At 65.0% G+C, this 57,050-nt stretch carries 53 protein-coding genes, 1 tRNA gene and 1 pseudogene (2 of these 55 running past the window's edge); 16 read left to right on the forward strand and 39 right to left on the reverse strand.

What is annotated here, in order from left to right:
* The 4 genes in view from MUG94_RS11970 to clpS are tightly spaced (at most 59 nt apart) and all read right to left on the reverse strand, a layout consistent with a single transcriptional unit that may run on beyond the window.
* Window positions 1-46, reverse strand: the beginning of a protein-coding gene (locus MUG94_RS11970) for an MBL fold metallo-hydrolase (RefSeq protein WP_227906267.1). 806 nt of this gene lie to the left of the window's left edge; the window shows 46 of its 852 coding nt (coding positions 1-46); the start codon lies at window positions 44-46; its stop codon lies beyond the left edge, outside the window.
* Window positions 47-1,027, reverse strand: coding sequence for a glutamate racemase (gene murI, locus MUG94_RS11975; protein ID WP_227891951.1), 981 nt, complete (start codon window positions 1,025-1,027; stop codon window positions 47-49).
* 59 nt (window positions 1,028-1,086) lie between these two features.
* Window positions 1,087-1,644, reverse strand: a complete 558-nt coding sequence (locus MUG94_RS11980; protein WP_227891952.1) for a DUF2017 domain-containing protein — start codon at window positions 1,642-1,644, stop codon at window positions 1,087-1,089.
* A 44-nt stretch (window positions 1,645-1,688) separates the two neighbouring features.
* Window positions 1,689-2,021 carry an ATP-dependent Clp protease adapter ClpS gene (gene clpS, locus MUG94_RS11985; protein WP_227891953.1) on the reverse strand — a complete coding sequence of 111 codons (333 nt, stop codon included), beginning with the start codon at window positions 2,019-2,021 and terminating at the stop codon, window positions 1,689-1,691.
* A gap of 86 nt (window positions 2,022-2,107) precedes the next feature.
* Here clpS and MUG94_RS11990 point away from each other — a divergent pair, with 86 nt between their 5' ends.
* The gene (locus tag MUG94_RS11990; protein ID WP_227891987.1) at window positions 2,108-3,439 is read left to right on the forward strand and encodes a nicotinate phosphoribosyltransferase; all 1,332 of its coding nucleotides are present in this window, start codon (window positions 2,108-2,110) and stop codon (window positions 3,437-3,439) included.
* Window positions 3,436-4,059 carry an isochorismatase family protein gene (locus MUG94_RS11995; RefSeq protein ID WP_227906268.1) on the forward strand — a complete coding sequence of 208 codons (624 nt, stop codon included), beginning with the start codon at window positions 3,436-3,438 and terminating at the stop codon, window positions 4,057-4,059. The genes MUG94_RS11990 and MUG94_RS11995 overlap by 4 nt, the downstream gene beginning before the upstream one ends.
* 724 nt (window positions 4,060-4,783) lie before the next feature.
* Here MUG94_RS11995 and MUG94_RS12000 read toward each other — a convergent pair.
* The 8 genes from MUG94_RS12000 to MUG94_RS12035 form a co-directional block, all read right to left on the reverse strand.
* Window positions 4,784-6,574 (reverse strand): DEAD/DEAH box helicase, encoded by a 1,791-nt coding sequence (locus MUG94_RS12000; RefSeq protein WP_227906269.1) that lies wholly within the window; start codon window positions 6,572-6,574, stop codon window positions 4,784-4,786.
* A complete protein-coding gene (locus MUG94_RS12005; RefSeq protein ID WP_227906270.1) occupies window positions 6,571-8,019 on the reverse strand; it encodes an MFS transporter in 1,449 nt (482 codons plus the stop codon). Before MUG94_RS12005 ends, MUG94_RS12000 begins: the two co-directional genes overlap by 4 nt.
* A 10-nt stretch (window positions 8,020-8,029) precedes the next feature.
* Window positions 8,030-8,341: a DUF3039 domain-containing protein gene (locus tag MUG94_RS12010; RefSeq protein WP_227891988.1), complete on the reverse strand. Its 312-nt coding sequence runs from the start codon at window positions 8,339-8,341 to the stop codon at window positions 8,030-8,032.
* A 14-nt stretch (window positions 8,342-8,355) separates the two neighbouring features.
* Window positions 8,356-9,927 (reverse strand): transporter, encoded by a 1,572-nt coding sequence (locus MUG94_RS12015; protein ID WP_227906271.1) that lies wholly within the window; start codon window positions 9,925-9,927, stop codon window positions 8,356-8,358.
* A complete protein-coding gene (locus tag MUG94_RS12020; protein ID WP_227906272.1) occupies window positions 9,909-10,694 on the reverse strand; it encodes an ABC transporter ATP-binding protein in 786 nt (261 codons plus the stop codon). Before MUG94_RS12020 ends, MUG94_RS12015 begins: the two co-directional genes overlap by 19 nt.
* A gap of 158 nt (window positions 10,695-10,852) precedes the next feature.
* Window positions 10,853-11,965, reverse strand: coding sequence for an NADH:flavin oxidoreductase/NADH oxidase (locus tag MUG94_RS12025; RefSeq protein ID WP_227906273.1), 1,113 nt, complete (start codon window positions 11,963-11,965; stop codon window positions 10,853-10,855).
* 10 nt (window positions 11,966-11,975) lie between these two features.
* Window positions 11,976-12,938, reverse strand: coding sequence for a tetratricopeptide repeat protein (locus tag MUG94_RS12030; protein ID WP_227891969.1), 963 nt, complete (start codon window positions 12,936-12,938; stop codon window positions 11,976-11,978).
* A 64-nt stretch (window positions 12,939-13,002) separates the two neighbouring features.
* A complete protein-coding gene (locus MUG94_RS12035; protein WP_227906274.1) occupies window positions 13,003-14,976 on the reverse strand; it encodes a DUF8094 domain-containing protein in 1,974 nt (657 codons plus the stop codon).
* 239 nt (window positions 14,977-15,215) lie between these two features.
* Here MUG94_RS12035 and MUG94_RS12040 point away from each other — a divergent pair, with 239 nt between their 5' ends.
* Entirely contained in the window at window positions 15,216-16,529 is a 1,314-nt protein-coding gene (locus MUG94_RS12040) for an AI-2E family transporter (protein ID WP_227906275.1), read from the forward strand.
* Between the two features lie 43 nt (window positions 16,530-16,572).
* Here the strand turns inward: MUG94_RS12040 and MUG94_RS12045 are convergent, their stop codons facing one another.
* Window positions 16,573-16,932, reverse strand: coding sequence for an Rv1322 family protein (locus MUG94_RS12045; protein ID WP_227891977.1), 360 nt, complete (start codon window positions 16,930-16,932; stop codon window positions 16,573-16,575).
* Window positions 16,933-16,972: 40 nt separating this feature from the next.
* Between MUG94_RS12045 and nucS the strand changes: the two genes are divergently transcribed.
* Window positions 16,973-17,668 (forward strand): endonuclease NucS, encoded by a 696-nt coding sequence (gene nucS, locus MUG94_RS12050; protein WP_227891978.1) that lies wholly within the window; start codon window positions 16,973-16,975, stop codon window positions 17,666-17,668.
* Between the two features lie 324 nt (window positions 17,669-17,992).
* Entirely contained in the window at window positions 17,993-18,196 is a 204-nt protein-coding gene (locus MUG94_RS12055) for a cold-shock protein (protein WP_227891980.1), read from the forward strand.
* A gap of 239 nt (window positions 18,197-18,435) precedes the next feature.
* On the opposite strand, the gene murA is transcribed toward MUG94_RS12055, so the two are convergent.
* The 14 genes from murA to MUG94_RS12125 form a co-directional block, all read right to left on the reverse strand.
* On the reverse strand, window positions 18,436-19,701 hold the full coding sequence (gene murA / locus MUG94_RS12060) for a UDP-N-acetylglucosamine 1-carboxyvinyltransferase (protein WP_227906276.1): 1,266 nt from the start codon (window positions 19,699-19,701) through the stop codon (window positions 18,436-18,438).
* Window positions 19,702-19,738: 37 nt separating this feature from the next.
* Entirely contained in the window at window positions 19,739-20,167 is a 429-nt protein-coding gene (locus tag MUG94_RS12065) for a DUF2550 domain-containing protein (protein WP_247098815.1), read from the reverse strand.
* A 9-nt stretch (window positions 20,168-20,176) separates the two neighbouring features.
* Window positions 20,177-20,470 (reverse strand): F0F1 ATP synthase subunit epsilon, encoded by a 294-nt coding sequence (locus MUG94_RS12070; protein WP_227891990.1) that lies wholly within the window; start codon window positions 20,468-20,470, stop codon window positions 20,177-20,179.
* Between the two features lie 5 nt (window positions 20,471-20,475).
* Window positions 20,476-21,939: a F0F1 ATP synthase subunit beta gene (gene atpD / locus MUG94_RS12075; protein WP_227891991.1), complete on the reverse strand. Its 1,464-nt coding sequence runs from the start codon at window positions 21,937-21,939 to the stop codon at window positions 20,476-20,478.
* A 72-nt stretch (window positions 21,940-22,011) separates the two neighbouring features.
* Window positions 22,012-22,905 (reverse strand): F0F1 ATP synthase subunit gamma, encoded by an 894-nt coding sequence (locus MUG94_RS12080; protein WP_104101235.1) that lies wholly within the window; start codon window positions 22,903-22,905, stop codon window positions 22,012-22,014.
* 100 nt (window positions 22,906-23,005) lie between these two features.
* Window positions 23,006-24,643, reverse strand: coding sequence for a F0F1 ATP synthase subunit alpha (gene atpA / locus MUG94_RS12085; protein ID WP_104052452.1), 1,638 nt, complete (start codon window positions 24,641-24,643; stop codon window positions 23,006-23,008).
* A 102-nt stretch (window positions 24,644-24,745) separates the two neighbouring features.
* Entirely contained in the window at window positions 24,746-25,561 is an 816-nt protein-coding gene (locus MUG94_RS12090) for a F0F1 ATP synthase subunit delta (RefSeq protein WP_227891993.1), read from the reverse strand.
* The gene (locus MUG94_RS12095) at window positions 25,561-26,109 is read right to left on the reverse strand and encodes a F0F1 ATP synthase subunit B (RefSeq protein ID WP_227891994.1); all 549 of its coding nucleotides are present in this window, start codon (window positions 26,107-26,109) and stop codon (window positions 25,561-25,563) included. Before MUG94_RS12095 ends, MUG94_RS12090 begins: the two co-directional genes overlap by 1 nt.
* A gap of 42 nt (window positions 26,110-26,151) precedes the next feature.
* On the reverse strand, window positions 26,152-26,364 hold the full coding sequence (locus MUG94_RS12100) for an ATP synthase subunit c family protein (RefSeq protein ID WP_207377341.1): 213 nt from the start codon (window positions 26,362-26,364) through the stop codon (window positions 26,152-26,154).
* Between the two features lie 85 nt (window positions 26,365-26,449).
* Window positions 26,450-27,256 (reverse strand): F0F1 ATP synthase subunit A, encoded by an 807-nt coding sequence (gene atpB / locus MUG94_RS12105; RefSeq protein ID WP_227891995.1) that lies wholly within the window; start codon window positions 27,254-27,256, stop codon window positions 26,450-26,452.
* 79 nt (window positions 27,257-27,335) lie between these two features.
* Window positions 27,336-27,605: an AtpZ/AtpI family protein gene (locus tag MUG94_RS12110; RefSeq protein WP_227891996.1), complete on the reverse strand. Its 270-nt coding sequence runs from the start codon at window positions 27,603-27,605 to the stop codon at window positions 27,336-27,338.
* Complete coding sequence (locus tag MUG94_RS12115) at window positions 27,598-28,086, reverse strand: Cg1360 family ATP-synthase-associated protein (RefSeq protein ID WP_227906283.1); 489 nt, start codon at window positions 28,084-28,086, stop codon at window positions 27,598-27,600. Before MUG94_RS12115 ends, MUG94_RS12110 begins: the two co-directional genes overlap by 8 nt.
* Window positions 28,087-28,198: 112 nt before the next feature.
* Complete coding sequence (locus tag MUG94_RS12120; protein ID WP_227906284.1) at window positions 28,199-29,197, reverse strand: MraY family glycosyltransferase; 999 nt, start codon at window positions 29,195-29,197, stop codon at window positions 28,199-28,201.
* Window positions 29,197-31,101, reverse strand: coding sequence for a polysaccharide biosynthesis protein (locus tag MUG94_RS12125; protein ID WP_227906285.1), 1,905 nt, complete (start codon window positions 31,099-31,101; stop codon window positions 29,197-29,199). The genes MUG94_RS12120 and MUG94_RS12125 overlap by 1 nt, the downstream gene beginning before the upstream one ends.
* Before the next feature lie 157 nt (window positions 31,102-31,258).
* On the opposite strand from MUG94_RS12125, the gene MUG94_RS12130 reads away from it, so the two are divergent.
* Genes MUG94_RS12130 through MUG94_RS12140 form a run of 3 tightly spaced genes read left to right on the forward strand, consistent with a single transcriptional unit; the run spans window position 31,259 to window position 34,180 of the window.
* A complete protein-coding gene (locus tag MUG94_RS12130; RefSeq protein ID WP_227906286.1) occupies window positions 31,259-32,158 on the forward strand; it encodes a glycosyltransferase in 900 nt (299 codons plus the stop codon).
* A 16-nt stretch (window positions 32,159-32,174) separates the two neighbouring features.
* On the forward strand, window positions 32,175-33,167 hold the full coding sequence (locus MUG94_RS12135; RefSeq protein WP_227906287.1) for a glycosyltransferase: 993 nt from the start codon (window positions 32,175-32,177) through the stop codon (window positions 33,165-33,167).
* The gene (locus tag MUG94_RS12140; RefSeq protein ID WP_227906288.1) at window positions 33,164-34,180 is read left to right on the forward strand and encodes an NAD-dependent epimerase/dehydratase family protein; all 1,017 of its coding nucleotides are present in this window, start codon (window positions 33,164-33,166) and stop codon (window positions 34,178-34,180) included. Before MUG94_RS12135 ends, MUG94_RS12140 begins: the two co-directional genes overlap by 4 nt.
* A gap of 41 nt (window positions 34,181-34,221) precedes the next feature.
* On the opposite strand, the pseudogene MUG94_RS12145 reads toward MUG94_RS12140, so the two are convergent.
* From MUG94_RS12145 to argS, 9 genes and pseudogenes are all read right to left on the reverse strand, one after another.
* Window positions 34,222-34,881 (reverse strand): annotated as a pseudogene (locus tag MUG94_RS12145) (L-threonylcarbamoyladenylate synthase); the annotation flags it as partial.
* Window positions 34,882-34,936: 55 nt separating this feature from the next.
* Complete coding sequence (gene prmC, locus MUG94_RS12150; protein WP_227906289.1) at window positions 34,937-35,809, reverse strand: peptide chain release factor N(5)-glutamine methyltransferase; 873 nt, start codon at window positions 35,807-35,809, stop codon at window positions 34,937-34,939.
* An 8-nt stretch (window positions 35,810-35,817) separates the two neighbouring features.
* Window positions 35,818-36,897: a peptide chain release factor 1 gene (prfA, locus tag MUG94_RS12155; protein ID WP_227892005.1), complete on the reverse strand. Its 1,080-nt coding sequence runs from the start codon at window positions 36,895-36,897 to the stop codon at window positions 35,818-35,820.
* Between the two features lie 218 nt (window positions 36,898-37,115).
* Window positions 37,116-39,347 (reverse strand): transcription termination factor Rho, encoded by a 2,232-nt coding sequence (gene rho, locus MUG94_RS12160; protein WP_227906290.1) that lies wholly within the window; start codon window positions 39,345-39,347, stop codon window positions 37,116-37,118.
* A 378-nt stretch (window positions 39,348-39,725) separates the two neighbouring features.
* Entirely contained in the window at window positions 39,726-40,718 is a 993-nt protein-coding gene (gene thrB, locus MUG94_RS12165; RefSeq protein ID WP_227906291.1) for a homoserine kinase, read from the reverse strand.
* Window positions 40,719-40,730: 12 nt separating this feature from the next.
* Window positions 40,731-41,846, reverse strand: a complete 1,116-nt coding sequence (gene thrC, locus MUG94_RS12170) for a threonine synthase (protein ID WP_227906292.1) — start codon at window positions 41,844-41,846, stop codon at window positions 40,731-40,733.
* 4 nt (window positions 41,847-41,850) lie between these two features.
* A complete protein-coding gene (locus tag MUG94_RS12175; RefSeq protein WP_227906293.1) occupies window positions 41,851-43,149 on the reverse strand; it encodes a homoserine dehydrogenase in 1,299 nt (432 codons plus the stop codon).
* Window positions 43,150-43,158: 9 nt separating this feature from the next.
* On the reverse strand, window positions 43,159-44,619 hold the full coding sequence (lysA, locus tag MUG94_RS12180) for a diaminopimelate decarboxylase (protein ID WP_227906294.1): 1,461 nt from the start codon (window positions 44,617-44,619) through the stop codon (window positions 43,159-43,161).
* A 3-nt stretch (window positions 44,620-44,622) separates the two neighbouring features.
* Window positions 44,623-46,272 carry an arginine--tRNA ligase gene (gene argS, locus MUG94_RS12185; protein WP_227906295.1) on the reverse strand — a complete coding sequence of 550 codons (1,650 nt, stop codon included), beginning with the start codon at window positions 46,270-46,272 and terminating at the stop codon, window positions 44,623-44,625.
* Window positions 46,273-46,393: 121 nt separating this feature from the next.
* On the opposite strand from argS, the gene MUG94_RS12190 reads away from it, so the two are divergent.
* The 5 genes from MUG94_RS12190 to MUG94_RS12210 all read left to right on the forward strand — a co-directional run bounded on the left by MUG94_RS12190 (window position 46,394) and on the right by MUG94_RS12210 (window position 51,349).
* Entirely contained in the window at window positions 46,394-46,858 is a 465-nt protein-coding gene (locus MUG94_RS12190; RefSeq protein ID WP_227906296.1) for a hypothetical protein, read from the forward strand.
* An 11-nt stretch (window positions 46,859-46,869) separates the two neighbouring features.
* On the forward strand, window positions 46,870-47,736 hold the full coding sequence (locus tag MUG94_RS12195; protein WP_227906297.1) for an FAD:protein FMN transferase: 867 nt from the start codon (window positions 46,870-46,872) through the stop codon (window positions 47,734-47,736).
* Window positions 47,733-49,274: a ferredoxin--NADP reductase gene (locus tag MUG94_RS12200; RefSeq protein ID WP_227906298.1), complete on the forward strand. Its 1,542-nt coding sequence runs from the start codon at window positions 47,733-47,735 to the stop codon at window positions 49,272-49,274. The genes MUG94_RS12195 and MUG94_RS12200 overlap by 4 nt, the downstream gene beginning before the upstream one ends.
* Before the next feature lie 82 nt (window positions 49,275-49,356).
* A tRNA-Arg gene (locus MUG94_RS12205) sits at window positions 49,357-49,429 on the forward strand.
* Between the two features lie 171 nt (window positions 49,430-49,600).
* Window positions 49,601-51,349 (forward strand): pyruvate dehydrogenase, encoded by a 1,749-nt coding sequence (locus tag MUG94_RS12210; protein WP_227906299.1) that lies wholly within the window; start codon window positions 49,601-49,603, stop codon window positions 51,347-51,349.
* Between the two features lie 36 nt (window positions 51,350-51,385).
* Here the strand turns inward: MUG94_RS12210 and MUG94_RS12215 are convergent, their stop codons facing one another.
* Genes MUG94_RS12215 through MUG94_RS12225 form a run of 3 tightly spaced genes read right to left on the reverse strand, consistent with a single transcriptional unit; the run spans window position 51,386 to window position 54,419 of the window.
* On the reverse strand, window positions 51,386-52,579 hold the full coding sequence (locus MUG94_RS12215) for an ABC transporter permease (RefSeq protein WP_227906300.1): 1,194 nt from the start codon (window positions 52,577-52,579) through the stop codon (window positions 51,386-51,388).
* The gene (locus MUG94_RS12220; protein ID WP_227906301.1) at window positions 52,576-53,283 is read right to left on the reverse strand and encodes an ABC transporter ATP-binding protein; all 708 of its coding nucleotides are present in this window, start codon (window positions 53,281-53,283) and stop codon (window positions 52,576-52,578) included. The genes MUG94_RS12215 and MUG94_RS12220 overlap by 4 nt, the downstream gene beginning before the upstream one ends.
* Window positions 53,280-54,419, reverse strand: a complete 1,140-nt coding sequence (locus MUG94_RS12225; protein ID WP_227906302.1) for an efflux RND transporter periplasmic adaptor subunit — start codon at window positions 54,417-54,419, stop codon at window positions 53,280-53,282. The genes MUG94_RS12220 and MUG94_RS12225 overlap by 4 nt, the downstream gene beginning before the upstream one ends.
* Window positions 54,420-54,698: 279 nt before the next feature.
* Here MUG94_RS12225 and MUG94_RS12230 point away from each other — a divergent pair, with 279 nt between their 5' ends.
* From MUG94_RS12230 to MUG94_RS12240, 3 genes are all read left to right on the forward strand, one after another.
* The gene (locus MUG94_RS12230; protein WP_227906304.1) at window positions 54,699-55,298 is read left to right on the forward strand and encodes a TetR/AcrR family transcriptional regulator; all 600 of its coding nucleotides are present in this window, start codon (window positions 54,699-54,701) and stop codon (window positions 55,296-55,298) included.
* Entirely contained in the window at window positions 55,295-56,269 is a 975-nt protein-coding gene (locus tag MUG94_RS12235) for an NADPH:quinone oxidoreductase family protein (RefSeq protein WP_227906306.1), read from the forward strand. Before MUG94_RS12230 ends, MUG94_RS12235 begins: the two co-directional genes overlap by 4 nt.
* A 78-nt stretch (window positions 56,270-56,347) precedes the next feature.
* A protein-coding gene (locus MUG94_RS12240; protein WP_227906309.1) for an ABC transporter ATP-binding protein crosses the window boundary here: on the forward strand, window positions 56,348-57,050 show its 5' portion. 92 nt of this gene lie beyond the right edge of the window; only the first 703 of its 795 coding nucleotides appear in the window; it begins with the start codon at window positions 56,348-56,350; the stop codon falls past the right edge of the window.

Genomic DNA, 57,050 nt, shown 5'->3' on the forward strand with positions numbered 1-57,050 from the left:
CCGGTCCGGGGAAGGAGCCGCTGCAGCCCACGATGGTCAGTTTCATTTAGGTGCCGTTCCGAAGGGCGCCGGGCGGCCTTCCGTTTTCGCGGTTGATGGAGCGGGCTGCGGCCACCATGTCCGGGGTGACCCGGGCCATGCTGCCGGTGGGATAGTGGGCTGCCACGTTCTCGACGTGTTCCACGCTGAGGACTTCGGGGCCCAGGAAACGCCGGGCCAGCAGTTCAAACGACGCCGCGTCCCCCGTGGCCACGAAATGGTGCCGGGGTGCGGTGTCAGCAGTGCGCTGCAGGTTGTGCGAGATGAGGGCCCGGTAAACGTCCTTGGCCGTCTCCTCGGCGCTGGACACGAGCGTGACGCCGTCGCCCATCACGTAGGAGATCACGCCGGTCAGCAGCGGGTAGTGCGTGCAGCCCAGCACCAGGGTGTCCACGTCCTGGGACTTCAGCGGTGCAAGGTACTCTTCGGCGGTGGCCAGCAGCTCCGGGCCTGCGGTAACCCCGGCTTCGACAAACTGCACAAAGGCCGGGCAGGCCACGGAGGCGATCTGCAGGTGCGGGGCAGCGGCGAACGTGTCGTTGTAGGCCCGGGACCCCACGGTGGCTTCGGTGCCGATCACTCCCACCCGGCCGGACCGGGTTGCAGCCACGGCACGCCGCACGGCAGGCTGGATGACCTCAATGACGGGGATGCCGTAGCGGCGGGTGTAGCGCTCGCGGGCGTCCCGGAGAACTGCGGCAGAGGCGGTGTTGCACGCAATAACCAGCAGTTTGACGCCCGAATCCACGAGTTCATCCATGACGCCGAGTGCGTTGGCCCGAACTTCGGCAATGGGCAGGGGGCCGTACGGTCCCTTCGCGGTGTCGCCCACGTAAAGGATGGACTCGTTGGGCAGCTGGTCGATCACCGCGCGGGCGACCGTCAGTCCGCCCACTCCGGAGTCGAAAATTCCAATGGGTGCATTCTGGCGCTGTGCGTCCTTCAGCGGTTCTTTCGTCAGCGTGGAACTACCCGGGTCAGAGCTCATAATGTATCGACAATAGCCCCCGCGGGCTCCGGCGCGTACTCAGCGGAACGTGGCCTTGATCACAACAGGGTGCGAATCATGGCCTGCATCAGTGTCTCCTGCAGCCAGGTGATGAAGTTGTAAACCAGAGCCAGGTAACCGTCAACGTCCTGAGCCTGGGAGGGGTCCGTGATGCCGTGCAGCCGCTCGGTGTCTTCGTCGGTTTCCAGCCCCAGCCGGTCTGCCAGCACCAGGCGCACATCGTTGAGTGCACGGGCAAAATACTGGGCCTGCTCGGCGTTGAGGAGCAGCTGTTTGGACTCCAGAAGCACCGACGCCGCCCGCAGTGCGCCGGTCTTGTCCTCCCGCAGCGAGCGCTCGGTGAGGCGGCGGAATTCCAGGGCTTCGCCGTCGTCGCCCTGCACGCCGTCGGGCAGCAGCCGGCGCAGCGCGGAGTCGTCCGGCACACGTGCACTGGTGTCCAAACCCACCATCGCCGCCAGCGGGTCAGCGTCCGCGGGGCTGTCGGGTTCCAGCATGTTCAGCACGTCGGCAAACAGGCTGCGCAGCAGCTCCCGCTCCCCCGCATCCAGCGATGCCGAAATGCCCTTGCGGGTGGATTTGAATCCGGTTGCCACGTCTGTTCCTATCCGCCGGCCCGTGCCGGTCTGTGCTGCGCTGTTTAGGGCTCGTCGGTCTTTTGGAAGGTGGCCCAGAGGCCGAAGGAGTGCATGGCCACGGTGTCCCGCTCCGCCGATTCGCGTGAGCCGGCGGCAACCACCGATTTACCCTGCTCATGCACTTCCATCATGAGCTTGTTGGCTTTGGCCTCCGAGTACCCGAAGTAGCTGCGGAACACGTAGCTGACGTAGCTCATCAGGTTGACCGGGTCATTCCACACGATCACCACCCACGGCACGTCCTTGCCAACGAGGGACTCCGTTTCGGTACGCTCGAGTGTGTCGGTGCCCGTCGAAGCGCTCAGGACAGCGCCGGGTGCAGTGCTCAACGTCATGACTCCAATTGTAGGTTGGACCCGCTGGCCAAACCGCCACCGAATGCCTTCTACTCAATAAGCGAACGGGGGATAGAGTCTTGACTGTGAACAGCCCTTCAACGTGGCGCCAACCAAATGCCGCCCTGTATACAGACCATTACGAGTTGACCATGCTGCAGGCAGCCCTGCATTCGGGCACGGCCTCCCGCCGCTCCGTGTTCGAGGTCTTTGGCCGCAGGCTGCCGGACGGACGCCGCTACGGCGTGGTGGCAGGCACCGGCCGCATCCTCGACGCTCTGGCCGCCTTCCGCTTCGGCGAGGAGCAGCTGCAGTTCCTGGCGGACACCTCCGTGGTGGATGAGCCCACCCTGGAATGGCTGGCGGGCTTCCGGTTCTCCGGCAACATCTTCGGTTATGCCGAGGGCGAGGCCTATTTCCCCAATTCACCGATCCTCACGGTGGAGTCCACTTTCGCCGAAGCCTGCATCCTGGAAACCCTGGTGCTTTCCGTCCTGAACCATGACAGCGCCATCGCTTCGGCCGCGTCACGCATGGTGATGGCCGCCGACGGACGTCCCTGCATCGAGATGGGCTCGCGCCGCACGCACGAAGAATCAGCCGTTGCCGCGGCCCGCGCCGCGATTATCTCCGGGTTCGACAGCACCTCCAATCTTGAGGCGGGGCGGCGGTACGGCCTGAAGACCGTGGGCACCGCCGCGCACTCCTTCACCCTCCTGCATGACACCGAGCGGGACGCCTTTGAGGCCCAGGTCGGCTCCCTCGGCGCCAACACTTCGCTGCTGGTGGACACGTACGACGTCGAGGCCGGCGTGCGCAACGCCGTCGCCGTTGCGGGACAGAAGCTCGGCGGCGTCCGGCTGGATTCCGGCGATCTGGTGGCCCAAGCGCGGTGGGTCCGCGCGCTGCTGGATGACCTGGGCAATACGGAAACCCGGATCATGGTGACCTCTGACCTGGATGAATACGCCATTGCCGCCCTCGCATCGGCGCCGGTGGATGCCTACGGGGTGGGAACGTCGCTGGTCACCGGGTCCGGCGCTCCGACCGCCGGCATGGTCTACAAGCTGGTCAGCAGGGAAGGAGACGACCATGAGTTTGTCTCCGTGGCCAAGGCAGCCAAGAACAAGGCCTCCCGCGGCGGCCGGAAGTACGCCCTGCGCCGGCTCAATGAGCACGGAACGGCCACCGCAGAGGTCATCGGCATCGGGCACCGGCCGTTGGATGACGGCAATGACCGGCCGCTGCTGGAACAATTTGTTGCCGACGGTGAAATCCTGCCCGGCTGGACCGGGGCTGAAGGCGTGGAGCGGGCGGCAAAGCGGCATGCCGCGTCGCTGGCCGAACTGCCCGGTGCGGTGCACCGCCTGCAGCGCGGCGAACCGGTGATCCCGACAGAATACGAGGAGGAAGCATGACGCGCGCCCTGATTGTGGTTGATGTCCAGAACGACTTCTGCGAAGGAGGTCCGCTCGCCGTTCCCGGCGGCGCCGACACGGCGTCGGACATCACCGACTACATCGAGACGACGCTGGGCCGCTATGACGTCGTGGCCGCCACCCAGGACTGGCACATCGAGCCCGGAGCCCACTTCTCCGACACTCCGGACTACAAGGAGTCCTGGCCGGTGCACTGCGTCGCCGGCACCACCGGCGCCAGCCCGCACCAGGACCTGGACACCGAGCATATTGATGCCTTCTTCCGCAAAGGCCAGTACGAGGCTGCCTATTCGGGCTTCGAAGGCGTACTTGCTCCGGAAGACGAGGTGCCCACGGGTGACCTGGACGCTGCCGTCGTGCCGGTTGATCCCGCCGAGACGGTGAGCCTGGATGACTGGCTGCGGGAGAACGACGTCGATGAGGTCGTCATCGTGGGGCTGGCCACCGACTACTGTGTCCGGGCCACCGCGCTGGACGCCGTCGCGGCCGGCTACGACACGTACGTCATCCCCGAACTGTGCGCAGGGATTGACCGTGCCGACACCCGGGCGGCACTGGCGGAACTGGAAGACGCCGGCGTGGAACTGCTGGACCTGTAAGCATCCACGGCCGGCCTGCTTGGCTAAGCAGGCCGGCCCGGCAAACAGCAAAGAGGTGCCGGAGCGTAATGAACTGCTCCGGCACCTCTTCTGTGTCCTGGGTGTGCACGTATGGCGACCTCTACCCCTCGAGACCCGCTCCTGTGTGCACCTACGGTGACCTCAGTGCGCCGGAACCCGCCAGAGCTGCACACACACCGCGGGGCTGGTACTTCCGACCCGCCAAAGCTGCCCATCAGATCCTTCGTGCAGATCATGGGGCTCGCCGAAATCTCTCGTGCAGATCCCGGGCCCATACCGGCCAAATTCGCATGTTTGCGCCCATTATCTGCACGAAGGAATCGCGCTGGCCCGGTTTAGGCCCGTTATCTGCACGAAGGATCGGCGCAACGGCTCCGGTACGTACAAACGGTGATCTCAGCCGCCTGGAACCCGCCAGAGCTGCACAGTCGATGGCCGCTCCGGGTCCTTTGTGCGGATCAGGGCCCCAAAGTCGCTCGACCCGGTGCTTTGGACTCGCCATCGGCCCTGACGCTCCGGGTTGAGACTTCTCTAGAACAGATAACGGGCCTAAAAACGTCCCCCATGAGCCCGTTATCTGTTCTACGGACGCTAACCATGGACCCGCACCAGCCCGCACGGCGCCGGCGCCGGCACACAACAACGGCGGGTGCCAGCTCCCGAAGGAACCGGCGCCCGCCGTCGTTGTTCTGGTCCCTTTCAGCTACTTGCGGCCGATGAACCAGTCCTGCAGCTTCTTCAGCCGCTGGTTGAGCTGTTCTTCGTTGGCCTGCGCCACGGGCGGTCCGCCGCAGATGCGGCGCAGTTCGCTGTGCACCATGCCGTGCGGCATTCCCGAACGGGCGGACCAGGCGGAGACGTTCTTGGCCAGCTGGCCGCGCAGTTCGGTGAGCTGGCGGTGGTCCATGACCGCCGGGGCCGGTTCGGGCTCGGGCGCCGCTGCAGCTGCCTTGCGGCCCCGGCGGGACTGCTGCTCGTGCTGGCGCTGGCGCAGCAGCATGCCCACCTGATCTGCGTCGAGCAGTCCCGGGATGCCCAGGAAGTCCTGTTCCTCTTCGCTGCCCAGCTCTCCCCCGGTGCCGAACTCGCCGCCGTCGAACAAGACGCGGTCAAAGGACGCCTGGGATTCCAGTGCCTCGAACTTCTGCTTCGTGAGGGAATCCGAAGCCTTTTCCTCGCGGTTGGCGGCCTCCATGAGGCTGTCCTCCAGCGCGAAGCCTTCCTCTTCGAGGTGATTCTCCGGGCGGTCCAGGGCGTGGTCGCGTTCCAGTTCCAACTGGTTGGCCAGGGCCATCAGATTGGGCACGGAGGGCAGGAACACCGATGCCGTTTCACCGCGCTTGCGGGCACGCACAAACCGCCCCACAGCCTGCGCAAAGAACAGCGGGGTTGCCGTGGAGGTCGCATAGACGCCCACCGCCAGGCGCGGAACGTCAACACCTTCGGACACCATGCGCACGGCCACCATCCAGCGCTTGTCGCCGGCGGAGAACTCGTCAATCTTGTCCGAGGCCTTGGCATCGTCGGAGAGGATGACCGTGGGCGACTCTCCCGTGATCTTCTTGAGCTGGCCGGCGTAGGCGCGGGCGTCGTCGTGGTCCGTGGCAATCACCAGCCCGCCGGCGTCGGGCACTGCCCGGCGCACCTCGGAGAGCCGGCGGTCCGCGGCCGCCAGCACCGAGGGAATCCACTCGCCCGTGGGGTTCAGCGCGGTGCGCCAGGCCTGGGCGGTGATGTCCTTGGTGACGGCGGCTTCGCCGAGGGACGCGGCCATTTCGTCGCCGGCGCTCGTGCGCCAGCGCATGGTGCCGGAGTAGGCCATGAACATGACCGGACGCACCACATGGTCCTTGAGCGCCTGCCCGTAGCCGTAGGTGTAGTCCGCCTTGGACCGGCGGATCCCGTCAGGGTCCTTTTCGTACTCCACGAAGGGAATGGCGGCGGTGTCGGAGCGGAAGGGCGTACCGGTGAGGGACAGCCGTTTGACGGCCGGCTCGAAGGCTTCACGGATGCCGTCGCCCCAGGACAGTGCGTCGCCGCCGTGGTGGATCTCGTCCAGGATCACCAGGGTACGTGCCGCTTCAGTCTTGGCCCGGTGCAGCATGGGCTTGGAGGCAACCTGCGCGTAGGTCACGGCAACGCCGATGAAACCGTCGCCGTGACGCCCGTCGGCGTTCTTGAAGTTGGGGTCCAGGGCCAGGCCCACCTTGGCGGCGGCGTCTGCCCACTGGCGTTTGAGGTGGTCGGTGGGCGCCACCACGGTGATCCGCTTGACGATCCCCCGGTCCACCAGTTCGGTGGCCACGCGCAGGGCAAACGTGGTTTTGCCTGCGCCGGGGGTGGCGACGGCGAGGAAGTCGTCTGCGTCCGCGGCAAAGAATTTCTCGAGTGCTTCGGCCTGCCATTGGCGAAGCTTCGGGGCGGTGCCCCACGCGGCTCGTTCCGGGTAGGCGGGCGGCAGGGCCGGTCCGCCGAAGAGGGTGTCTGGGCTCACGCTGTGAACGGCACCTTTCCTGTATTTGGAGTAACAATTGCACTGCGGGCTCCGGAGACAATCCCCAGGCACGCAAAAACGGCCAGGACAAGCCACATGACGCGGTACACGCCGGTTTGTCCGGAAGCTGCGGGATCCTGCAGCAGGGCGAAGAGAATCCCCGCCACGGCGGTTCCCGCCACGGCTCCGAGCTGGTCGGAAATCTGCAGGGACGCGGAATTGCGTCCCCGGTCCGCGGAAGTGGACAGTGCCAGCACCATGACCGAGGTGCTGGAAAGGGCCAGGCCCATGGCTGCTCCCGCGAAGGTCCAGACCAATACGATCACCCAGAAGGGGACCGAGGGAGAGGCAAGCAGCCCGATTCCTCCCACGGACGCGGCCAGCATGGACGCGCCGATCACCAAAAGCCGGTGACGCCGCCCGCGGGCACGAGCCTGGAGGAAGGAACCCACAGCCCAGCCTACCGCTCCTGCGGTCAGCGCCAGTCCGGCAGTGGCGGGGTCCACACCGTGTGTGGCCAGCAGCATCAGGGGCAGGAAGGCCTCGGCGGCCACAAATCCGGCGCTGAGCAACCCGCGCGTGGCGACGACGCTGGGCAGGCCGCGGGCAAGGCTCAGGGTGCCCGGCGGCAGCAGACGGACAAGCGCGACGCCGGCCGCGCCCGCTCCCGCTGCCGCAGCAATCCACAGCAGCACAGCCGCCGACGTCGGGGCGCCGCCTGACGACGCACCCGACGAGGCGGCAGCTGCGCTGCCCGCCCACTGGGCGACAAAGACGGCAACGGCCAGCACCGTTCCCCACAGCGCGCGCCTGCGGCCCGCTGCCAGGTCCAGGGCGGGATTGACCGGCGGGCCGAGCGTGCGGATCCGCGGCCAGAGCACCAGCCCGGCCGCCAGCACAATGGGAATGACGGCGGCAAAGACCCACCGCCAGCTCACGTACTGTGCCAGCAGGCCGGCCGCCAGCGGACCCACCATGGAGGGCAGGATCCACGCCGCAGCGAGCCAACCGAAAATTACCGGCTGCAGCGCGGAGGGGTAGATCTCGCCGATGATCACGTAGACCGCCACAATCATGGCTCCGCCGCCAAGCCCGGACACTGCCCGGCCGGCGGTAACAATCCAGAATTCTCCGGCCAGGGCCGACAGGACGAGGCCGGCAGTCATCAGGACCATGCCGGCCGCCAGCGACGGAAGCGGTCCCTCGCGGTCACATCTGCTGCCTGCCACCACGGTGCCCAGCAGCGATGCGGTGAGGAACATCGAGAACGCCAGTCCGTAACCGGCTCCCGCCGACAGTTCCGAAGCCACCACGGGCATCGCCGTCGTCACCGCCATCGCTTCGAACGCCGAACAGGTGATGATCGCCAGGATGCCCAGCGTGAGGGCTCGGTACCTGGCGGACATCGCGCCGGCCGGGCGCGGCTGCGGAACAGAACCGCTCATGCGCGCGGAGTTACTTCTTGCCGTCCTTGGGCGCGCTCAGCCCTTCATAGATTTCCTTGCAGGTGGGGCACACCGGGAATTTCTTCGGATCGCGGCCCGGGGTCCAGACCTTGCCGCACAGCGCGATCACGGGTTCTCCCGAGAGCGCGGACTCCATGATCTTTTCCTTGCGGACGTAATGGGCAAACCGCTCGCTGTCGCCGGGCTCGGTGTATTCGCGCTGTTCCTCACGCTCGATGACAGCGGTGGAACCACCACCGTCGTCGAGGCGGCGGGCAGGGTCGTTTTCGAAAGGATCGGGAGGAAGACTCATGGTTCCCATCTTAGTACCAGGGGTCATTTGTTCACCGTAACGGCAACCAACAGCTCGGGTGCGCGGCGGTCCATCCAGCGACCGCCAATCCGGATGCCGGCCAGCAGCAGTCCGGCTCCCAGCAGCACGCCGGCCGCCAGTGTCAGCCAGCTCAACAGCGCGCTGCCTGTCACGACGGCGGCCACGGCCAGCGCCAGCACCGGCAGCACAATCACGAGCTGAGCCAGCATGCCCAGGCCCTGGACAAGGGCGGTGCGCCCGCCGGAGCCGGGCGGTGTCTTGAATGCGTTCTCCCCCGGCAGCGGCACGTTGTAGGTGTAACGGGCCGACACCACACTGGACAGGCCCAGGCCGCTGAGCAGCAACGCCAGCGACACGCCCAGCAGCACCGGCAGCAGGCCGGTCTCGCCCAGCAGCACGCACGGCAGCACGGTGGCGAGCAGCACCGTCGGCACGCCGAAAACGGCGCAGGCAATGACGCGGCCGGCACGGTCAGCGGCACCGCTGACACCGGTGCTGATGTGCAGGGCAAAGGCAGTGTTGTCATAGGCCACGTCGGCCGAGAGTCCAAAGGCCAGAAGGAGAGCCACCAGCGGGCCAATGAGCAGCGGGACCACCGGGGTGCCGCCCGTGTTGTTCACGAACAGGAGCACCACCACCAGCAGCGGGATGATGAGCAGGGAAGCGCCGTAGCGCGGATCCCGGATCCAGTAGGTCAGCGCCCGCGCCGCCACCGCGCCGGTGGGGGTTGCCGGGAACATTGCGAAGAAGCCCAGCTTGCCGCCCTTGCGGCGCGCTCCGGCGTTGTGCGGGGGCGTAACCAGCGCCCGCGACAGGAGGACTTTCCAGGCCCAGACCAGCAGCACCAGGAAGACGACGGCGATGACCAGCTTGGCGGCCGCGGTCCCCCACTGGCCCAGGGCAACATCGCCCGGAACAGCCCAGGCTGCTCCCAGCGGGGTCCAGGACAGCGTGCGCGCCAGGGAGGGCAGGTAATCCCCTGCGCCGCTGACACCCGAGGTGATCCCGCCGATAATCGGTCCCAGCAGCATCAGGGGAATGATGGCCACCAGACCGGATACATCCTTGAACCGGCGGGAGGAAGCCAATGAGGTACTCGCTGCCACGGTGACCCGGGCAGCGATAACGCAGGTGAAGACGGCAATGAGGGCGGACAGGAGACCGGCAGCCACTGCTGCGGGGGAACGCCACCAGACCGCGGCTGAAGCAAGTGCCGCCAGCAGGGTGACCACGCCCGGGATTCCGATGAGGCCGCCCAGCGCCAGCCCGGCCAGCAGCTGGGGCAGGGGTACGGCAAACGTGACGAAGCGTGCCGGGTCCAGGGTCAGGTCCACACCGGCGGCGAGGATCGGTATCAGTGCCCACCCCAGCACGGCTGCGGCACCGGCAAGAACAGTGGCGGTGCGGGCCAGTTCCGGGTCGGTCGTGCTTAGGAAAAACAGCCCGCCCAACAGCAGCACCAGGATCGAAATGCCGTACAGCGCGCCAAAAACAATCCCCACGATCTGCCAGGGACTGCGCCGCAGGGAGTTGCGCAGCAGGGTCAGCTTGAGCCTTAGGAGGTGCGCAACCACGGAAGGCCTTCCGAGTGGGTTCGTCCGCCGACGAGCTTTACGAAGCGGTCCTCCAAAGAATCGCCGCCGCGGACTTCGTCCACTGTTCCAGCCGCCAGGAGGTTGCCGCCGGACACCACTGCCACGTGGTCGCACATGCGCTGGACCAGATCCATCACGTGGCTGGAGACGATGACCGTGCCTCCGGTGGCAACGTAGCCTGCGAGGATGTCACGGATGTTGGCAGCGGACACCGGGTCCACCGCTTCGAACGGCTCATCCAGCACCAGCAGCCGCGGCGCATGGATCAGTGCCGAGGCGAGGGCGATCTTCTTGGTCATCCCCGCGGAGTAGTCGACAACAAGGGTGCCCGCATCGTTGGACAGGTCCATTGCCTCGAGCAGGTCGTGCACGCGCTCGGCCACGGTCCCGCGGTCCATGCCGCGCAGCAGGCCGGCGTACGTCACCAGCTGTTCGCCGGTGAGCCGGTCAAAAAGCCGAACCCCGTCCGGAAGCACGCCCATCAGGCGCTTGGCCTTCAACGGTTCCGCCCAGACATCGGTGCCGTGCACCCAGACCTGCCCGTGCTCGGGCCGCAGCAGCCCGGTCGCCATGGACAGCAGGGTGGTCTTGCCCGCGCCGTTGGGGCCTACCAGTCCGTAGAAGGAGCCCGCCGGGACGTCCAGGCTGATCCCGTTGACGGCGTTCTTTTCGCCAAAACGCTTCGCCAGTCCCCGGATCGCCAGGGCAGGGGCAGTCGGGGTTTCCAGCGGCATGGAGTCGGTCATATCAGCACTACTTTCGTCATGCATCCAACGTACCGTCGGGCTCCCGCCGAAAGGATCAGCCGCAAGGACCAGAATTCCGGCGTATCGGGACGGCGGAACCCGTCTGTTGGAGTAGTGGGGTGCTTCTGCCGGCCGAGCTAAGCCAACCGTCCCCGGGGCTACGCCGGGCGGGCCCGTTCATACTGCGGCGCCCACGGCAGCTTGGCATCCAGCGCGTCGGCAGCATGCAGCCACCAGTGCGGATCGCTGAGCGCTGCACGCGCGATGAGCACGGCATCGGCACGGCCCGTGCGCAGGGTTTCCTCGGCTTCATCCGCGGTACGGATCAGTCCGACGGCGCCCGTGGGCACGCCGGCATGCTTCCGCACATGTTCCGCGAACCCGGTCTGATATCCCGGTGCCACCGGGATGGACGCTGCTGGAACTGCGCCGCCGGTGGAAACATCCACGAAGTCGACGCCGCGGTCACGGGCCTGCTCCGCCAGGCGCGCCGAGGTGTGCTCGTCCACGCCGCCGGGGGTCCAGTCCGTCGCGGAAACACGCAGCAGCAGCGGCATGGATTCGGGAATGACCGCGCGGACGGCGTCAATAACCTCCAGCGTGAGGCGGTTGCGTCCCTCCTCGGACCCGCCCCAGCCATCGGTGCGGGTGTTGACCAGCGGTGTCAGGAACTGGTGCAGCAGATAACCGTGGGCGGCATGGATTTCGATGGTGTCGAAGCCTGCGTCCACAGACCGTTCAGCTGCGCGGGCGAAGTCCGCAATGACCTTGCGGATGCCGGTCTCGTCCAAGGCCTCAGGGGCGGCATAGCGACCAAATGGCTCGGCGGTGGGGCCGACGGTGAGCCAGCCGCCGTCGGCCTCGGGAACACTGCCGCGGCCGTCGGCAAACGGTGCGTAGGTCGAGGCTTTGCGCCCCGCATGGGCGAGCTGCACGCCGATCTTGGTGTCCGCGGCGCCGTACCGGTGCACAAAGTCGATGATCCGCCGCCAGGCTTCCGCCTGCTCCCCGGTGTAGATGCCGGTGTCCTGGGGGCTGATCCGTCCTTCGGGATTGACCGCAGTGGCTTCGGTGATGATCAGCGCCGCTCCGCCGGCGGCGAAGGAGCCCAGATGCATCAGATGCCAATCATTCGGCACTCCCGGCGCGTTGACCTCGTCGCAGGAGTACTGGCACATGGCGGCAACCCAGCCGCGGTGGGCCAGTTCAAGGCCCCGCAGGGTCAGCGGATCGAACAGGCCGGGGAACTGGTGAGCTGCGGTATCGGTCATTCCGGCGGGCCTAGAAGAGTGCCCGGGCCAGGGCGGAGCGCGCCTTGGTTACCCGCGGGTCGGTGGTGCCCACCACTTCGAACAGGTCCAGCAGCCGCAGCCTGGCCCGCTCGCGATCTTCACCGAAGACCCGGGCTATCAGCCGCACCACGCGGGTGAAGGCATCTTCAACGTGACCGCCGGAAACATCCAGGTCGGCGACCGCCAGCTGGGCGTCGACGTCGTTGGGGTTGTCGGCGGCATCAGTGCGAAGCTTCTCCGCATCAACTCCCTTGAGCCGGGCCATCAGCTCCACCTGGGCGAGGCCGGCCTTGGCCTCGGCGTCGGCGGGCTGCTCGGCCAGTGCCTTGCGGTAGGCGGCGGCAGCGCCGTCGTAGTCTCCTTCAACAATCGCGTCGTAGGCTTCCTGGTGCAGCGGCGGCAGGGGTGCGTCCTCGGCCGCGTCAGCGCTTCCGCCCTCGTTCAGGGAACCGGTGACGCCGTTCGCCGCGGCGACCTGCAGCAGCTCAGCAACCAGGGCACGGATCTGCTCCTCGGGCACTGCACGGTCAAAGAGCGGCACCGGCTGGCCCTTGAGGACCGCAGCCACGGTGGGCACGGCCACGGCCTGGAATGCCTGGGCAATCTGGGGATGCTGATCCACGTCCACCTGCGCCAGCAGCAGCTTTCCGTCCTGCTCAGCCACGATGCTCCGCAGCACGGCGCTGACCTGCTGCGACTCCGGGCTGCGGGCCGAGTAGAGGTCGATGATCACCGGCACCTGGGCCGAGAGCTGAACCACCTGGGGAAAAGACTGCTCGGACACCTCCACGATGTACGGGCTGGCGCCGTCCGAAGCCGCACCCGCCCCGTCCGAAGGGCCGGCGGCTGCGGGAGGCGCTGTGGCCTTGGCCTTCAGGGCGGACAGGTCAACGGCTCCCCGCAGATTCATCGAGGAAGGGGCCGGTGCGGGACGGTGGTTCGGAGTGCTCATGGATTCACCTTAATACGCGGATTCGGGTATCCGGCACCCCGGTTACCACTGATGGACGGTGGAGTTACTTGAGGGTGGCGGACAGCAGTTCCTGAACGGCGCCGATGACCTGGATCTGGTCCGTGCTGCCGGCGGGCGGAAGGTACAGCATGACGCCCTCGCCGTACTTCACGTCAATGCCTTCTTCGGTGCTCGTCTCCCCCGTCAGCTTCTGGTAGACCGTGCCTTCCAGATTGATGGAGTCGCCCACCTCCCGCGGGACGCTGGCATAGCTGCTGTCCATGTACCCGAAGACAATGGCGCCTCCGTCTGCGGTCCGCAGCGCCCGGGTGTTCGCCGGAACCGCGGTGTGCTTGAAGGTAATGTCCGCAAACTCGTTGTCCGGGCTGGACAGCACGGTGTTCTGGAATTCGGTCACGGCCTCTGCGAAGGTGTTGGACGCGAACGTGTCCTTGTTTGCGCCCTCGGGGTTGGTCAGCGCATCCGCCAGACCCTCGACGGCTGTCTGCGGCGCAACGGTTAGTCCGTCAGCCGAATCCGCAGGAGCGGGCTCCACTCCGGTGCCGTTGACCGGACGCTTGGGGAACGTGGTGCCGGGGAGCATCTTGATGGCCGACATCAGCTTGTAGTTTTCCCGCGCCGATTCCTGCACCAGCAGCAATGCCTGCGGAACCTCGTTGTCCGGACCCTGGGTGACAGCCACGACACTGCGCGGGAACTCGGTTCCGCCCATGATCAGGTCCGTCATCAGCGGCTCGGCCTCCACCGGTTCCGGTGCCTCAGTTTCCGGCACCTTGGCTGCGGTGGCGTAGTTGGCCTCCCGCAGGCTCGCGGCAGAGCCGCCTGCACGGGTGGCGAGCAGCTGCGGGTTCTTGGCTGCGTCCGCTTCAGCCACAGTGGCTGACACCTCGGTAAGAATCCGCTCGAGCTGCGAATCCAAAACCACTGGCGGGGTGGCCTCGCTGCCGGGCTCGGCCGTGGCGCTGGCGGTCAGGGGAAGCACGGCCAGAGCCGGTGCCGGCGCCGCGCCAAAAGCCAGGGCAACGGCAACGACGGTGCCCAACGCAGCTGCCGGGCCGCGGCGCCGCAGGACGGGAAGGATGCCAAAGGCTGACGTGGTTCCGGCAGCTCCCGATTTGGGATCCTTGGCGGGCACGACGGCGGGGTCCCCGGCGCCGCTGACCGCAGACTTGTCCGGGGCGCTCTTGTCAGGGGCGGTCTTATTATTCGAGGCGCTCTTGTCCGGGGCGGTCTTGTCCGGCAGTGGGTTGGCGTCCGCCGTCTTGTTCGGCGCAGCCTTCTCCCCCACGGGCTTGGCGTCCGCAGGCGCAACAGGCTTGGCCGCCGGCAGCGAGGTGGTGGAGTCAGTCACCGGATGGGCACCCGACGGTTTGGTCTCTTTGGCCGGGCCGGAGGAGGTGGGTCCGCGGCCGCCCGCCCGGCGTCCGGTGTTCCCGCGGCCGGACACGAAAGCAAGCGCCAGGCCCAGCACGGCGAGAAGTGCGCCCCCGACAATCAAGGGAATGGCGAACGGAGTGGAATCATCATTCGCGAAGGTCACCGAAACGGCCGAGGGTGCTGCGGCGGTGCCGTCCGTGGCCAGCAGGATCTGCCAGTCGCCCGCAGCGGGCGGCTCCCAGCCGAAGGTCACTTCATCGTCGATCTCCTGTTCGGAGACCCAAAGGTCGGAACCGGCAGGGTTGGGCACCGTGGCAGTACCTTCGGTCACCTCGGAGGTCAGCGACTCTCCGTCGGCACCGATCCGCAGCACGGAGGCATCTCCCACCCAGGCGTCGACGTCGTCGGCCCGGCCCACAGCCATGAGGAACGGGCCATCCGCCGAAACGGTAACGTCCACCCCTTCAGAGTGCTGCGTGAGGACATCCGCACTGATGACAGTCAGCGGCGCTTCCTGCTCGGAGGACGGTGCTGCGGCGGTGACGGTGCTGGGCGGAGCCCAGACGGTGCGCTGTCCGATGCCAATCAGCATCAGCAGCACTCCGATCACGATCAGCGGAACTGCAAATTTGTTTCGCACAACTTACCTATCTTCAGTCTCGGTGCAAGCGCCCTCACCTGTGGGCAGGCGGAACGGGACGTGGAGCCTCTTGGCTGTCGGGGCGGTAACCGGGTTTATAACCCAATGGTAACGAAATCCACTGACAGGGCACATTCGAAGCGCCCCGCCGCGGCCGTGCACCCCGACGGGCGGCCCGCCGGACTGATAATCTGACGCTTCGTACCCGGGGCGTTCGCTAAATCTAGGAGACCTGCAAAATGGCCGAGAACCAGGACCCATCGGCTGACGCATCCAGTCCGGATCCCGTGCCCGCGGGAGAGCCGGCGCCTGCCTCAAGCAAGCGCCGGGGTTTCCTGTCCGGCGCTTCGGAACGGATCCGGCAGGCGGCCCCCCACGGTATTCCCGGCGCCCGGCCGCGGCGGCGCTTCGAGTTCCCTCCGGAAACTGCATCCGAAGGCGCCTCCCCCGCCGGCACTGATGTGCCTCCGGTTTTACCTGCCTCCACGGGCAGCGGCGGAGACGATTCCACCGCCCGTATAAGCGGGCATCCCATCCACTTCGGCTTCATGTTTTCCGTGGGCGTGGGCATTGCCCTGCTCTGCTACTTCATCCTGACCAACGTCGGTGAACTCCTGGTGTGGATCGGAGCGGCCCTCTTCATTGCCCTGGGACTGGACCCGATTGTGCGCTGGCTGGTTGCCAGGCGCATACCCCGGCCGGCCGGGATTGCCATCACCGTCCTGGGGCTGGCCGGAATCGTCATGGGCTTCTTCGCGACGCTGATTCCCACGATCGTGCGGCAGACCACTGAGATCATCAACAACGCCCCGGGCTACGTGGACACCTTTCTTGAATCCGATTTCTTCGTGAACGTTGAAGAACAGTTCCACGTGCGGGAAAGGATCGAAGAGGAGGTTAATAAATTCTTCAGCAACGCCGATGCCCTTGGCGGAATCTTCGGCGGGGTGCTCTCGGTGGGCACTGTTATTGCCAACGGGCTTTTCGGTGCGCTGATCATCCTGGTGCTGACCCTGTACTTCCTCGCCTCCCTGCCCTCGATGAAAATGTGGGCCTACCATCTGGCCCCCAAGAGCCGGCGGCGCCGGGTCGAGGACCTCTCCGAGGAAATCACCGGCAGCGTTGGCAACTATGTGATCGGCCAGGGCGTGGTGGCCCTGTTGGACGCTACGTACGCCTTCATTGTGATGACCATTACCGGGGTGCCGTTCTCGGTCCTGCTTGCATTTGTCGTTGCGCTGCTGGCCTTCATCCCGCTGGTGGGACCGCCCATCGCACTGGTGCTGGTATCCCTCGTGGCGCTCACGGTCAGCTGGCAGACCGCCGTGGTTTTCGCCCTGTTCTACGTGGCCTATCTGCAGTTCGAGGCGTACTTCGTGTCCCCGCGCATCATGCAGCGCGCCGTCGCAGTGCCGGGGGCTGTAGCCGTCATCGCCGTGATCGCCGGCGGAACCCTGTTGGGCGTGTTGGGAGCCCTGATTGCCATTCCCACCGCCGCTGCCGTGATGCTGCTGCTCAAGGAAGTCTTTATTTCCCGCCAGGACCAGCGCTAGCCCACGGGGATGCGCTGAGCGGTGCCCGACGGCGGCATCTCAGTCAGCGCCGTCGGCCGCCGGTTCTGCGGGTGCGCCAACAGCGGTCGTGCCAGTGCCGACGGTCTGCGACAGCGGTGTCGCGGCCCAGCAGCGAATCCTCCTGCCACACCACGAGGTGCGGGACTCCGGGCGGAATAGTGATGCCGCACCCGGGGCATTTGTACTCCTTGGCCGCGTTCCGGGCCGTGATTTGCCGCACCGACCATTCGCCGTCGGGCGCGCTCTCCCGGTGCGGTATCCCGGCACGGGTGCGCTCCAGATCCAGCTCCACGGCAGGCATTGCCCATTTGCTCCGGGCACTGCGGCCCAGGTTGGCGTTGGCTGCGCCCGGCGGGCGGCGGGGACGGTTGGAACGGGGCATATAAGTCATTTTGCCTGAGCGGAGCCGGTAAAGTGCAACTGTGCGTTTAGTAATTGCCCGCTGCTCTGTTGACTACATCGGCCGCCTCCGTGCCCATCTTCCGCTAGCCGTCCGTCTGCTGATGGTCAAAGCCGACGGCTCCGTCCTGATCCACTCCGACGGCGGCTCCTACAAACCCCTGAACTGGATGAGCCCTCCGGCCACCCTGCGCATCACCGCTCCCGCGGACGACGACGCCGAAGCAGGCGTCATTGAAACGTGGAACGTGCAAAGCGCCAAGACTGACGACAAACTCGTCATCAGCATCTATGAACGCTTTTCCGAGACGTCCCATGATCTCGGCGTCGATCCCGGCCTGATCAAGGACGGCGTCGAGGCTGACCTGCAGCGCCTGCTGGCCGAGCAGATCACCAAGCTGGGTGAGGGGTTTACGCTCATCCGCCGCGAGTACATGACGGCGATCGGACCGGTGGATATTCTGGCCCGGGATGCCTCCGGCACCACCGTTGCCGTTGAGCTCAAGCGCCGCGGCGACATTGACGGCGTGGAACAGCTCACCCGCTACCTCGAACTGCTCAACCGCGATCCGCTCCTGGCACCGGTTAAGGGCGTTTTTGCCGCACAGCAGATCAAGCCCCAGGCCCGGGTGCTGGCGAATGACCGCGGCATCGAATGCCTGACCCTGGACTACGACGCAATGCGCGGGGTGGACGATTCGGACTCCCGCCTGTTCTAGCCGGAATTCCACACCCCAAACCTGCTTGCACAACACCTTGGGCCATTCCTGATCCCCGGTCAGATAGCTTCGAGATCTGCGGGAAAAATACTCTCGGAAATACTCAGAAATTTTTTGCCCAAATTCGTTGACCTGCCTTTGGGTGTGTGTAATCCTATAACCAGTCTTTGTGTAGGTGTTATTCATGCTCGCAAGACCGTTGCGAGCGTGGAGCTCCTCAAGGAACTGCTGAATGGCAAGGATCTTGAGCCTTCCCGTTTCAGTAACAATAAGGCCGTCGCGGGGTGTGGCGGTCATAAGTTCCAAATATGAGGAGAAACAAAAATGGCACAGGGTACCGTCAAATGGTTTAACGCTGAAAAGGGCTTCGGCTTCATCACTCCCGATGATTCAGACGGCGACGTCTTTGTTCACTACTCTGAAATTCAGACCGGCGGCTTCAAGACCCTCGATGAGAACCAGCGCGTCTCTTTCGAAATCGGCCAGGGCGCCAAGGGCCCCCAGGCAACCGGCGTCACCGCCCTCTAAGCTTTTCCACAACACGCTTCGTCACATAGCACCACTTCGTCACGCAGCACCACCTGTCCGGGTTTTCCCCGGATAAACGGAAAGTCCCCGGCACCTGCCGGGGACTTTCTTGGTTTCGGAGCGACGGAACCCTCACATTGACCCGAGATCCCTCCGCTTTGGGAAAAATCAACCGTTGCGGGAAATCCCTGCGGCTGCGTACCGGAGGGATTTCCCATACCGGACGGATTTGCTCAGGGTCAGCTGCGCCGCCGGATAACCTGAGCGCCCAGGCCGCGAAGATTCTCCATGAACTTCTCGTAACCGCGGTCAATGTGGTCCACGCCGCGGACCTCCGTGGTCCCGTCTGCGGCCAGCCCGGCAATGACCAGGGCAGCACCGGCGCGGATGTCGTTGGCTTCCACCGGTGCCCCTGACAGCCGCGGCACGCCCTGGATCAGGGCGTGGTGCCCGTCCAGCCGGATGACGGCGCCCAGCCGTGCGAGCTCCGAGGTAAAGCCCCAGCGTGCCTCGAATACATTCTCCGTGACCATTCCGGAGCCCGTGGAGACGGCATTCATCGCTACGACAAATGGCTGCAGGTCTGTGGGAAATCCCGGATACGGCAGGGTGGAGACGTTGATGGGTTCCGGGCGTCCGTTGCCTTTGACGGTGAAGCTGTCCTCCCCCACGGTAACCGTGCAGCCGGCCTGCGACAGCTTGTCCAGCACCACGGTCAGCGCCGAGGCGTCAGCGTCGCGCACCTCGATGCAGCCGCCGGTGATGGCCGCGGCGAAGGCCCAGGTTCCCGCGACGATCCGGTCCGGCACAACCCGGTGCACCACCGGTTTCAACCGCTCCACACCTTCAATGACGAGGGTGTTGGTTCCAAGGCCGGAGATGCGCGCGCCCATCTCGTTGAGCATCAGCGCAATGTCGGTGATCTCAGGCTCTCGGGCGGCGTTGTCGATCACCGTGGTGCCGGTGGCCAGGGTGGCGGCCATCATCAGGTTCTCAGTGGCACCCACGGAGGGGAAGTCCAGCAGATGGCGGGCACCGATAAGCCCCTCCGGCACAGAGGCCACGAGGTACCCGTGGTCGATGGTGATGGTGGTGCCCATCAGCTCCAGGCCGGCCCGGTGCATGTCCAGCCCGCGGGAGCCGATGGCGTCACCGCCGGGAAGGGCCACTTCCGCTTGGCGGCAGCGGGCAACCAGCGGGCCGAGAACGGAAATGGAGGCCCGCATGGCGCGCACCAGGTCGTAGTCCGCCTGATGCAGCGGCAGTTCCGGAACGTCAATATGGACGGCGGCCGCTTCGACGTCGTACTCGACGGAGCAGCCCAGCCGGCGCAGCAGCTCGGCCATGATCCAGACATCCTGGATGTTGGGAACGTTGGTGATGGTGGAGCGTCCCTCGGCCAGCAGCGTAGCCGCCATGAGTTTCAGGACACTGTTTTTGGCTCCGGGAACACTGACCGCTCCGTTGAGCGTGGTCGGTCCGGTAACAACAATGACGTCTTCCATCCCTCAATACTAAGGCGGTTGACGGTTGGGGCTTTCCTCAGCGCCAGGTACCGATGCCGATGACGGGACCTGCTTCCAGCCATGAGGACAGGCCGGTGTAAACCTCGTACTTCATGGCCACCAGGATTTCGGTGCCTTGATATTCCAGAGTGACGATGATGGCGCCCGGTTGGACGCGGGCACGCTCAGCCTCCGTGGGCTGCCGCCAGCCGCCGATTTCCAGGGAGCTGCGCAGGAATCGATGCGACGGGATCGGGCTGAGCGAAATAAGGCGCAGCCATTCCAGGTGGGTGTCGGTATAACGACAAACCCCCATCTGCCAGCCGCGGGGCGGAAGGCAAATGGAGGCGTCGAATGTACCCAGGGTGCGCCGCAGCTGGCTGCGGCGCACCCCGAACAGAACTACTGCCAATACCAGCAGGGCCAGGAGCCCTGCCAGCGCAATGAACACATAAGAGCTGCTCATTGGGAAGGGTCAGCGAGTCCCAGCGTTGGCTGCGTCGTTCATCTGAGCGTTGTCAGCGACAATCACCACGCGGTTGCTGTCAACGGAGAAGAATCCACCGTCAACGTTCACCGTGAAGCGGGCACCGGAGACCGGCTCGATGGACATTTCGCCCTCGGCCAGAATGGCCAGCAGCGGAGTGTGGCCGGGAAGAATCCCGACATCGCCCTCGGACGTGCGTGCCTTGACCATCTTTGCTGCGCCGGACCACACGAAGTGGTCCGCTGCAACAATCTCAACTTCGAGTTCAGCAGTGTTCGCCATAGGGCTTACTTCCCGGTCTGCTCTTGGATCTTCGCCCAGTTGGCCATGACATCATCCATGCTGCCGACGTTGAAGAAGGCCTGCTCGGCAATGTGGTCCACGTCGCCGTCGCAGATGGCCTTGAAGCCCTCGATGGTTTCCTTGATGGAGACCGTGGAGCCCTCGACGCCGGTGAACTGCTTGGCGGTGTAGGTGTTCTGCGACAGGAACTGCTGGATGCGGCGTGCACGTGCCACAACAATCTTGTCCTCTTCGCCGAGCTCGTCGATGCCGAGGATGGCGATGATGTCCTGCAGTTCCTTGTTCTTCTGAAGGATCTGCTTGACGCGGACTGCCGTGTCGTAGTGCAGCTGGCCCACGTACTGCGGGTCGAGGATGCGCGACGTTGAGGTCAGCGGATCCACGGCCGGGTACAGACCGCGCGAGGCGATTTCACGGGAAAGTTCCGTGGTGGCGTCCAGGTGCGCGAACGTGGTGGCCGGGGCCGGGTCGGTGTAGTCATCAGCAGGCACGTAGATGGCCTGCATCGACGTGATGGAGTGACCCTTGGTGGACGTGATGCGCTCCTGCAGGAGACCCATCTCGTCAGCCAGGTTCGGCTGGTAGCCCACAGCGGAAGGCATGCGGCCCAGAAGCGTTGAAACCTCGGAACCTGCCTGCGTGAAGCGGAAGATGTTGTCGATGAAGAGCAGCACGTCCTGGTTCTGAACATCGCGGAAGTACTCCGCCATGGTCAGGCCGGACAGGGCCACGCGCAGACGCGTTCCCGGCGGCTCATCCATCTGGCCGAATACAAGGGCCGTGTCCTTAAGGACACCTGCCTCTTCCATTTCAACCCAAAGGTCGTTGCCTTCACGGGTACGCTCGCCAACACCGGCGAATACCGAAGTACCACCGAAGTTACGGGCAACACGGGTGATCATTTCCTGGATCAGCACGGTCTTGCCGACGCCGGCGCCGCCGAACAGGCCGATCTTTCCACCCTTGATGTACGGGGTGAGAAGGTCGATGACCTTGATGCCGGTTTCCAGCATCTCGGTGGAACCTTCGAGGTCCGCGAAGTTCGGGGCCTTGCGGTGGATGGGCCAGCGCTCGGTGATTTCCAGCTGATCTTCGGTGACGTCCAGGGGCTTGCCCAGGACGTTGAAGATGTGGCCCTTGACGCCGTCGCCCACGGGGACGGAGATCGGTGCGCCGGTGTCCTTGACGGCTGCGCCGCGGACCAGGCCGTCGGTGGCCTGCATGGAGATGGCGCGCACGAGGTTGTCGCCAAGGTGCTGGGACGTTTCGAACGTGATGGTCTTGGTCTCACCGTTGAGCGTCAGCTCGGTGGTGAGGGCGTTGTAGATGGTGGGGATTGCGTCAGCCGGGAATTCGACGTCGACAACCGGGCCGATGACACGGGCGATACGGCCGGTGGCACCCGAGGCTACGGAATCAGATCCGTGCTCGACAGTTTGGGCAGTCATCTCTCTCACTTCACTCAGTTAGATGGCGTGTGGACTAAGTTTGCTTTGGTGGAGCTGGTCCTGAAGCCGGGGCTAGGACGCGCTGAGCGCGTCGGCACCGGCCACAATCTCGGACAGTTCCTGGGTGATCTCGGCCTGGCGGGCGTTATTGCGAAGTCGCGTGTACTTCTTAATAAGGTCGGAGGCGTTGTCCCCTGCGGACTTCATTGCGCGCTGGCGGGCTGCGAGCTCGGAAGCGGCTGCCTGAAGCATGGCTGCGAAGATGCGCGACTCGATGTAGCGCGGCAGCAGTGCGTCAAGAACCTTTTCGGGTTCGGGCTCGTACTCGTACAGAGGCAGCAGCTCAGTCTCAGACTGTGCTTCTTCCTCAACAACCTCCAGCGGCAGCAGGCGGATCACCGTGGGTTCCTGAACGACCATCGACTTGAAGCGCGTGTAGACAATGTGGATTTCATCCACGCCGCCGTCTTCGTAGTCAGTGTTGAAGTCATCAAGAAGGGCCCTGCCGATTTCGCGGGCCGTTTCGAAGTCAGGTGCGTCGGTGTTTCCGGTCCAGACACGCGCAGACTCCCGGTCACGGAAGTCGTAGTATGCCTGTGCCTTACGTCCCACCAGGTAAGTCTTGACCTCTTTGCCCTCTTCATGGAGCAATTCGACCAAGGATTCGCTCTGCTTGAGCACACTGGCGGAGTACGAACCAGCAAGACCGCGGTCGGAAGTCATAACAACCATGGCTGCCCGGCGGATCTGCTCCGGCTCGGTAGTCAGCGGGTGGTCGATTTCCGACTGGGACGCCACAGCAGAAACGGCACGGGTGATCGCATTGGAGTACGGCAATGACGCAGCCACACGGGTGCGTGCCTTTCCAATGCGAGAGGCAGCAATCAGCTCCATCGCCTTGAAGATCTTCTGCATCGACGTCGTCGAAGCGATCTTCTGACGGTAGACCCGAATTTGGGCTCCCATACTTTTCCTTTCAGTTCCTAGCGTTTGAACTAGGGGCTAAGGCTTTGGCGAGGGGTTCCGCGTCCGGGTCGCAAGACCCGGACGCGGAACACCAAAGCCGCTAGCGCTTCTGCTTGACGATCTTTTCCTGGTCAACAGCGTCTTCGCCCAAGGCGGCGTACTCTTCGTGGCCGGCGGCAACCATGTGGTTGTCGCCCTCCCCGAAGAAGCCTTCCTTGAAGGAGACAACGCGCTTCTTGAGTTCCTCCACAGTGGAGTCCTCAAGCTTGCCCGTCTGGGCCAGGGTGGTCAGGACGGACGTGCTGTGCTTCAGGTGGTCGATGAATTCGCCTTCAAAGCGAAGCACGTCTTCCACGGGAACATCGTCCAGGTAGCCGTTGGTGCCGGCCCAAATCGAAACAACCTGTTCCTCAACGGGGTACGGAGCATACTGACCCTGCTTGAGGAGTTCCATCAGACGCGCACCACGGGTGAGCTGCTGACGGGTGGCTGCGTCCAGGTCCGAAGCAAACATGGAGAATGCCTGCATGTCGCGGTACTGGGCCAGTTCCAGCTTCAACGTACCGGAAACCTTCTTCATGGCCTTCTGCTGTGCAGCACCACCGACGCGCGAGACGGAAATACCGACGTCGACGGCGGGGCGCTGGTTGGCGTTGAAGAGGTCCGACTGCAGGAAGATCTGACCGTCGGTGATGGAGATGACGTTCGTCGGGATGTAAGCCGAGACGTCGTTAGCCTTGGTTTCGATGATCGGCAGGCCGGTCATCGAGCCTGCACCCAGCTCGTCGGAGAGCTTGGCGCAACGCTCCAGCAGGCGGGAGTGCAAGTAGAAGACGTCACCGGGGTAGGCTTCGCGTCCCGGCGGGCGGCGCAGCAGCAGCGACACGGCGCGGTAGGCTTCAGCCTGCTTCGACAGATCATCAAAGATGATCAGAACGTGCTTGCCGCCGTACATCCAGTGCTGGCCGATGGCCGAACCGGCGTACGGTGCCAGGTACTTGAAGCCTGCGGGGTCGGATGCCGGGGAGGCCACAATGGTGGTGTACTCCATGGCGCCGGCCTCTTCGAGGGTGCGCTTGATTTCGGCAACCGTGGACGCCTTCTGGCCGATGGCTACGTAAATGCAGCGCACCTGCTTCTGGACATCGCCGGATTCCCAGTTGGCCTTCTGGTTAAGGATGGCGTCAACGGCAATGGCGGTCTTACCCGTCTTGCGGTCACCAATGATCAGCTGGCGCTGGCCGCGGCCGATCGGGATCATGGCGTCGATTGCCTTGAGGCCGGTCTGAAGCGGTTCGTGAACCGACTTGCGCTGGGTTACGCCGGGTGCCTGGAGTTCCAGTGCACGGCGTGCCTCGGCCTGGATGGGGCCCATGTCATCCATGGGCTCGCCCAGCGGGTCGACAACGCGGCCCAGGAAGGCATCGCCCACGGGTACGGACAGGACTTCACCGGTGCGGTGAACTTCCTGGCCTTCTTCGATACCGGCGAAATCGCCGAGTACCACGACACCGATTTCACGGGTGTCAAGGTTCTGGGCCAGGCCCAGTGTGCCGTCCTCGAACCGAAGCAGCTCATTTGCCATGACGGAGGGCAGGCCCTCCACACGGGCAATGCCGTCGCTGGCGGTTGTTACGCGGCCAACTTCAACGCGCTCTGCGTTTCCGGGTTCGTAGGACGCCGCGAATTCGTTCAACGCATTACGGACGTCGTCGGCGTTGATGGTCAATTCGGCCATCTGCAGTCCCTGCTCTCCTGTGTTGTGATCATCGCTTGGTGCCGATGACCGGGATTAATTCTCAAATGATCTGAAACTGGTCTCAACCGTCCCGCGGGACGGCTAGACCGCGAGCTTCCGACGGAGGTCGGACAGACGGGAAACTACTGATGAATCCAGTATTTCGTCTCCCACTGCGATCCGCACGCCACCGATCAGTGACGGGTCAACGTCGGCGTTGATCTTCAACTCACGGCCGTAGAGTCCATTAAGAGAGGACTGCAGACGCGAAAGCTGCTCTTGGGTCAACGGACGGGCGGCCCGAACCTCGGCTATCCAGCGCTTCTGGCGCCCGGCAACGAGCTCCAGGAAGCGTGCCACAAGGGCACTGGGCTTCAGGCCACGCGGATGCGTGACTGCCTGGCGGATCAGTACGAGTGCTTCGGGGCTGGCCCCGGGCACAAGCTTCTCAGCCAAGGCGATCTTTGCCTCAGGCTTTGCCTGCTGCTCGGAAAAAGCACGCTGGAGCTCATGGCTCGAAGCCACCACCCGGCGGAACCGGATGAGGTCATCTTCCAAGGCATCCAGGCCCGTAAGGCCCGCTCCCCTGTTTTCTGCCGTTGCTGAAACAACAGTGGCAGCCAGTTCCTCGAGCGCATCACCCAAGTCACGCGGAGACCGCCAACGCGAGGAGACCAGATCAGCAACAATGGCTTCAGCGTCAGCCGAAACCTTGCCGCGTACCAGCTGTGAAACCAGCGCCGCCTTGGCATCGCTTTGACGGGCGGGATCGGTCAGCGCACGCCGGATACCGGCGCTGCTGTCGAGAACGCCCAGGATTCCAAAGAGTTCCTCTGCCAGTGACAGCGAAGCAAAGGGAAGCTTGGCTTCCAGCTGCTCGCGGGCCACGGCCAGTGATTCGCTCGATACTCCTGCCATTACCTAGCTGCACCTGCGTTCTCGTTTTCCAGTTCCCCAAGGAAACGGTCAACCACGCGTGCAGCGCGGGCGTCATCCTCGAGCGTCTCGCCGATGATGCGTCCGGCCAGCTCGGTTGCCAGCGTGCCAACCTCAGCACGGAGCGACGTTACTGCCGCCTGCCGCTCTGCGGCGATCTGCACCTGAGCCTGCTCGGTGATCCGAGCCGATTCTGACGCAGCCTTGGCCTTCAGATCGGCAAGGATCTGAGCGCCTTCGGCACGTGCTTCCTCACGGATGGCGTTGGCTTCCGCCCGCGCATCCGAAAGCTGTGCCTTGTATTCATCCAGCGCTGCGCTGGCTTCTGCCTGAGCCTTTTCGGCCTTGGCAATGTTGCCTTCAATGGCTTCCGTACGCTCTGCATACGTCTTTTCGAAGCCCGGCACCACAAACTTGACGACGATGAACATCAGTATGGCGAAACTGATTCCCGTCACCAGGATTTCCCAGACGTTGGGAATCAGGGGGTTGGCGCCCTCTGAGGCTGCCAACAGAACTACCTGATCCATAATGAACCCGTCCTATCTGCTTGGTGGGTCAGTTGGCTGGAATTAGCCAACAATGAACGCGAGAACCAGACCAAGGATAGCGAGTGCTTCGGTCAGGGCCAGGCCCAGGAACGCGATGGGCTGGAGGACGCGCTGTGCCTCCGGCTGGCGTGCAACGCCGCTGATGTAGGCGAAGAAGACAAGACCCACACCGATGGCGCCGCCGATAGCGGAGAGACCATAGCCGATTGCGTTGAGGCTACCCGAGATTTCCATGTGCTATTTCCTTTCAAGATGCCCTGTTGGGCAGGTTGCTTGGGGTTTCCCCGAAGGGAAGTTTGAGTTTTCCCGGAGGGAAAGCTTAGTGATCGTCTGCCAGTGCGCCCTGGATGTAAATGGCGGTCAGCAGCGTGAAAACGTAGGCCTGAAGCACCATGATCAGCGCTTCGAGCATGTACATGGCGATTCCGCCGACCAGCACCAGCAGGGAGGATGCCTGGAGCAGGATGTTGTCCTGGAGAACCAGGAGGTATTCGATCCCTGCACCGGCCAGCATGATGATCAGGTGACCGGACATCATGGTGGCGAACAAACGCAGGCTGTGCGTGATCGGCCGGACCAGGAAGTTGGAAATGATCTCGATCGGAACCAGAACGGGGAGGATGTACCACGGCACGCCCGAAGGGACCGTGGCCTTCACGAAGTACTTCATTCCGTGCTTCTTGATGCCGATACCGATCCACGTAAAGTAGACGATCGCGGCCAGCAGGTAGGCACCGCCCGGGTGGGAGAAGCTCGGCAACTGAATGAACGGAATGGCTCCGTAAATATTGTTGACGATGATGAAGAAGAACAGTGCGAAGAGGAACGGGACGAACTTGAGGAAGTCCCGCTCACCAATGACGTCCTTGGCGATGCCGTTGCGGACAAAGCCGTAACCGAATTCACCGAGGAACTGCAACCGTCCCGGAACCAGCTTGCCCTTACGGGAAGCCATGACAAAGAACACGGCAATGATGACAACCGAGAGGGCGACGAGCACCATCTGCTTGCCGACACCGGTGCCGTATTCCGCGCCCCACGGGAAAATCTCAGGGAGGTGCATTTCTTCAATGGCCGGCGGAACGAATCCACCTTCATTAGTGGCCGGGAGTGCAAGCGCGATCAACGCGTTTCCTCTCTGCTGTGTCCTTCATCGGGCGTGTGTATCGGGGCAAAGCTAGTTGCCCGGTCTAAAATCTGTGGCATTACTGTTCGGCTTCTTCACGGTCGAGGGCTGGATGGCCGACGCTGGCATTCGCAGGTTTGCTTCCGGTCAGGCCGTGGACTTTGGTCAAGTAGAATCCCGCGGCTGCCCCAAAGAGGATGCCGACAAGTACCAGCCATTGAGTCTCGAACAGATTGTCCAAAAACCACCCTATCAAACCCCAGGCGACGATCCCGCCAATGATGTAGCTGAAGACGCGCATGCCGGAGTCGTACGTGTTTTCAGCGTCGTATACAGGCTTTTCAGGCATCCCTTTTCCCTTTAACAGATGATTCTTCGTGGGGGACGTCGTCGTACAGCTGGAAGCGGATCCGGGAAAAAGCACGGATCTCGGCAACTTGCCACACCACTACGGTGAGGATCGCGGCTGAAAAGAACCACGTTGCCTCCAGCCAGTCCGGCCGGCCGATCAAAAACAGCACCGCGGCAAAGACGACAACCTTGACGATATAGATCAGGGCAAACATCGCCATGGCACCGTGCGGATTGTCCCGGCCCACCACGTGGACTATGAGGAGGCTGACGCCGCTGAAAGCAATAACAAGTGTCCAGCCGAACAGCACACTGCCTGCGCCCGGCAGCCCGGCAAAGACCAGGGCCGTAACGGCAAGGACGACAGCGAGCAATCCGGTCCACTGCATTCCGGCACGGAAAACACCGAGCCACGGCTTCGCGGTGGGTCCGGAAGCGACAAGGGGACGTCCAGCCTGGGCACCGTCTGCGGGGCTCATAACTTTCGTCATCCTTCGGGCTGGGGCGGGAAGCTGTGCCGCGTACTCTTCGCGACTCCTGAAATTCTACAGCACATAGAAGTCGCCTCCGTCCGGGCGGCGTCACACACGCTCACACCCGGGCGCGCCTGCGTCCAAAGATTCTCGGAGAGAACAGGTAAAACACCACAACGGCAACGGCAAACAGCGTCACAGCAATCTTGGGCATATCCCCCGCACCGGCGACAAACAGCCCTGCGCCTCCGGCCAGGAGGGTGCAGACAGTCACCACGCCAGCGGACTGGAGATGGCTGAGCCCAACGTCGGTCAGTCGCTGGTAAACGTGCTGGCGGTGCGCGGCGTACCAGCGCTCCCCCCGGCTGATGCGCAGCAGGAGGGTGGAGAAGGTGTCAGCCAGATAAATGAGGACCGGGAAGAGAAGATATTCGACATTAACGCCCGCCAGGAAGGCGGCCACCGCGATGCCGGAAATGGACGCGCCCAGGAGGTAACTGCCGACGTCGCCCATGAACACCGATCCGCGGCCCAGGTTCCACGGCAGGAACGCAGCAAAAGCCGCAGCAGTGACGGCGCCGGCCACCGTCATCCACACATGGTCATTCAGTTGGCCGGCAACGGCGTAGAGGACACCCACGGCGATGCCGTGCAGACCGGAGATCCCGTTGACGCCGTCCATGAAGTTGGCAACGTTGATGTACGAGGCAATGGCCAGGGCGCCCACCGGGACCCACCAGTAGCTCTGCTCCATGGTCCAGACAAGCGCCGTGGTTCCAACGATGCCCAGGAGCACCTGAAGTCCGGCCCGGATCCGGACCGACAGGCCGCGGAAGTCTTCGATCCATCCCAGGAGCGACGCCGCGGCAATGACCGCCATCAGGATCAGCATGATGGATCGGTCGATGGCAACCAGGCCGGTCAGCAGGGACAGGCCCGTACCCAGCAGGACACCCGCGGCGATGGTGACGCCTACACCGCGGATGATGACCTTGCTGTGCGATGAGCGCTCGTTGGGGATGTCAAGGACACCCAGGCGGCGAAGGAAAGGAATGAAGAGGAAAGGCAGCAGAAGACTTGTGAGGAAGGCTGCTCCGATGCACAGGGCGAGGAGCATCAGCCGATCCGCCGTTCGGCGGAACCGTCGGTGTGGAGGCGCCGGCCCGGACGTTCTCCCGGGACCGTGCCTCCGATTTCGGTCACCGGGGGCAGGGTTTCGCCGTGGGAATCCACACCGCATTTGTGCAGCCAGTCTTCGAACCTCAGGTCCGACGGATTCAGTTCATCCACCGCAGTGTGGGAAATCTTCGGATGCCTCGGACGGGAGTCGTCCTCGCCGGTGCCCACCAGGATTTCGTGCATCTTCTCGCCCTGGCGCAGGCCGGTGAAGACAATCTCAATGTTCTTGCCGGACATGGCGATCATCCGCTCGGCAACATCGAGGATCTTGACCGGCTCCCCCATGTCCAGGATCAGGACTTCTCCCCCGCTGCCGATGGCTCCGGCCTGGATCACCAGTTGGCAGGCTTCGGGGATGGTCATGAAGAACCGGGTGACCTCCGGATCCGTCACGGTGAGCGGCCCGCCCTGGCGGATCTGCTCGGTGAAAAGGGGCAGCATGGACCCGCGGCTGCCAATCACGTTTCCGAACCGCACGGACACGTAGCGCTCCTCGGTGCTGTGAGCCATCCAAGCGGTGAGCTTCTCGGCCACACGTTTGGAATGTCCAAGCACCGTGGTGGGGTTGGCCGCTTTGTCCGTGGAGATGTTGACGAAGTACTTGACGTTGGCTTTCTTGGCTGCGCGCAGGACGTTCGCGGTGCCGAGCACGTTGGTTTTCCAAGCTTCCTGCGGGTACTGCTCCAGCAGGGACACGTGTTTGAGCGCAGCGGCATGGAATACGACGTCGGGGCGGCGTTCGGTGAAAATCTGTTCCAGCGCTGAGGGATCCCGGATATCGGCCAGGACCGTGTCCTTGCCATTGAGCAGCCCGTGACCGGTAATGGACAGCTGGGTGAGCTGCAGCCCGGTTTCGTCGCGGTCCACCATGATCAGCTCGGCCGGATCGAAGGCAGTAATTTGGCGGCACAGCTCGGAGCCGATGGAGCCGCCCGCCCCGGTCACCAGGACCTTGCGGCCGGTGAGGTAGCCGGCAACCTCCTCGACATGGATGTCCACGGGACGGCGGCCGATGAGGTCTTCAACAGCCACCTCGCGGAAATCAGTGAGTCCGGCAGCGGCGCCCTTGCTCAGCATGTCCTTCAGCGGCGGCAGCACCAGCACCCGAAGGTTCAATCCCTCCGCGTGGTCGGTCACCTCGCGCACCTGGCGGGCTTCGACGTCGGCGATTGCAATGATCAGGATGGTGGCCCGGGTGCGCTGGACGACGTCGCGCAGGTCCTGCAGGCGGCCCATAACGGGCACGGTGGACAGGCGCAGGTGTTTTTTGGCGGGGTCGTCGTCGATCAGGCCCACCGGGTAATACGGGGAATCCGGGTCCTTCATCATCCGCGTCACAAGGGAGTTGCCCAGGAAACCTGCCCCGTACACCAGCGTGCGCTGGGCTTCATCGCCCGGCCGGACCTTGCCCTCCACGTACATGCGCTTGAGATAGCGGATAGCGGCCATGAACAGGCAGGCAAACGGGAAAGCGATCATTCCGGTGCTGCGGGGGATGTCGATGGCCAGGCCAAAGAGGGCGCTGAACAGGACCAGGATCGCGGCAACCACAAGCGTTACGATCGCCAGCAGGCGCATCTCGTGGAAGCTGCCGAAGCTGTAGCGGCCCCGGTACAGGGCAAACGAATAGCCTACGGCCAGCTGGACCAGCACAGCCGCGCCGCAGAAGACGACGACACCCCCGGGATTAATCTGGTCCACTGTGAGCTCATAGCGGAGCACCAGAGCCAGGACGATGGCCACAATCCAGGCCAGCGAGTCCAAAATGTACTGGGACCACAGCCACAGCGCAGGCTTTTCGCCGCGGGAAGGACCGCTCTCGTCCGTACTTGTCTGCCTCATAATCCTCAACGGGTAGTTCCCCGGTTCTCTTCTCGGTGATTCCAACACTGTTCGAAAGAATCCGGTGTAATAGACTGGAATCTCATCAGCATTCTAACTGCACACCCTTCTCCGTTCGGCTTGGGCCGCTCATCCGGGTTGCCTCGAAAGGATCATTTTGCCGGACTCCGTTGCCGTAGCGGCTGTAACGTTCGACCGCCCCGACGATGTGTCCACTTTGCTGGACGCATTGGCTGCCCAGAGCGGCAACATTACCTCGGTGGCCTTGGTGGATTCTGGGAAGACTCCGGTTCAGGATATCGCTGAAGCGTCACCCGCGCCCGTCACGTACATCCGGTCCAACACAAATCTGGGCGGCGCCGGCGGTTTTTCGCTGGCCATTCTCTCTGCGATGGCTTCGGGCGCGGAGTGGATCTGGATCATGGACGACGACGCGCATCCGGAGGATCCGAACTGCCTTTCGGCCCTGCTCGAGGCTGCGCAGGAACACCACATGGACGTGGTCCTTCCGCTGGTTGTGGCTCCGGGACACCCGGACACCCTGTCCTTCCATTTCCGCCTGAACGGCAAGCTCACCCATGACCGCGCCGAGGTGGAAAAGCTCGGGTTCATTCCCGACGTCGGACACTTCTTCAACGGCGCCCTCATCCGCGCCGATGTGTTCTTCCGCGTGGGCCTGCCGGATCTGCGGCTGTTCATCCGCGGTGATGAGACCGACTTCATGATCCGCCTGCGGCGCGCCGGAATCCGGTTTGGAACTGTGACTTCCGTGGCCCTGACCCATCCGGCGGCATGGGCCGAGGTGCAGCAGGTTGCCGGTGAGCGGCTGCACGTGCTGGTTCCCGAGAACGCGTTCAAGCAGTTCTACTTTTACCGCAACCGCGGCCACCTGACGTGGAAATACAAGCGCCTGCGCTCCTTTGCCGCCGATGCGGTGGGCTATCCCGTCCACTTTGCAAAGACCCGCGATCCGCGCGGCTTCGCTGCCTGGCTGCGCGCCTACGCCGCAGGCATGCGCGGGCGACGCTTCGGACCGCCGTCGGACTTCGGCTTCTGACATGGCAGGTGCCGACATGCCCTCCCCCGATATGCCCTCCGCCACCGGCGAAATGACGCTGGTTATCGCCACGTTCAACCGTTCCGGCTACCTGCGCGGATTGTTGGATTCCGTGGTTGCACTGGACCCCGCGCCGGAGCGGATTGTGGTGGTGGACAATGCCAGCACCGATGACACCCAGGACGTCATCACCGCCGCTGCCTCCCGGCTAGCCGTTCCGCTGGTGAACGTGCGGCTGCCCGTCAACGCCGGCGGCGCCGGCGGATTTGCGGCAGGTGTGGAGCGGGCCCTCAGCGCAGGCGCGTCATGGCTGTGGCTGATGGACGACGACGTCGTGGTCCTTCCGGGGGCCGTGACAGCGCTTGGCAAGTGGACCGGAACGTACGAGTGCATCCACGGCAGGCGTCTGGACGAGGCTGGCAAGCCGTTTTTCTGGCAGCACCGTTTCCTGCCGTTCCTCGGCATCCACATTCCGATCCGGGGCAATGTCTTCCGCGACACCGCGGCTTTCGAAACGAACGTGGGCTGCTTTGAAGGCATGTTGATTTCCGCTGAGCTGGTGCGCCGAATCGGTCTTCCCGACGAGCGGTACTTCATCAACGGCGACGACGAGATTTACGGCTGGCTTGCCTCCCGCCTGACGGACGTGGTGTATGTCAATGACTTTGTGCTGCAGAAGGTCCGCCCGCAGAAGCACATCGATCTGGGCATCCGGCACCTGAACGACTCGAGTGATCTCAGCCGCTTCTATTCCATGCGCAACCGCGGCCACACCGGCCAGTACCTGCGGGCGCACGGCCGGTACAACCGCTTTGGGTTTGCCCTGGGGACACTGCTGACGGCCGGCAAGGAGATCCTGCGGCTGCTGGCGGTGGAGCACCGGGTCGCCGGGATACCCAGCCTGTGGCGCGGTTGGCGCGAAAGCCGGTCAATCCTGCACGATGGATCATGGCAGCCCATGCCGCCGCTAGAGGCGGCTCCATCCCCCGATCGAAAGCACCAGGTTTGACGCACTCCATTTCTGCGCAGGATCCCAAGAACCAGAGCTCCAACCCGGGTGAGCGGTCGCCGTCGGCCGTGTGGGCGGTGCTTGGTTCCTCCGGTTTCATCGGCAGCGCGGTGTGCGGGTCCCTTCGGGAAGCGGGGATTGAGGTGCGCGCCGTTCCCGCTCCCCGGCTGGAATCAACCGCCTCCGATACGGCGGGCCTGTTCGGGGAAGCCGCCGCGCTGACTGCTGTGCGGGCGGAACTTGCGGCCGCGTTTGCCGGCGCCGAGGTGGTCGTCAACGCCGCAGGCCTGGCCACCCCGGGCGGCACTGACTCGCCCGCACTCCGCGGCGCCAACGCGCTGCTGCCGCTGGTTGTTGCCGATGCCGCCGATGCCGCCGGCGTCGCGCGCTTTGTCCACCTAAGCAGTGCCGCTGTCCAGGGGCACCGTCCGTTCCTGGACGAAACCAGCTATGTGCAGCCGTTTTCCGCCTATTCCCGGTCCAAGGCACTGGGTGAACGGGTGCTCGCGGAACGACGGACCGGCGCCTGCAGTGTGGTGACCATCCGTGCCACCTCTGTCCAGGGACCGCATCGGCCCACCACTGTCAACCTTGCCCGCTTGGCTGCCTCTCCCCTGGCCTCGGTCGCGGGAGAAGGCGCGGCGCCTTCTCCCGTCAGCTCCGTGGATTCCCTTGTCCAGTTCATCCGCACGGTGGGCCTGCACACGGGCAGCGTTCCCGCCGTCGTCCTGCAGCCGTGGGAGCGGTCCACCGTGGCCGGAGTGCTGGAAGCGGCGGGCGGCCGGAAGCCGCTGCGGCTGCCGGAATGGCTGTGCCGCAGCGCTCTCTGGGGCGGTTATCGGATTTCCGCCCTCGCGGGCGAACGGCTGCACGGTCCGCTGCGCCGCCTCGAAATGATGTGGTTCGGGCAGCGGCAGGTTCCCGGGTGGGCCGAGGCCACCGGCAACGTCCCCGACCCCCGGGTCCGGGAAGTCCTCCGCTCAGTCCAGGTTCGGGAACCGGCGGACCGCTAACATATCCTGCCCGAGCGGGAAGGGACAGCCTAGGCTGCGTCCTCCGAGGGTCCCTGGACTCCCGGCACGACTTCCTGCAGCCGCTCCAGGCTGATCGCGCCCAGCCGGACCACCCGCAGGGTGTCGGACGTGGCATCGACGATGGTGGACGGCACACCCGGCTCGCCGTGTTCCGGCCGGGGCCCCGCCTCGAGGTAAACCTCCACCGACTCGGCCAGCTGCTCGCGGGCCTGCGCGGCGGTCTGTGCCGCCGGGTTGCCGGTGCGGTTAGCCGACGAGACCGCCAGCGGCCCCGTGAGGTTAAGCAGTTCCAGCGCAATCTTGTCATCGGGCATGCGCAGCGCAACGGTGCCCATCGTGTCACCCAGGTCCCAGGTCAACGACGGCTGCGAATGGAAAATCAACGTCAGCCCGCCGGGCCAAAAAGCCGTAGCCAGGGCACGCGCGTCGTCGGACACGTCCACTGCCAATCCGTCCATCGTCTGCATCCGGGGAATCAGCACGGGCGGCGGCATGGACCGGCCCCGGCCCTTGGACGCAAGCAGGGTGGCCACGGCCTGGGGAGAAAAGGCATCCGCGCCAATGCCGTAGACGGTGTCGGTGGGCAGGACCACGCACTGCTTTGCAGCCACGGCCTGCTGGGCTTTGGCCAGGCCTTCGCTTCGGCTCTGCGGATCAGTGCAGTCGTAAGTGGTAGTCACTTGTGTCCTTGTTCCTTCGAATCATTGAATCTGTTGATATAAGCGGGTCTGTGGATCAGGCCGGGGATGATGTCCGCACTGCAGACGTGGCCCGCGGACGGCCGTTGAGGTCAGTGTGCGTGGCAACATTGCGCCAGCAGGCTTCCGCCGACAGCAGGGCAGCAATCCTCTCGGCCTGCACCTCGGCGTGTTCCATCACAAAGTAACCGTTCGGCAGCAGCAATCGGGCGGCGGTGGCAGCAGCGGCCAGCGGGAGTTCAAGCCCGTCCCGGCCGCCTCCGTACAACGCCATGGCCGGATCATGCTCCGCGGCTTCCGGTTCATTGGGAACGGCATCCGCCGGTACGTACGGCGGGTTGGAAACCACCACGTCAAAGGTTCCATTCTCCTCAGCCAGGGCGGTCCGCAGGTCGTCGTGAACCAAACGCACTCCCAACGGCTCGAGGTTCCGGCGCGCCCAGGCCAGGGCCAACGGGCTGAGTTCGACGGCGCAGACGTCGGCCTCCGGAACCTCGGAGGCCAGCGAGGCGGCGATGGCACCGGAACCGGTGCCCAGGTCCACTGCCTTGACCGGAGACTTCCCGGCGGCGAGCACGTCCCGCGCGTGGTCGATGGCCAGCTGCGCGACCGTCTCAGTCTCGGGCCGGGGCACGAAGACCCCGGGCCCCACCTTCAGCTCGAGGTAGCGGAAAGACGCGGAACCGGTCAGGTGCTGCAGCGGCACGCGGGAGGCGCGCTCGGCCACCAGCTCGGCATAGCCGGACGGAACCGGTGCATCGGTGAAGGCCAGCGCCTTCACCCGGCCGCGGGACTCCCCCAGCAGATGGGCAGCCAGCAGCTCGGCGTCCACGGCCGGAGTCGGCACCCCTGCGGCGGCCAGCGTAGCGGCGGCTTCACGCAAGGCCGCCGCCAGGGTGGTGGATTCCATCGGCTTACTTAGTTCTCGTCACCAATGGCGTCCAGGCGGGCCTGTTCATCCATTTCGATGGCGGCCTGCACAACGGCCTCCAGCTCGCCGTTCAGGACGGTGTCCAGGTTGTAGGCCTTGTAGCCGGTGCGGTGGTCCACAATCCGGTTCTCCGGGTAGTTGTACGTGCGGATGCGCTCGGAACGGTCCATGGTGCGGATCTGCGACTTGCGGATGTCGGAGTTCGCGGCGTCGATCTTCTCCTGCTCGTGGGCCAGGATGCGGGAGCGCAGCACACGCATGGCCGCTTCCCGGTTCTGCAGCTGGGATTTCTCATTCTGCATCGCCACCACAATGCCCGTGGGCAGGTGGGTGATGCGCACGGCGGAGTCGGTGGTGTTCACCGACTGGCCACCGGGGCCGGAGGAACGGTAGACGTCGATCTTCAGGTCGTTCTGGCTGATCTCGACTTCTTCGGGCTCGTCCACTTCGGGCAGCACCAGCACGCCGGCGGCCGAGGTGTGGATGCGGCCCTGGGACTCGGTCACGGGTACGCGCTGCACGCGGTGCACGCCGCCCTCGTACTTCAGGCGGGCGTAAACACCCTCGGCCGGGTCGTTGGAGTTGCCCTTGATGGCCATCGAAACGTCCTTGTAGCCGCCCAGGTCGGACTCGGTGGCGGAGATGATCTCGGTCCGCCAGCCGCGGTGCTCGGCGTAGCGGGTGTACATGCGCAGCAGGTCACCGGCGAACAGTGCTGCTTCGTCGCCGCCTTCACCGCCCTTGACCTCGATGATGACGTCGCGGCCGTCGTTGGGGTCACGCGGGATCAGCAGGCGGCGCAGGGTCTCCTGTGCCTCATCCAGCTGTTCCTTCAGGACCGGCACCTCGGCGGCGAATTCCGGATCTTCGTCTGCCATTTCGGAGGCTGCTGCGAGGTCGTCTTCGAGGGCGTGCCACTTGTTGTAGGCGTCCACGATGCGGCTGAGCTCGGCGTAACGCCGCCCGAGCCGCCGGGCCAGGCCCTGATCCGCATGCACTGCGGGATCGGAAAGCCGCAGCTGCAGCTCTGCGTGCTCATCCAACAGACCCTGTATGGACTCAAACATCTTTTACGTTCCTCTTTCGATGGTTGGAGCCGGCCCAAACCGACCGGCTCCATGGCAATTTCACGGCGGAGATTTTTCGACTGCCCACCAGCAGTTTATCCGTGCTCGGCTCCGGACCTGTGCCTGTGTTCCGGAACCGTGCGTTAACTGCCAAGCCGCCCAGACTCCGGCCCGTCCGCGAAGGCGGAGGCCGGAATATGAGCGGCTTGGTAAGGCAGCTAGTTGTCCTTGGTGCCCAGGGTGGTCTGCTGGACCTGCATCAGGAACTCCACGTTGGACTGCGTCTCGCGGATCTTTCCGGTGAGCAGTTCCAGCGCCTGCTGGGTGTCCAGACCGGACAGGACCCGGCGCAGCTTCCACATGATCTTGACTTCATCAGGGGAAAGCAGGTTCTCTTCGCGGCGGGTGCCGGACGCGTTGACGTCCACGGCCGGGAAGATGCGCTTGTCCGCGAGGTTGCGGGACAGGCGCAGTTCCATGTTGCCGGTGCCCTTGAATTCCTCGAAGATAACCTCGTCCATCTTGGATCCGGTTTCCACCAGGGCCGTGGCCAGGATGGTCAGTGACCCGCCGTTTTCGATGTTGCGGGCAGCACCGAAGAAACGCTTGGGCGGGTACAGCGCGGACGAGTCCACGCCACCGGAAAGGATACGGCCCGACGCCGGAGCGGCCAGGTTGTAGGCACGGCCCAGGCGGGTCATGGAGTCCAGGAGGACGACGACGTCGTTCCCCATTTCCACCAGGCGCTTGGCGCGCTCGATGGCGAGCTCAGCAACCGTGGTGTGGTCATCGGCGGGGCGGTCGAAGGTGGAGGCAATGACCTCACCCTTGACCGTGCGCTGCATGTCCGTAACTTCCTCGGGACGTTCGTCCACGAGGACCATCATGAGGTGGACCTCGGGGTTGTTGATCGTGATGGCGTTGGCAATCGCCTGCAGGATCAGCGTCTTACCAGCCTTCGGCGGGGAGACGATCAGGCCGCGCTGGCCCTTGCCGATCGGAGCCACGAGGTCAATCACACGCGGGCCGATCACCTTTGCGGAGGTCTCCAGGCGCAGGCGCTCGGAGGGGTACAGCGGAACCAGCTTGGAGAATTCCACGCGGTCCTTGTTGTCCTCGGCAGGCTTGCCGTTGACGGAGGTCAGACGAACCAGTGCGTTGAACTTCTGGCGCTGGTTTCCACCCTGGTTTTCACCTTCGCGGGGGGCGCGGATGGCGCCGACGACGGCGTCGCCCTTGCGCAGGTTGTACTTCTTGACCTGGGCGAGGGAAACATAGACATCGTTCGGGCCCGGAAGGTAACCGGAGGTGCGAACAAACGCGTAGTTCTCGAGGACGTCCAGGATGCCGGCTACGGGCAGCAGGACGTCATCTTCAGTGACCTCGACGTCGTCGACGTCCGGGTTCTGGTTCCGGTTGCGGCGGCGCTCGTTGCGGTCGCGGAAACGGTCGTTCCGGTCGCTGCGATCGTTGCGGTCATTCCGATCGTTGCGGTTGCGGTTGCGGCGGTTACGCCCGCGGCCGTTCTCGTCGCCGTCGTTGTCGCGGCTGTCGCTGCGGTTGTTGTCGCGGTCGCCACGGTTGTTCTCGCGCTCGTTGCGGTTGTTCTCGCGGCTCTCACTGCGGTTATTGTCGCGGTCGCCGCGGTTATTTTCGCGGTTGTCGCTGCGGTTATTGTCGCGGTTGTTCTCGCGGCTGTCACCGCGGTTGTTGTCGCGGTCGTTGCGGTTGTTCTCGCGGTCGCCACGGTTGTTCTCGCGCTTGTCGCTGCGGTTGTTCTCGCGGCGGTCCTCCGAGACTGAGCCGTTTGCCGAAGCGCCGGTTCCGTTGTCGGAAGCGGTCGCCGGCGCGGAGTCGGCGTTCGTCTGGTCGGCCTTGCCGTTGTCGGCACGGCCGTTCTCGGAGGTGCCCTCGCTGTCTGCACGGCGGCTGCGTGAGCGGCGGTTGCTGCGCTCGCGCTGCGGCTGCTCTTCCCGCGGAGTTTCCTCGCGGGAGTTTTCCTCGCGCGGAGCCTCAGCGTGTGCGGGCTCAGCGGCGTTCCGGGCGGGTGCCTCGGCTGCAGGCGCAGTGACTACACCGTCACTGGCAGCGCGGCGGTTGCGGTTGCGGGTCCGCGCCGGGCGCTCGGGAGCGCTCTGCTCGGCGGCCGGTGCCTCGGCAGCAGCCGGAGCGGAGGAGCCTGCAGTGGCAACGTCGGCCTTGGGGGCTTCGGTCTTAGCTCCGCGCACCGGACGGTCAGCGACTGCGCCGCCACGCTGGTGGTTGGAGATCGCCGTTACGAGATCTCCCTTCCGCATGCGGGATCCGCCGGTAATACCCAGCTGGCCGGCAAGCGCCTGAAGCTGAGCAAGCTTGAGGCCAGCCAGTCCGGAGCTTTTTGAAGTCGCTTCGCCGTTGGTTCCGGCGGTAGCTGAGTCCACACCTGTTGTCAGGTCAGTGGTATCGGTCACGAAGGATCCTTCCCCCTCGTCGGGCGGTCCGGCGCAGTGCCGGCCGCGGATGATTTGATCCTGGTCCCCCTATGGTCAGACATGGGGGGCAGGGTTCGCCGGTTCCGGCTAAAGCCGGGCGACGGCGAATCTACTGGGTGCCTCTTGGAAAAGAAATCCACAGGAGTTTGGTCAGCTTTGCTGCCGAACTATGCGGCATTCAAGGGAACTGGCCTTTTCTTGGCAGTACCCGAAGGCTGCACCGGGGATTGCGCTTCCGCAGTTGAATAAGAGTATTCAAACACGATGCTTGGACAATATGCCGCTGACAGCGAGTTTTCAACAAATACTCAGGGCGGCCCAAGTACGGACGGCCTGGATGCGGGAGCACAAAGACGGTTAGTACCGCTGGTGCTCTTCCACTCTAGCACCATCACGATCAACACTCAGCCGCAAAACACGCCAGAATTGAGCAGTTTCAGCGGCTGCAAGATGCTGGGCGATGAGCAGCTCGGCCTGGTCCGCCTGGTCGTTGCCGTTGGCCAGCGCCATGACCGTTGGGCCGGCACCGGAGATGACCGCAGCGATGCCGTGGCTGCGCAGGTGCCTCATGAGAGCGGCACTGGGCTCCATGGCGGAAGCACGGTAATCCTGGTGCAGGAAATCCACTGTTCCCGCCGGCAGCAGGGAGGGTTCCGCAGCGAGGGCATGAATCAGCAGGGCAGCCCGTCCCGAGTTGGCAGCGGCGGCCGGATGCGGAACCTCAGCGGGAAGCAACCCGCGGGCGCTCTCCGTGGAGAGTTCAGTGGCCGGAACTGCAGCCACGGGAATGATGTCCGCGTGCACCGGCGCATTGGCGGACCGGAAGGCACCGTCTTCCTCCCAGGAGATCGCCAGACCTCCGGCCAGTGCCGGGGCCACGTTGTCCGGGTGTCCTTCCAACCTCGAGCAGAGGTCCAACAGTGCTGCAGCATCCAGACGATGCTCCGCGGGCAGCAGGGCGTTGCCCGCCAGCACCCCGGACACGATGGCTGACGCGGAAGACCCCAGGCCGCGGCCGTGGGGAATGACGTTCTCCGCCTCAAAGTGCAGCCCCGGGACCGAAAACCCAACAGACTCTGCGGTCTGACGGATGGTCTTCACCACCAGGTGGGTGTCATCGGTGGGCAGCGTTGCCGCCCCTTCGCCGCTGATTTTCACGGTGGTGCCCGGCTCGGCGGAAGTGCGCACCCGGACGGTGTCATACAAGCCGACGGCCATTCCCAGGCTGTCAAAGCCCGGACCCAGATTGGCACTGGTGGCCGGCACCCGGACCGTAACAGCCTGGCCGGCGGCCACGGCTCCGCCCGCAGCCTCGGCCGCGGAACGGGGCAGGGCCGCGGAATCGCTCACGTGCACGTTCGCCTAACCCTCAGCCTGTGCTTCCAGGCCCAGCGCAGCGGCAACGGAGACGACGTCGAAGTCCACCTTGGTGGGCTCCACATCGGAACCGTCGACCGTGCGCAGTGCCCACTGCGGGTCCTTCAGGCCGTGGCCGGTGACCGTGATGACGATCTTCTTGCCCGTGGGAGCTTCCCCGGCGGCGTGCTTCTTGAGCAGCCCCGCCACGCCGGCGGCGGAAGCCGGTTCCACGAAAACGCCTTCACGCGAGGACAGCCAGCGGTGTGCCTCAAGGATTTCAGTGTCCGTGACGGCTTCAATCAGGCCGCCGGACTCGTCGCGGGCAGCGATGGCCTGCTCCCAGGAGGCGGGGTTGCCAATGCGGATGGCGGTGGCAATGGTATCCGGGTCCGTCACCGGATGACCCTTTACCAGCGGTGATGCACCCTCAGCCTGGAAGCCCCACATCACGGGAGTCTTCGTGGCCACCGGCGCCAGTTCCTCGCCGGCGATGTTGGTATAAGGCTCGGAGTATTCCCGGTAGCCCTTCCAGTACGCGGTGATGTTACCGGCGTTGCCCACCGGCAGCAGGTGGTAATCGGGGGCATCGCCGAGGTAGTCCACCACTTCGAAGGCAGCGGTCTTCTGTCCTTCGATGCGGGCGGGGTTTACGGAGTTCACCAGGAACACCGGGTAGGCCTCGGCGAGCTTGCGGGCCACATCCAGGCAGTTGTCGAAGTTGCCGTTGACCTGCAGCAGTTCAGCGCCGTGGGCAATGGCCTGGCTGAGCTTGCCCATGGAGATCTTGCCGTCCGGAACCAGGACGGCGCAGGTGATGCCGGCCTGCGTGGCGTATGCGGCGGCCGAGGCGGAGGTGTTGCCGGTGGAGGCGCAAACCACTGCCTTGGCTCCGGATTCAACGGCGGCCGTCATGGCCATCGTCATGCCGCGGTCCTTAAAGGAACCGGTGGGGTTCATTCCCTCGACCTTGAGGTAAACCTCGTTGCCGGTCAGTTCGGAGAGGGCCTTGGCCTTTACCAGCGGAGTGCCGCCCTCGCCGAGGGTAATTACCTCGGTGCTCTCGGTTACGGGAAGACGATCGGCGTATTCGCGGATTACGCCGCGCCATTGATGAGCCACGGTATTAGACCCCTTCTACCCGCAGGACGGATGTGACTGAATTGATGACGTCCAGGCCCTTGATGGCCTCGACGGTGGCTGCCAGAGCAGCTTCGGATGCCCGGTGCGTGACGAACCGCAGTTCGGCGGACGATGCCGTGCCGTCAGCATGGATGGTCTGGCGCATGGTTTCGATGGACACCCCGTGTTCGGCGAAGACCTGCGCCACTGCGGCCAGGACACCCGGCTGATCAGTGACCTGCAGGCCGATGCTGTAGCTGGTGGTGACCTTGGCGAACGGCAGGGCCGGAACGGAGCCGGTGGGCGTTTCAGCGCCGAGCGGTCCGCCCAGGACCAGCCGGCGGGCGGTGGAGACGACGTCGCCCATCACTGCTGACGCGGTGGGGGCGCCGCCGGCGCCCTGGCCGTAGAACATCAGCTCGCCGGCGTTTTCGGCCTCCACGAACACAGCGTTGAAGGCGCCGTGTACGGCGGCCAGCGGGTGGGTGCGCGGCAGCAGGGTGGGGTGCACGCGGACGCTGACGCCGGGTTCGCCGTCGTTGTCCAGTTTTTCCGCGATGGCGAGCAGCTTGATGACGAATCCGGCGTCCTTCGCCGCGGCAATGTCATCGGCGGTGACGGAGGAGATGCCCTCGCAGGAGACGTTGGCCAGGTCAAAGTTGGTGTGGAAGGCCAGCGAGGCGAGGATGGCGCCCTTCGACGCAGCGTCATGGCCTTCGACGTCGGCGGTGGGATCGGCCTCGGCATATCCGAGGCGCTGGGCTTCTGCCAGGGCGTCGGCGAACTGGGCGCCGGTGCTGTCCATGGCGTCCAGGATGTAGTTGGTGGTGCCGTTGACGATGCCCATGACCTTGGTGATCCGGTCACCGGAGAGGCTGTCGCGGATTGGCCGCAGGATGGGAATGGCACCGGCGACGGCGGCTTCATAGGCCAGCCGGACACCCGCGGCATCGGCCTTTTCGAACAATGCGGCGCCGTCGGCGGCCAGCAGGGCCTTGTTGCCGGTGACCACTGAGGCGCCGTGGCCGATGGCGTGCAGCATCAGCGTGCGGGCAGGCTCCATGCCGCCCATCAGTTCGATGACGATGTCCGCGTCCTCCACCAGCTTCTCGGCGTCGGTGGTGAACAGGTTCCGCGGCAGGTCCGTGTCGCGCGGCGCGTCCGGATTGCGGACGGCGATGCCGGTCAGTTCCAGCCGGGCACCGGTGCGCGAGGCCAGGTCTTCGGCGTCGTCAATGAGGATCCGGGCAACCTGGGAGCCAACGTTTCCGCAGCCCAACAGGGCAACTTTGAGGGTCTTCATGGTGCGTGCCTACTCCTTGAGCGATTCGGGCGAACGGACGCCTGCGGCGTCAACGTCCCGGGCCAACAGGTCGTCTTCGGTCTCTCCGCGGATGATCAGCCGTGCGGCGCCGTCGAGCACGGCAACCACGGGCGGACGGGCAATGTAGTTGTAGTTGCTGGACAGCGCCCAGCAGTACGCACCCGTTCCCGGAACCGCCAGCAGATCACCGTCACCGGTGTCCGCCGGAAGATAGACGTCCCGAACCACTATGTCCCCGCTCTCGCAGTGTTTGCCAACTACGCGTGACATAACGGCGTCATCTTCGGACGTCCGGGAGGCAAGCACGGCCGAGTAGTCGGCGTCGTACAGCACGGGGCGGGCGTTGTCGCTCATCCCGCCGTCCACTGAAACGTAGCGGCGTTCGGCGGTCCCGCCGTCGGCCGTGTCCACGCGGACCGTCTTGACGGTGCCGGCTCGGTAGAGGGTGAAGGTGGTGGGGCCAACAATGGCGCGTCCGGGCTCAATCGAGATCCGCGGCACGGCCAGTCCCAGCTCAGTGCAGGTGGAGCCGACGACGGCGGCCATCGCCTGCGCGATTTCAGCCGGCGGGCGCGGGGTGTCCGCTTCGGTGTAGGCAATGCCGTAGCCGCCGCCGAGGTCCAGCTCCGGCAGTTCGACGCCGTGCGCAGCCTTGATGTCCGCCAGGAAGCCGAGCAGGCGCTTGGCTGCCAGCTCGAAGCCTTCAGGCTCGAAGATCTGCGAGCCGATGTGGCAGTGCAGGCCCAGCAGGCGGATGCCTTTGGCCTGAAGTGCGGCGTCCACGGCGGCAGCGGCCGGAGATACGCCGCCGGCAGCCGGATCCGGAGCCATGGAGAGGCCGAACTTCTGGTCCTCATGGGCCGTGGCAATGAACTCATGCGTGTGCGCATGCACTCCGGGGGTCAGTCGCAGCATCACGTTGGCCTGTTCGCCGCGGGACACCGCGAGGGCATCCAGGCGGTGCAGCTCGGCCATGCTGTCCACGACAATCCGGCCCAAGCCCATGTCCAGGGCCCGGGTCAGCTCGGCGTCTGACTTGTTGTTTCCGTGCAGGCCCAATTCGGCGCCCGGGATCCCGGCGCGAAGGGCCACGGCCAGCTCGCCGCCGGAGCAGGTGTCCAAGCGCAGACCCTCTTCACGCACCCAGCGGGCCACGGCCGTGCAGAGGAAAGCCTTGCCCGCATAGTAGACGTCCACTCCCCCGCACAGGCCGGCAAAAGCCGCGTCGAAGGAGTCCTTGAAGTCCCGGGCGCGGGCCCGGAAGTCCGCTTCGGAAACCACGAACAGCGGGGTGCCGAACTCCGCGGCCAACTCGGCGACGGACACACCGGCCACCTGCAGTTCGCCGCTGGCTGTGCGGCTGACGTCGCGCGCCCACATTTGCGGGCGCAGTGCATTGGCGTCCGCCGGGTGGCTGAGCCATTCGGGGGCGAGCGGGGAAACAGTCATGGATTACATCCGTTCCGGTGCGGAGACTCCCAGCAGGCCCAGGCCGTTGGCCAGGACCTGGCGGGTGGCAAGGTTCAGCCACAGGCGGGTGCGGTTCACATCGGTGATTTCCTCGTCACCCTGCGGTGCGATGCGGCAGGCGTCGTACCAGCGGTGGTAGGTGCCGGCGATAACTTCCAGGTGGCGGGCCACGCGGTGCGGTTCGCGGAAGGCGCTGGCCTGCGCGACGACGCCGGGATACTGTCCCAGCGCGGCCAGCAGTTCGCCTTCGGTGGGGTGGGTCAGCAGCGACGCGTCGAAGCCGGAATCGTCCACGCCGGCGGCCTCGGCATTGCGGGCCAGGGCGTAGGTGCGGGCGTGGGCGTACTGAACGTAGAACACCGGGTTCTCGTTGCTGCGCTTGGTCAGCAGATCCAGGTCAATGTCGATGTTGGAGTCGGCGGAGAAGCGGGCCAGCGTGTAGCGGGCCGCGTCCACGCCCACGGCGTCCACCAGGTCCTCGAGGGTGACCACGGTGCCGTTGCGCTTGGACATGCGCACGGGCTTGCCGTCCTTGACCAGGTTCACCATCTGGCCGATCAGCACCTCGACGCACTCCGGGTCGTGGCCCAGGGCGGCTGCAGCGGCCTTGAGCCGGGCCACGTAGCCGTGGTGGTCGGCGCCGAGCATGTAGAAGTTCAGGTCGAAGCCGCGGTCGCGCTTGTTCTGGATGTAGGCGATGTCCCCGGCAATATAGGCGGCGTTGCCGTCGGACTTGATGACCACGCGGTCCTTGTCATCGCCGAACTCGGAGGAGTTCAGCCACCAGGCGCCGTCCTTCTCGTACAGGTTCTTGGAGCCCTTGAGCTGTTCCAGGAGCTTGTCCACCTGGCCGTTTTCGTGCAGGGAATCCTCATGGAAGAAGACGTCGAAGTCCACGCCGAAGTTGTGCAGGGATTCTTTGATGTCGGTGAACATAAAGTCGACGCCCGCAGCGCGGAAGTGCTCCTGCGCTTCGGCATCGGGCAGTTCCATGATGTCCGGTTCGGCGGCAAGGATGCGGTTGGCAATGTCCTCGATGTAGCCGCCGGCGTAGCCGTCCTCCGGAGCCGGTTCACCCTTGGCCGAGGCCAGCAGCGACCGGGCGAAGCGGTCAATCTGTGCACCGTGGTCATTGAAGTAGTACTCGCGGGTGACTTCGGCGCCCTGCGAAGAGAAGATGCGGGCCAGGGCGTCGCCGACGGCGGCCCAGCGGGTTCCGCCCAGGTGGATGGGTCCGGTGGGGTTGGCTGAGACGAACTCGAGGTTGATCCGGGTGCCCTTGAGCACTTCCGAGGTGCCGTAGGAGTCGCCGGCATCCACGATGGTCTTGACCAGCTCGCCGGCGGCACCGGCGTCGAGCGTAATGTTCAGGAAGCCGGGTCCGGCAATGTCCACCTTGGCCACGCCGTCGATCTTTTCGAGGCGTCCCTTGAGGATCTCCGCGAACTGGCGGGGGTTCATTCCGGCCTGCTTGGAAAGCTGCAGCGCAATGTTGGTGGCCCAGTCGCCGTGGTCGCGGTTTTTCGGCCGCTCCACGCGCACCTCCCGGGGCACGTCGATGCTGAAGTCACCGGCATCGATGGCGTCTTGGAGGCAGGCAGTTACGGCGGAGGAAAGTTCTTCAGGAGTCACCGGTTAAGCATAGCCTCCGGGCAGGAGCCGTTCCTGCGGTGGGCAAGGCAACACCCTGTGCACAGGCGGAGCACATCCGAATACGTTGTAATGGATACGGACCCCCACCCCAGGAGAGACATTGACCCCCTCACGCAAAACCCTGCTGTTTACCGCCGCTTCCCTCACGCTGGCCTCCACCGCCTGCGCCGGAACGACAGACGACGGCGCGTCCGGCGCCGGCGATTCCGCTGCTCCTGAGTCGACCGCTGCCGCCCCGGCAACCGCGGTTCCGGCACCGGCCGGCAGCTACGCCAACGGGGAATACTCCGCGCAGGGCAGCTACATTCCCCCGTCCAATCAGACGGAGGAAGTGGATGTGACCCTGACGCTGGAAGACGGAGTCGTCACGGACTTGTCGGTCAGCACCTCGGGCAACAATCCCACCTCCAAGCAGTACCAGCGCGAATTCACCTCCGGCGTCCAAGAGCAGGTCGTGGGCAAGAGCCTCGACGAGCTGGACGTGGCCAAGGTTGCCGGTTCCTCGCTGACCAGCTCCGGCTTCAACAAGGCCCTTGACTCCATCCGGACCGAAGCCGCGGGCTGACCGGCCCTGCCATGCCGGATTTCACGTTCGACGCCATCGGCACGGCTTGGACCGTAAGCACCGCCGTGCCGCTGACGGATCCGCTGCGGGCGGCCGTGCTGGAACTGGTGGACTCCTATGACCGGATCTACTCGCGTTTTCGGCAGGACTCGGTCATTGCACCGCTTGCGGCGGCGCCCGGCACCGTGGACCTGCCGCTTTCCGCCGCTCCGCTGCTCACTCTCTTCGATGACCTGTTCCGGCTCAGCGGAGGCACCGTGAATCCCCTGGTGGGCTCATCCCTGGAAAAACTCGGCTATGACGCGGTGTATTCGTTTGCTTCCGCAGGTCCCTCCCCGGCACCGGACTGGCGGGCGGCCGCATCCTGGCAGGTGAACGGGGACCGGACGGCGCTGAGCACATCGGTGCCGGTGACCTTCGACATCGGCGCCGCCGGCAAGGGCCAGCTGGTTGACCTTGTCTTTGCACTGCTGCACGCGGCAGGGCACGCAGAGCTGACGGTGGACGCCGGCTCCGATCTGCGGCATGCCGGCACCGGCACGCTGCAGATAGCGCTGGAACATCCGTATGACACCACCCGAGCCATCGGGGTCCTTCCGCTGCAGGACCGCGCGCTGTGTGCCTCCGCGGCCAACCGCCGGCAATGGGGAGACGGCCTGCACCACATTGTTGATGCGGAAACCGGCCGACCGGTGGAGTCCGTGGCAGCAACCTGGGTGCTGGCCGATGACGCCATGACCGCCGACGGGCTCGCCACCGCCCTGTTTTTCACCGACCCCGGCACGCTCGCCGAAGAATTCGCCTTTGACTATGTGCGGATGTTCTCGGACGGACGGGCCACCTTCTCACCTTTCATGGCTGGAGCCCTGTTTTCATGAGCGTTTCCCTGTCCGCCACGTCCCGCCGGCTGGACGCCCTGACCGGGCGCTGGACGATGTACCGGCTGACCGTTGTCCTGCTGCTGGCCATGACGGCGTGGTCCTTTGTGCTCTCCGCTGCCGGACAGCTGTTCTACACCCCGGCCGAACTCGCAGCCACCGCCGCCACCGCCGTCGCTTCCTCCCTCGTGGCCAGCCGGGTCATGGGACTGCTGTTCCGCACCCGGCCGCAGACCGATTCCTCGCTGATCACCGGGCTGCTCCTCTTCTTCCTGTTCTGGCCCACCACCGAAGGATCCCAGCTGCTGACCGTGGCGCTCGCCGCCGGGGCCGCCACCGCGTCAAAGTACCTGCTGGTGTGGCGCGGCCGGCACATCTTCAATCCCGCAGCCTTCGGCGCAGCCCTGCTGGCCGTCACCGGCCTGAACAGCGCCGTCTGGTGGGTGGCGGCACCGCTGATGCTGGTGGTTGTCCTGCCCGCCGCCGCGCTGATCCTCTACCGCAACCGGCTGCTGCCCATGGCCGGAGTGTTCCTGCTGGCATCGGGCGCCATCATCATTGCGCGGTTCCTGTCCGGCGGGGAACCGCTGACGACTGCGCTTGCCACTCTGCTCGCGTCCTACCCCGTGCTGTTCTTCGCGGGCTTCATGCTGTCCGAGCCGCTCACGCTGCCGCCCCGGCGCTGGCAGCGCCTGCTGGAGGCTGCCGTCGTCGGCGTCCTGTTCGCCCTGCCGCTGAACCTGGGTCCCGTCTATATGTCCCCCGAGCTGGCGCTGCTCCTCGGGAACCTGCTGGCCTTTGCCCTGGCACCGCGGGCGGGCATCCGGCTGCGGCTGCGCGAAAACCGGGCTCTGACCCCCACCGCCCGGGAGCTGGTGTTTGAGCCCCTGCGTCCGCTGAAGTTTCGGCCGGGACAATACGTGGAACTGAGCCTGCCCCATGCCAGCCCCGATGCCCGCGGCGCGCGCCGGATCTTCAGCCTGACCACGGCACCGGAAAAACCGGAAACCGTGGCTGTGGGGCTGCGCGTCACCGAGCCGGTCAGCTCCTTCAAGTCCACCCTGCTGAAGCTGAAGCCCGGCGCCGTTGTTACCGGAACGTCCGTGGCCGGGGACTTCCTGCTCCCCCGACGTCCGGGCGTTCCGCTGCTGCTGGTGGCGTCCGGCGTCGGCATCACTCCGTTTATGAGCCAGTTGCGGTCCCTGGCTGCACGCGGGCAGACGGGGGCGGTTGCCGGCGCATCCGACATCGTCCTGGTCTACGCTGCCTCTTCGGTGGAGGAACTGGCCTATGCGGCGGAGCTGCACGGGATGGGGATCCGGGTCCTGGTCTGCACCCCCACGGACCCGCAGATCAGCGGATGGACCTGGCTGGGCCCGGGCCTGCCGGATGCGCAGGCCCTGGTCCAGGCGGTTCCGGACATTGCGCGGCGCGCCGCCTACGTGTCCGGGTCTCCGGGGGCAGTGGCTGCGGCACGCGCCGCGGTTCGCGGAGCCGGCGGCCGCACCATCAAGACGGATGCCTTTCTGGGCTATTGATTTCGGCCGTGTTTTCACACGGCGCGCCGGACCTGCTAAGCTTCTTGAGTCCCACAGGACCTGCCGGTTTACCGGCGTCCTTGCCCTCGTAGCTCAGGGGATAGAGCGGTTGCCTCCGGAGCAACAGGCCGTAGGTTCGAATCCTATCGAGGGCACTTTGAGACAAGAAAGAACCCCGCACCGGTTTCCGGCTGCGGGGTTCTTTTGTTTGCCCGGTCTTTTGGTCATTTATTGAGCTCGGCGAAGATACCGCATCCGGCACCCTGTCATTGGCGCACCCCGCTGCCGTAGCCTGACGTCCTCTGCTGCAGACACCGGGAGTCGTCATGGCCAAACAGCTTGCCACCCAACTCATCGATCAGCTTCGGTCAGCAGGCGTCCAGCGCATCTACGGAATCGTCGGGGACAGCCTCAATCCCATCGTCGACGCTGTCCGCCGGACCGGAGGTTCGCGGAAGGGCGGTATTGACTGGATCCATGTACGGCATGAGGAGTCGGCAAGTTTCGCCGCGTCCGCGGAAGCCCAGCTGACCGGACGCCTGGCCGTGTGCGCCGGCTCCTGCGGTCCCGGCAACCTGCATCTGATCAATGGACTGTACGACGCCAACCGCTCCGGTGCACCGGTGCTGGCCATCGCTTCACACATCCCCACGGTCCAGATTGGCAGCGGCTTTTTCCAGGAGACACATCCGGATCGGCTGTTCAACGAGTGCTCGGTCTACTCCGAGCTGATCAGCACCACCGATCAGGCCCCGCGGGTGATGCAAAGCGCCATCCAGCACGCGCTGGCCCTGCGCGGCGTCTCAGTTATTACCCTGCCGGGCGATGTTGCCGGACTCGACGCCACCGCCGCCACACCAGCGCCGGCCAGGTTTGTGCCCGCAGCAGTGGTTCCGGCAGCGGAAAGCGTGCGGCAGCTGGCCGACGCCGTGAATGGTGCCCGGAAAGTGGCGCTCTTTGTCGGGCTCGGGGCGGAGGGTGCCCACGATGCGGTGACGGAGTTCGCGGCAAAAGTCCACGCCCCCGTAGGCCATTCTTTGAGGGGGAAGGACTTCATCCAGTACGACAACCCGAACGATGTGGGCATGACCGGACTCCTAGGCTACGGTGCCGCCGCCGAAGGGATTGAGGACGCCGATCTGCTGGTTCTCCTGGGCACGGATTTCCCGTACAACCAGTTCCTGCCCAAGACAAAAACCGCACAGGTTGACCGTGCGGCCGAGCGGCTGGGGCGCCGCACCGACGTCGACATAGCCGTCCATGGAGACGTGCTGGCCACTCTTCAGGCGCTCCTGCCGCTGGTGGAACAAAAAGAGGACGATGCCTTCCTGAGGGACATGCTGAAAAAGCACGATCGGTTGATGAATAAGGCCGTCGGTGCCTACACCCATGACGTCGGGCGGATGCGGCCCATCCATCCCGAATATGCGGCGTCACTGCTGGACCAGGCAGCGGATGAGGACGCGCTTTTCACAGCGGACACCGGGATGTGCAATGTTTGGACCGCCCGGTACATCAATCCGCTCGGCACCCGCCGGCTCATCGGTTCCTACCTGCACGGTTCCATGGCCAATGCCCTTCCCCATGCCGTCGGTGCCCAGTTCGCCTATCCGGACCGGCAGGTGATTTCCGTCAGCGGCGACGGCGGCCTGGGCATGCTGCTGGGAGAACTCCTGACTGCCCGGATGTATGACCTTCCCCTGAAGGTGGTGCTCTTCAACAACTCGACCCTGGGCATGGTCAAGCTGGAAATGCTGGTGGACGGCCTGCCCGACTACGCCGTGGACGTCAAAGACGTGAACTACGCGGCCATAGCTGCTGCGATGGGTTTTCACTCCGTGCGGGTCACTGATCCCGGGGACATCATGCGGGCCTACCGGGAGGCGTTCGCCTTCCCGGGGCCGGCCCTGGTGGAACTGATCACCGATCCCAATGCGCTGTCCATCCCGCCCAAGATCAGCACCGGACAGGTCCTCGGGTTTGCCACGGCCTTGTCCAAAGTTGTCCTGAACCGGGGCGCGGGAGAAGCAGTGAGCATGGCCCGGTCCAACCTGCGCAACCTGCCCCGGTCCTGACCCGTCAGCTCGGGAGGAGTTCCAACATGCCGGAGGTCAGTACCGGATCGCGTCGATGACTTTCACCCGGACGGCCACCCACGCCGGAATCAGCCCGGCGAGCGCCCCCACGGCTGTGGCCGCACCAAGACCGATGAGTGCGGCTTCCAGCGGAAACGGAGGAAGCTCCGTCAGCCCTGAGGCGACGGCTTGCTGGACAACCGGCAGCTTGACCACGGCCACGGCGGCCATGACGCCCAACACGCCGGCAACAAACGTAGCCACCACCGACTCCAGCATCACACCAAAGAAGATTCGCCCCGAGGTGGCCCCAAAACTGCGCCGGATGCCGATTTCCCGCACCCGGTACTTCACCGTCACCATCGAGATGTTCAGCAGGCCCACCGCGCCCAGCAGCATCACCATCCCGGCGATTCCGCCCACGGCCCACTGCAGGCCGCCGAAGGGATCCCCAAAGGCGGCGTAGTCGCTGCGGTACGCGTCAACCTGCATGCCGGGAAACTGCGCCGTCAGGTCCGCGGAGATGACGGCGGCCAGGGAATCGCTGAGTTCCTCGGGCACCCAGAGCTCCATGCTCGGACTGGCGGCTTCCATGCCGAGCCTGTCGTAGGCCTCGGAAAGCATAAACGCCTGAGGGTATTCCCCGTCGTACCGGTCCCGGCTGACGCCCACCACGACCGCGCTGATCTCCTGGTCCTGGGAGATCGTCAGCATGGGGTGGGAACTCACGTCCGGACTCCCCAGGCTTGCGTGGAAGGCTTCATTGATGACGACGGCGGGTGCCAGCCGCTGTGCATCGGCTGCGGTGAACCAGGTCCCCTGCACCATGGGTACCCGCCTCATGACCTCGTAATCCGCGTCCACCACCGTGGCCTGGGTCTGGGTAACGCCATTGGACAGCTGGAACGGCACCGTCGTGGAATAAACCATCGAGGAATATTCGACGGCGTAGCGTTCGGTCATCTCCCGGTAAGCCGCCGTGGCCAGTGCCGGATCGGGTGTGGACCCGTCCATCGAGTACATCGACACTGAAAGCGTCGCCGGCCTGCCGCTCTCCGCTTCGTTGCCCTGGGCGATCGATTCGCGCACCATGTTCCCCAGCCCCACCACCGTGGTCAGCGCGGCCACGGAAAGGGCGACGCCGATCAGTGCCAGCAGGATCCGGGTTTTCTGGATCCGAAGTTCCGCCCACGCCTCGACCAGTGTGCCGACAATTCCCGAGAGACTCATGCGGCCACCCGCAGTCCCGGTTCAAGCTGCCCGTCCTGCAGCAGGAAGTGCTCCTGGGCCATGGCCGCCACATTGGGATCATGGGTAATGGTGACCAGTGCAGCACCGGATTCTGCGGCCACCTCCGCGAGCAGGTCCATGACGTACGCCCCGGTGGCAATGTCCAGGGCGCCCGTCGGCTCGTCAGCGAGGATGAGCTGCGGCGAGCGGACCAGGGCACGCGCAATGGCGACACGCTGCTGCTCTCCGCCGGAGAGTTTCGACGGCCGGTCATGGAGCCGGCTGCCCAGCCCCACCCGGTCCAGCATGGCCGCCGCCAGGCGCTCCCGCTGCCAGAACTGCCTGCCGCGGGCGTAGAGCAGGGGCGTCATGACATTTTCCAGCGCCGTGCGCTCGGCCAGCAGGTTGAACTGCTGGAAGATGAAGCCCACCGCGGACCCCCGCGCTTGTGCCCGGCGCTTTTCTCCCATCCGTTCCACGGGTTCCCCCGCGAAGGTCATCAGCCCCGTGGTGGGGACGTCCAGCAGCCCGAGAATGTTCAGGAGCGTGGACTTGCCCGAACCTGAACGGCCCACAATCGAGAGGTGGTCCCCCGGGTACACGGTGAGGTCCACACCGGTCAGGATCTGCAGGGTGCCGTGGTCCGGCAGGACCACCGAGCGGGTGACCTTCGTCAGTACGGCCAGGGGCTCGCCGACAGTCATCCGCCCATCACTCCGGGCATGCCGTTCATCTGACCTTCGTCAGCTGCAGCCGGAGCGCCCGGAACAAACTGGAGCACCATTTCCCCCTCGGCCAGGCCGGACATGATTTCCACGGTCTGGCCGTCATTCAGCCCCAGGGCCACTTCCCGTTCGACGGCGCCCCCTGCGGACTGCGGTCCCCCAGCGGTTTCCGCCCCTGCCGCGCCGGGCATTGCTCCGGCAGCTTCTCCTGCCTGACCGTCCGCACCGTTGGGCATCACCCAGACAACACCGGTCTGCACCGACCCCCGAACCGCCGTCGTCGGCACCGTGATGACGTTCTCGGCCTGACCGGCGGAAATATCGATGGTTGCGCCCAGCCCGGCAAAGACGGCCGTGTCCCCCGGAACGGCGCAGCTCACGCTTCCGGCGGCCGGGGCCTCTGCGGGTGGAGCGGCCGGTCCGACAGCCTGCGCCTGGGTGCTCACCCCGGCCTGCACTGCGGGTGTCTTGCCCATGGTGACGTCGCTGCACGGGAAAGGGGCGGGCCCGCCGTTGACTGTCACCATGGCGGTGTTGGCCCGGGAGAAGATACGGAACTGCTGATCCGAGGTGAGCGTTCCGGACACGGAAAAGGTGCCGGGATCAATGGAGGCAACGTCTGTGCCCACTGACACCTGCTGCTTCAGGAGCACCGACAATTCGGTGACGGTGCCGTCCGAGGCAGCGACGACGTCGGCGTAGGTATAGGCCGGGCTCACCGCAACAGGCGGGGCTGCCGGTTCATCGTCGTCTGCCGGCGCCACGGGCGCGGCCTGCGGCTCGGGCTCCAGGAGGGTCTTCACCTGGAACAGCGGCGTCCCTGCAGTGACGGCCTCCCCTGCTTCCACATAGATGAAATCCACTGTGCCCTCGCTGGTGCTCTTCACCGTGACGGCGGGGTCGCTCACCACGGAACCCGGTACTGAGACCAGGTTGGTGACGGTTCCGAGAACGGCAGGGACCAGCGGAGTGCTGATCCGGGCGCTCGGCTGGTCATAGCCTGCTGCGGCGTCGGCCTGCAGCCCGTCCAGGAAGGCGAGCTTGAAAAGAGCTGCAGCCATTACGGCGAAAATCACCAGCCACAGCGTTGGAAAGACATAGCGGCGCACAGTCATCGGTTCCCCCGTCGAAGTTCTCCCCCGGGGCAACATTTCGGCACCGATTGAATGGGAACCTACCAGCGCGGCACCGTGATGCCGAATATGACACGGGGCAGCGGACAGCACCGCGTATTTCCTTCTGCGTGCCGGCGAAATACTTCCGCAAACCCTTGCGCGAGCCGGGTTGGTCAGCGGTAGGGTGTGGGACATACCAACCGGTCGGTTCCCTGAAGTTGAGGAAAGGGTCCCGGCTGGCAAGATCCCACCGCCGCGAGAAACACGGAACACCGCCCCATGAAAACCCTGAACATCAAAGAAGAACTGACCCGCGTTTCCGTGGACCTCTTTGCCACCCAAGGCTATGCCAAAACCAGCGTCCAGCAGATCGTTGATGCCGCAGGAGTCACCAAGGGCGCGCTCTACCATTATTTCGATTCCAAGGACGATCTGCTCTTCGACATCTACGACCGCATCCTTACCCTCCAGCACCGCAATCTCGAAGAGATCACGGCACGCAATCTTCCGGTGGAGGAGACCGTCCGCCTGGCCTGTGAAGACGTCCTGATCACCTCGATCGAGTGGATCCGTGAAGGCGCCGTCTTTTTCCGCTCCCAGCACATGCTCAGCCCGGACCGGCTGGAAGAGGTGAAAGCCCGTCGCCGCAGCTACAGCGAGGTCTTCGGCGCTTTGATCATCCGCGGCCAGGCGGAAGGCATTTTCCGCAGCGACATTCCCACCGCCGTCCTGGTGGCCAATTTCTTCGCCAATCCGCACTACCTCTCGTACTGGTACCAGCCGCGCGGACCCCTGACCAAGCAACAGGTCGCGAAACACCTGACCGATTTGTACCTCGCCGGGCTGCGGCCTGCCGGACCGGAAGGATCTGCACAATGAAAGCCTGGAACGTCGTAACCCTCGCCGAGCCGCGTGAGGCGCTGCGCCTCACCGACCAGCCCTCCCCCACCGCTGCACCGGGCTCACTGGTGTTGAAGACCCTTGCCGTGGCACTGAATTTCCCTGATGTGCTGTTGTGCCGCGGGGAGTACCAGGAAAAACCGGAACTGCCCTTCACGCCCGGCATCGAACTGTGCGGCACCGTCACCGGAATTGGCGACGGCGTCACCGGATTCCAGCTGGGCGACCGCGTGATTGCCACGCATCTGGGTGTCATGGCCGAGGAGGTGCAGGTTCCCGCCGCCGCAGCCTTCCCTGCTCCCGGATCCCTGTCCGACGCCGAGGCCGCCGCCCTGTGCATCGGATACCAGACCGGCCACTTCGGGCTGCACCGGCGGGCGCGGATTGCCCCCGGCGAAACGCTGCTCGTTCATGCGGCAGCCGGCGGAGTGGGCACGGCAGCCGTGCAGCTGGGCAAGGCCGCCGGTGCCACCGTGATCGGCGTGGTGGGCAACGAAGCCAAACGCCTGGTGGCGGAGAAGGCCGGCGCCGACATCGTGGTCAACCGCACCACTGAAGACTTCGTGGAGGTTGTCAAAGAGGCAACCGGCGGGCGCGGCGCCGACGTCATCTACGACCCCGTGGGCGGTGAAACCTTTGAACGCTCCACTCGGTGCATCGCCTTCGAAGGGCGGATCATCGTCGTCGGGTTTGCCGGTGGAACCCTGCAGACCGCCCGCATGAACCACGCCCTGGTCAAGAACTACTCGATCCTCGGGCTGCACTGGGCCCTCTACACCAAGAAAGCCCCGGAACTGGTTGCCGAGGTGCATGAACAGCTCACCCTCCTGGCAGACAAAGGACTAATCCGCCCGGTGGTCACCGAGACGGTACCGTTCGCATCCGCTCCCGACGCCGTCCAGCGTTTGGGCGACGGCAAGACCGCAGGGCGGGTGGTGCTGACCCTGTAACTTCCCGCCGCCGCGTTACCGCCGCCCGGCCCCGCGCCACCGCACCCAAGCAACCTTCACCGAGACAATGGAGTACTCATGGAAGTTCCACATACCGACCAGTCGGTTTTAGCCCCTCGCCTGCGCTTCAGCGACGTGAGTGTGCGGTTCGGCGGTCTCACTGCCCTGGACACGGTGTCCTTCGCCGTTCCGGCAGGCGCCGTCGTCGGCATTATCGGCCCCAACGGTGCCGGAAAAACCACGCTGTTCAACGTGATCTGCGGTTTCAACACTCCGGCGTCCGGGTCCCTGGAGCTCGACGGCGAGACGTTCCGTCCGCAGCGCCACCGGCTCACCCGGCAAGGTGTTGCCCGAACCCTGCAGGGACTGGGCCTGTTTCCCGGTTTGACCGTGCTGGAAAATGTTCTGCTCGGGTTGGAGAGCTCGGCCCGGCACAACCCCCTGCAGGACGCCCTGGCCCTGCCCCGCTCCCGGCACGGTGAGGCCCGGCTGCGCGAGCGCGGACTGCAGTGCCTCGATGACCTCGGCATCGTGTCCTTTGCCGCCGCCCTGCCGGACACCCTTCCGTACGGGATTCGAAAGAAAGTGGCACTGGCCCGGGCCCTCGCCGGCTCTCCCCGCCTTCTGCTCCTGGACGAACCCGCCGGCGGGCTCGCCCATGAGGACATCGATGAGCTGGCCGAAATCATCCGCTCCGTTCCGGCGACCGGTTGTTCCGTGGTCTTGGTGGAACACCACGTTGACCTGGTCATGAATGTCTGCGAGCGCATCGCGGTCCTGG

The organism is Arthrobacter gengyunqii, assembly GCF_023022985.1.
Classification (GTDB): domain Bacteria; phylum Actinomycetota; class Actinomycetes; order Actinomycetales; family Micrococcaceae; genus Arthrobacter_B; species Arthrobacter_B gengyunqii.

Excerpts from the sequence above, each read along its gene's own strand:
- MUG94_RS12090 (WP_227891993.1), bottom strand. The coding sequence starts at position 25,561 with ATGGCAGGAGTATCGAGCGAATCACTGGCCGTGGCCCGCGAGCAGCTG.
- MUG94_RS12045 (WP_227891977.1), bottom strand. The coding sequence starts at position 16,932 with ATGCCCCGTTCCAACCGTCCCCGCCGCCCGCCGGGCGCAGCCAACGCC.
- MUG94_RS12175 (WP_227906293.1), bottom strand. The coding sequence starts at position 43,149 with ATGAAGACCCTCAAAGTTGCCCTGTTGGGCTGCGGAAACGTTGGCTCC.
- MUG94_RS12030 (WP_227891969.1), bottom strand. The coding sequence starts at position 12,938 with ATGAGCACTCCGAACCACCGTCCCGCACCGGCCCCTTCCTCGATGAAT.
- MUG94_RS12110 (WP_227891996.1), bottom strand. The coding sequence starts at position 27,605 with ATGCCTGAAAAGCCTGTATACGACGCTGAAAACACGTACGACTCCGGC.
- prmC (WP_227906289.1), bottom strand. The coding sequence starts at position 35,809 with ATGGAATCCACCACCCTGGCGGCGGCCTTGCGTGAAGCCGCCGCTACG.
- murI (WP_227891951.1), bottom strand. The coding sequence starts at position 1,027 with ATGAGCTCTGACCCGGGTAGTTCCACGCTGACGAAAGAACCGCTGAAG.
- MUG94_RS12025 (WP_227906273.1), bottom strand. The coding sequence starts at position 11,965 with ATGACCGATACCGCAGCTCACCAGTTCCCCGGCCTGTTCGATCCGCTG.
- MUG94_RS12230 (WP_227906304.1), top strand. The coding sequence starts at position 54,699 with ATGAAAACCCTGAACATCAAAGAAGAACTGACCCGCGTTTCCGTGGAC.
- MUG94_RS12125 (WP_227906285.1), bottom strand. The coding sequence starts at position 31,101 with ATGAGGCAGACAAGTACGGACGAGAGCGGTCCTTCCCGCGGCGAAAAG.
- MUG94_RS12055 (WP_227891980.1), top strand. The coding sequence starts at position 17,993 with ATGGCACAGGGTACCGTCAAATGGTTTAACGCTGAAAAGGGCTTCGGC.
- MUG94_RS12100 (WP_207377341.1), bottom strand. The coding sequence starts at position 26,364 with ATGGAAATCTCGGGTAGCCTCAACGCAATCGGCTATGGTCTCTCCGCT.
- MUG94_RS12225 (WP_227906302.1), bottom strand. The coding sequence starts at position 54,419 with ATGACTGTGCGCCGCTATGTCTTTCCAACGCTGTGGCTGGTGATTTTC.
- lysA (WP_227906294.1), bottom strand. The coding sequence starts at position 44,619 with ATGACTGTTTCCCCGCTCGCCCCCGAATGGCTCAGCCACCCGGCGGAC.
- clpS (WP_227891953.1), bottom strand. The coding sequence starts at position 2,021 with ATGACGTTGAGCACTGCACCCGGCGCTGTCCTGAGCGCTTCGACGGGC.
- MUG94_RS12115 (WP_227906283.1), bottom strand. The coding sequence starts at position 28,086 with ATGAGCCCCGCAGACGGTGCCCAGGCTGGACGTCCCCTTGTCGCTTCC.
- MUG94_RS12080 (WP_104101235.1), bottom strand. The coding sequence starts at position 22,905 with ATGGGAGCCCAAATTCGGGTCTACCGTCAGAAGATCGCTTCGACGACG.
- MUG94_RS12070 (WP_227891990.1), bottom strand. The coding sequence starts at position 20,470 with ATGGCGAACACTGCTGAACTCGAAGTTGAGATTGTTGCAGCGGACCAC.
- MUG94_RS12020 (WP_227906272.1), bottom strand. The coding sequence starts at position 10,694 with ATGACCGACTCCATGCCGCTGGAAACCCCGACTGCCCCTGCCCTGGCG.
- murA (WP_227906276.1), bottom strand. The coding sequence starts at position 19,701 with ATGGAAGACGTCATTGTTGTTACCGGACCGACCACGCTCAACGGAGCG.
- MUG94_RS12220 (WP_227906301.1), bottom strand. The coding sequence starts at position 53,283 with ATGACTGTCGGCGAGCCCCTGGCCGTACTGACGAAGGTCACCCGCTCG.
- MUG94_RS12005 (WP_227906270.1), bottom strand. The coding sequence starts at position 8,019 with ATGAGCGGTTCTGTTCCGCAGCCGCGCCCGGCCGGCGCGATGTCCGCC.
- atpA (WP_104052452.1), bottom strand. The coding sequence starts at position 24,643 with ATGGCCGAATTGACCATCAACGCCGACGACGTCCGTAATGCGTTGAAC.
- prfA (WP_227892005.1), bottom strand. The coding sequence starts at position 36,897 with ATGTTTGAGTCCATACAGGGTCTGTTGGATGAGCACGCAGAGCTGCAG.
- MUG94_RS12235 (WP_227906306.1), top strand. The coding sequence starts at position 55,295 with ATGAAAGCCTGGAACGTCGTAACCCTCGCCGAGCCGCGTGAGGCGCTG.
- MUG94_RS12065 (WP_247098815.1), bottom strand. The coding sequence starts at position 20,167 with ATGAGCAGCTCTTATGTGTTCATTGCGCTGGCAGGGCTCCTGGCCCTG.
- MUG94_RS12095 (WP_227891994.1), bottom strand. The coding sequence starts at position 26,109 with ATGGATCAGGTAGTTCTGTTGGCAGCCTCAGAGGGCGCCAACCCCCTG.
- MUG94_RS12135 (WP_227906287.1), top strand. The coding sequence starts at position 32,175 with ATGCCCTCCCCCGATATGCCCTCCGCCACCGGCGAAATGACGCTGGTT.
- MUG94_RS12195 (WP_227906297.1), top strand. The coding sequence starts at position 46,870 with ATGCCGGATTTCACGTTCGACGCCATCGGCACGGCTTGGACCGTAAGC.
- MUG94_RS12040 (WP_227906275.1), top strand. The coding sequence starts at position 15,216 with ATGGCCGAGAACCAGGACCCATCGGCTGACGCATCCAGTCCGGATCCC.
- atpD (WP_227891991.1), bottom strand. The coding sequence starts at position 21,939 with ATGACTGCCCAAACTGTCGAGCACGGATCTGATTCCGTAGCCTCGGGT.
- MUG94_RS12120 (WP_227906284.1), bottom strand. The coding sequence starts at position 29,197 with ATGCTCCTCGCCCTGTGCATCGGAGCAGCCTTCCTCACAAGTCTTCTG.
- MUG94_RS12010 (WP_227891988.1), bottom strand. The coding sequence starts at position 8,341 with ATGGGAACCATGAGTCTTCCTCCCGATCCTTTCGAAAACGACCCTGCC.
- MUG94_RS12200 (WP_227906298.1), top strand. The coding sequence starts at position 47,733 with ATGAGCGTTTCCCTGTCCGCCACGTCCCGCCGGCTGGACGCCCTGACC.
- MUG94_RS12210 (WP_227906299.1), top strand. The coding sequence starts at position 49,601 with ATGGCCAAACAGCTTGCCACCCAACTCATCGATCAGCTTCGGTCAGCA.
- MUG94_RS11995 (WP_227906268.1), top strand. The coding sequence starts at position 3,436 with ATGACGCGCGCCCTGATTGTGGTTGATGTCCAGAACGACTTCTGCGAA.
- MUG94_RS12215 (WP_227906300.1), bottom strand. The coding sequence starts at position 52,579 with ATGAGTCTCTCGGGAATTGTCGGCACACTGGTCGAGGCGTGGGCGGAA.